Annotated in this window: 42 protein-coding genes and 2 riboswitches; of the genes, 32 read left to right on the forward strand and 10 right to left on the reverse strand. The window is 39.1% G+C overall.

Features of this window, described 5'->3' with window-relative positions; translation table 11 throughout:
• Nucleotides 1-164 precede the first annotated feature (164 nt).
• Complete coding sequence (locus J7E81_RS19725; protein ID WP_215045154.1) at nucleotides 165-1,073, reverse strand: nuclease-related domain-containing protein; 909 nt, start codon at nucleotides 1,071-1,073, stop codon at nucleotides 165-167.
• A 211-nt stretch (nucleotides 1,074-1,284) separates the two neighbouring features.
• Here J7E81_RS19725 and J7E81_RS19730 point away from each other — a divergent pair, with 211 nt between their 5' ends.
• The 10 genes from J7E81_RS19730 to sufB all read left to right on the forward strand — a co-directional run bounded on the left by J7E81_RS19730 (nucleotide 1,285) and on the right by sufB (nucleotide 11,730).
• Complete coding sequence (locus J7E81_RS19730) at nucleotides 1,285-1,632, forward strand: hypothetical protein (protein ID WP_215045155.1); 348 nt, start codon at nucleotides 1,285-1,287, stop codon at nucleotides 1,630-1,632.
• A 65-nt stretch (nucleotides 1,633-1,697) separates the two neighbouring features.
• A riboswitch (SAM riboswitch) is annotated at nucleotides 1,698-1,800 on the forward strand.
• 69 nt (nucleotides 1,801-1,869) lie between these two features.
• Complete coding sequence (locus J7E81_RS19735) at nucleotides 1,870-3,186, forward strand: O-acetylhomoserine aminocarboxypropyltransferase/cysteine synthase family protein (protein WP_215045156.1); 1,317 nt, start codon at nucleotides 1,870-1,872, stop codon at nucleotides 3,184-3,186.
• 125 nt (nucleotides 3,187-3,311) lie between these two features.
• Nucleotides 3,312-3,418: riboswitch (SAM riboswitch) on the forward strand.
• A 132-nt stretch (nucleotides 3,419-3,550) separates the two neighbouring features.
• Nucleotides 3,551-4,576 carry a methionine ABC transporter ATP-binding protein gene (locus tag J7E81_RS19740; RefSeq protein WP_215045157.1) on the forward strand — a complete coding sequence of 342 codons (1,026 nt, stop codon included), beginning with the start codon at nucleotides 3,551-3,553 and terminating at the stop codon, nucleotides 4,574-4,576.
• Nucleotides 4,569-5,234, forward strand: a complete 666-nt coding sequence (locus J7E81_RS19745; RefSeq protein ID WP_215045158.1) for a methionine ABC transporter permease — start codon at nucleotides 4,569-4,571, stop codon at nucleotides 5,232-5,234. The genes J7E81_RS19740 and J7E81_RS19745 overlap by 8 nt, the downstream gene beginning before the upstream one ends.
• A 15-nt stretch (nucleotides 5,235-5,249) precedes the next feature.
• On the forward strand, nucleotides 5,250-6,083 hold the full coding sequence (locus tag J7E81_RS19750) for a MetQ/NlpA family ABC transporter substrate-binding protein (protein WP_215045159.1): 834 nt from the start codon (nucleotides 5,250-5,252) through the stop codon (nucleotides 6,081-6,083).
• 424 nt (nucleotides 6,084-6,507) lie between these two features.
• Complete coding sequence (gene sufC / locus J7E81_RS19755; RefSeq protein ID WP_215045160.1) at nucleotides 6,508-7,293, forward strand: Fe-S cluster assembly ATPase SufC; 786 nt, start codon at nucleotides 6,508-6,510, stop codon at nucleotides 7,291-7,293.
• A gap of 22 nt (nucleotides 7,294-7,315) precedes the next feature.
• Complete coding sequence (gene sufD / locus J7E81_RS19760; protein ID WP_215045161.1) at nucleotides 7,316-8,626, forward strand: Fe-S cluster assembly protein SufD; 1,311 nt, start codon at nucleotides 7,316-7,318, stop codon at nucleotides 8,624-8,626.
• Nucleotides 8,626-9,855 (forward strand): cysteine desulfurase, encoded by a 1,230-nt coding sequence (locus J7E81_RS19765; RefSeq protein ID WP_215045162.1) that lies wholly within the window; start codon nucleotides 8,626-8,628, stop codon nucleotides 9,853-9,855. Before sufD ends, J7E81_RS19765 begins: the two co-directional genes overlap by 1 nt.
• On the forward strand, nucleotides 9,845-10,285 hold the full coding sequence (sufU, locus tag J7E81_RS19770; RefSeq protein ID WP_215045163.1) for a Fe-S cluster assembly sulfur transfer protein SufU: 441 nt from the start codon (nucleotides 9,845-9,847) through the stop codon (nucleotides 10,283-10,285). Before J7E81_RS19765 ends, sufU begins: the two co-directional genes overlap by 11 nt.
• Before the next feature lie 47 nt (nucleotides 10,286-10,332).
• Nucleotides 10,333-11,730: a Fe-S cluster assembly protein SufB gene (sufB, locus tag J7E81_RS19775; protein WP_215045164.1), complete on the forward strand. Its 1,398-nt coding sequence runs from the start codon at nucleotides 10,333-10,335 to the stop codon at nucleotides 11,728-11,730.
• Nucleotides 11,731-11,854: 124 nt separating this feature from the next.
• Here sufB and J7E81_RS19780 read toward each other — a convergent pair whose 3' ends face one another.
• Nucleotides 11,855-13,018: a tyrosine-type recombinase/integrase gene (locus J7E81_RS19780; RefSeq protein ID WP_215045165.1), complete on the reverse strand. Its 1,164-nt coding sequence runs from the start codon at nucleotides 13,016-13,018 to the stop codon at nucleotides 11,855-11,857.
• Between the two features lie 17 nt (nucleotides 13,019-13,035).
• Complete coding sequence (locus tag J7E81_RS19785) at nucleotides 13,036-13,449, reverse strand: helix-turn-helix domain-containing protein (RefSeq protein ID WP_215045166.1); 414 nt, start codon at nucleotides 13,447-13,449, stop codon at nucleotides 13,036-13,038.
• A 167-nt stretch (nucleotides 13,450-13,616) separates the two neighbouring features.
• On the opposite strand from J7E81_RS19785, the gene J7E81_RS19790 reads away from it, so the two are divergent.
• From J7E81_RS19790 to J7E81_RS19825, 8 genes are all read left to right on the forward strand, one after another.
• Entirely contained in the window at nucleotides 13,617-13,907 is a 291-nt protein-coding gene (locus J7E81_RS19790) for a helix-turn-helix domain-containing protein (RefSeq protein ID WP_215045167.1), read from the forward strand.
• Nucleotides 13,900-14,160 carry a hypothetical protein gene (locus J7E81_RS19795; protein ID WP_215045168.1) on the forward strand — a complete coding sequence of 87 codons (261 nt, stop codon included), beginning with the start codon at nucleotides 13,900-13,902 and terminating at the stop codon, nucleotides 14,158-14,160. Before J7E81_RS19790 ends, J7E81_RS19795 begins: the two co-directional genes overlap by 8 nt.
• A gap of 135 nt (nucleotides 14,161-14,295) precedes the next feature.
• Nucleotides 14,296-14,487 carry a hypothetical protein gene (locus J7E81_RS19800; RefSeq protein WP_215045169.1) on the forward strand — a complete coding sequence of 64 codons (192 nt, stop codon included), beginning with the start codon at nucleotides 14,296-14,298 and terminating at the stop codon, nucleotides 14,485-14,487.
• Nucleotides 14,488-15,023: 536 nt separating this feature from the next.
• Nucleotides 15,024-16,841, forward strand: coding sequence for a DNA primase family protein (locus J7E81_RS19805; RefSeq protein ID WP_215045170.1), 1,818 nt, complete (start codon nucleotides 15,024-15,026; stop codon nucleotides 16,839-16,841).
• Between the two features lie 644 nt (nucleotides 16,842-17,485).
• Nucleotides 17,486-17,659: a hypothetical protein gene (locus J7E81_RS19810; protein ID WP_215045171.1), complete on the forward strand. Its 174-nt coding sequence runs from the start codon at nucleotides 17,486-17,488 to the stop codon at nucleotides 17,657-17,659.
• Between the two features lie 304 nt (nucleotides 17,660-17,963).
• On the forward strand, nucleotides 17,964-18,368 hold the full coding sequence (locus J7E81_RS19815; RefSeq protein WP_215045172.1) for a hypothetical protein: 405 nt from the start codon (nucleotides 17,964-17,966) through the stop codon (nucleotides 18,366-18,368).
• Between the two features lie 119 nt (nucleotides 18,369-18,487).
• On the forward strand, nucleotides 18,488-18,838 hold the full coding sequence (locus J7E81_RS19820) for a P27 family phage terminase small subunit (RefSeq protein ID WP_215045173.1): 351 nt from the start codon (nucleotides 18,488-18,490) through the stop codon (nucleotides 18,836-18,838).
• A gap of 359 nt (nucleotides 18,839-19,197) precedes the next feature.
• Nucleotides 19,198-20,376: a hypothetical protein gene (locus J7E81_RS19825; protein WP_215045174.1), complete on the forward strand. Its 1,179-nt coding sequence runs from the start codon at nucleotides 19,198-19,200 to the stop codon at nucleotides 20,374-20,376.
• A gap of 470 nt (nucleotides 20,377-20,846) precedes the next feature.
• Here the strand turns inward: J7E81_RS19825 and J7E81_RS19830 are convergent, their stop codons facing one another.
• On the reverse strand, nucleotides 20,847-21,272 hold the full coding sequence (locus J7E81_RS19830; protein WP_215045175.1) for a pentapeptide repeat-containing protein: 426 nt from the start codon (nucleotides 21,270-21,272) through the stop codon (nucleotides 20,847-20,849).
• A gap of 227 nt (nucleotides 21,273-21,499) precedes the next feature.
• On the opposite strand from J7E81_RS19830, the gene J7E81_RS19835 reads away from it, so the two are divergent.
• The 8 genes from J7E81_RS19835 to yunB all read left to right on the forward strand — a co-directional run bounded on the left by J7E81_RS19835 (nucleotide 21,500) and on the right by yunB (nucleotide 32,596).
• The gene (locus tag J7E81_RS19835; protein ID WP_215045176.1) at nucleotides 21,500-21,727 is read left to right on the forward strand and encodes a hypothetical protein; all 228 of its coding nucleotides are present in this window, start codon (nucleotides 21,500-21,502) and stop codon (nucleotides 21,725-21,727) included.
• A 261-nt stretch (nucleotides 21,728-21,988) separates the two neighbouring features.
• Nucleotides 21,989-24,094: a site-specific DNA-methyltransferase gene (locus J7E81_RS19840; protein WP_215045177.1), complete on the forward strand. Its 2,106-nt coding sequence runs from the start codon at nucleotides 21,989-21,991 to the stop codon at nucleotides 24,092-24,094.
• The gene (locus tag J7E81_RS19845) at nucleotides 24,094-26,982 is read left to right on the forward strand and encodes a DEAD/DEAH box helicase (protein ID WP_215045178.1); all 2,889 of its coding nucleotides are present in this window, start codon (nucleotides 24,094-24,096) and stop codon (nucleotides 26,980-26,982) included. The genes J7E81_RS19840 and J7E81_RS19845 overlap by 1 nt, the downstream gene beginning before the upstream one ends.
• 1,245 nt (nucleotides 26,983-28,227) lie before the next feature.
• Nucleotides 28,228-29,082, forward strand: a complete 855-nt coding sequence (locus tag J7E81_RS19850) for a DUF72 domain-containing protein (RefSeq protein ID WP_215045179.1) — start codon at nucleotides 28,228-28,230, stop codon at nucleotides 29,080-29,082.
• A 24-nt stretch (nucleotides 29,083-29,106) separates the two neighbouring features.
• On the forward strand, nucleotides 29,107-29,928 hold the full coding sequence (locus J7E81_RS19855; RefSeq protein WP_215045180.1) for a sulfite exporter TauE/SafE family protein: 822 nt from the start codon (nucleotides 29,107-29,109) through the stop codon (nucleotides 29,926-29,928).
• Nucleotides 29,929-29,934: 6 nt separating this feature from the next.
• Nucleotides 29,935-31,287 (forward strand): bifunctional metallophosphatase/5'-nucleotidase, encoded by a 1,353-nt coding sequence (locus tag J7E81_RS19860; RefSeq protein ID WP_215045181.1) that lies wholly within the window; start codon nucleotides 29,935-29,937, stop codon nucleotides 31,285-31,287.
• Between the two features lie 67 nt (nucleotides 31,288-31,354).
• Nucleotides 31,355-31,657, forward strand: coding sequence for a YunC family protein (locus J7E81_RS19865; RefSeq protein WP_215045182.1), 303 nt, complete (start codon nucleotides 31,355-31,357; stop codon nucleotides 31,655-31,657).
• Between the two features lie 120 nt (nucleotides 31,658-31,777).
• Nucleotides 31,778-32,596, forward strand: coding sequence for a sporulation protein YunB (gene yunB, locus J7E81_RS19870; protein WP_215045183.1), 819 nt, complete (start codon nucleotides 31,778-31,780; stop codon nucleotides 32,594-32,596).
• A 179-nt stretch (nucleotides 32,597-32,775) separates the two neighbouring features.
• Here the strand turns inward: yunB and J7E81_RS19875 are convergent, their stop codons facing one another.
• Complete coding sequence (locus tag J7E81_RS19875; protein WP_251028763.1) at nucleotides 32,776-33,747, reverse strand: M23 family metallopeptidase; 972 nt, start codon at nucleotides 33,745-33,747, stop codon at nucleotides 32,776-32,778.
• Nucleotides 33,748-33,933: 186 nt separating this feature from the next.
• Between J7E81_RS19875 and lipA the strand changes: the two genes are divergently transcribed.
• Nucleotides 33,934-34,869: a lipoyl synthase gene (gene lipA, locus J7E81_RS19880; protein ID WP_285292034.1), complete on the forward strand. Its 936-nt coding sequence runs from the start codon at nucleotides 33,934-33,936 to the stop codon at nucleotides 34,867-34,869.
• A gap of 110 nt (nucleotides 34,870-34,979) precedes the next feature.
• Here lipA and J7E81_RS19885 read toward each other — a convergent pair whose 3' ends face one another.
• Nucleotides 34,980-35,708, reverse strand: a complete 729-nt coding sequence (locus J7E81_RS19885; protein WP_215045185.1) for a YhcN/YlaJ family sporulation lipoprotein — start codon at nucleotides 35,706-35,708, stop codon at nucleotides 34,980-34,982.
• Nucleotides 35,709-35,826: 118 nt separating this feature from the next.
• Between J7E81_RS19885 and J7E81_RS19890 the strand changes: the two genes are divergently transcribed.
• On the forward strand, nucleotides 35,827-36,102 hold the full coding sequence (locus J7E81_RS19890) for a YutD family protein (RefSeq protein WP_215045186.1): 276 nt from the start codon (nucleotides 35,827-35,829) through the stop codon (nucleotides 36,100-36,102).
• 112 nt (nucleotides 36,103-36,214) lie between these two features.
• On the opposite strand, the gene J7E81_RS19895 is transcribed toward J7E81_RS19890, so the two are convergent.
• Together J7E81_RS19895 and J7E81_RS19900 are read right to left on the reverse strand one after the other, a co-directional pair.
• Entirely contained in the window at nucleotides 36,215-36,499 is a 285-nt protein-coding gene (locus J7E81_RS19895) for a cytosolic protein (protein WP_215045187.1), read from the reverse strand.
• A 57-nt stretch (nucleotides 36,500-36,556) separates the two neighbouring features.
• A complete protein-coding gene (locus J7E81_RS19900) occupies nucleotides 36,557-36,823 on the reverse strand; it encodes a DUF3055 domain-containing protein (protein ID WP_215045188.1) in 267 nt (88 codons plus the stop codon).
• A gap of 182 nt (nucleotides 36,824-37,005) precedes the next feature.
• On the opposite strand from J7E81_RS19900, the gene J7E81_RS19905 reads away from it, so the two are divergent.
• Nucleotides 37,006-37,443 (forward strand): DUF86 domain-containing protein, encoded by a 438-nt coding sequence (locus J7E81_RS19905; protein ID WP_215045189.1) that lies wholly within the window; start codon nucleotides 37,006-37,008, stop codon nucleotides 37,441-37,443.
• A 64-nt stretch (nucleotides 37,444-37,507) separates the two neighbouring features.
• A complete protein-coding gene (locus tag J7E81_RS19910; protein WP_215045190.1) occupies nucleotides 37,508-38,272 on the forward strand; it encodes a TIGR01457 family HAD-type hydrolase in 765 nt (254 codons plus the stop codon).
• Between the two features lie 33 nt (nucleotides 38,273-38,305).
• On the opposite strand, the gene J7E81_RS19915 is transcribed toward J7E81_RS19910, so the two are convergent.
• On the reverse strand, nucleotides 38,306-38,818 hold the full coding sequence (locus tag J7E81_RS19915) for a phosphatidylglycerophosphatase A family protein (protein WP_215045191.1): 513 nt from the start codon (nucleotides 38,816-38,818) through the stop codon (nucleotides 38,306-38,308).
• Between the two features lie 239 nt (nucleotides 38,819-39,057).
• Between J7E81_RS19915 and yutH the strand changes: the two genes are divergently transcribed.
• Complete coding sequence (yutH, locus tag J7E81_RS19920) at nucleotides 39,058-40,074, forward strand: spore coat putative kinase YutH (protein ID WP_215045192.1); 1,017 nt, start codon at nucleotides 39,058-39,060, stop codon at nucleotides 40,072-40,074.
• Nucleotides 40,075-40,150: 76 nt separating this feature from the next.
• The gene (locus tag J7E81_RS19925; protein WP_215045193.1) at nucleotides 40,151-41,143 is read left to right on the forward strand and encodes a 2-hydroxyacid dehydrogenase; all 993 of its coding nucleotides are present in this window, start codon (nucleotides 40,151-40,153) and stop codon (nucleotides 41,141-41,143) included.
• 44 nt (nucleotides 41,144-41,187) lie between these two features.
• On the opposite strand, the gene J7E81_RS19930 is transcribed toward J7E81_RS19925, so the two are convergent.
• Nucleotides 41,188-41,481: a NifU family protein gene (locus tag J7E81_RS19930; RefSeq protein ID WP_215045194.1), complete on the reverse strand. Its 294-nt coding sequence runs from the start codon at nucleotides 41,479-41,481 to the stop codon at nucleotides 41,188-41,190.
• Between the last annotated feature and the right edge of the window lie 194 nt (nucleotides 41,482-41,675).

Genomic DNA, 41,675 nt, shown 5'->3' on the forward strand with positions numbered 1-41,675 from the left:
TAAGAGGTTTTCATAACCCCCGGAGCCGAAACGAAAGCCAATTTACGACAAATAAGACAGGTTCAAAACCACGTATACAGCAAAGTATAAAAGTTTCGAGTAATTAAAATACAAGTAATAAAAAAATCTCCCCTAGAATTAAGAGAGATCAGCTTAAAAATAAATTAAACATAATAGGTATACTTCTTAATACCATGAGCACAAAAATTTTGTCTCAATATCCTTCCAATAGGCTGTTTAGATATAATCCCATTACACCATTCAAAAACTAAGTTAGTCGTAATTTTCTCATTGGGATAAAGCAACTGTATTTCCCCTACAGATCTTAAGACCGCAGAGTCAAGCCCCTCACAATGACCACATACCTGACATTGCACATGCCTATCATAACAAAATACACCAAATGAATGACAAGCCGCACAAATAACCCCTTTCTTTAACCGATCAATCGAATACTTCGAATACTTTTCATACGGGGATTCCGTCTGGTGCATAGAGACCAATTGCTCAGCAAGACTTTTATGCTGTCCATTCAAAGTGGACGATTTCCTATTTAATTTACTCATAAAATCGGGCAGCTGATTTGGATTGACAATGGGTTGATTCATTGGGGATTGATATAAGTGGAATTTAGGGTTAATAAAAATAACATAGGCCTCAATAGCCATACGGTACCCGAGACTTTGGAGAAGCTGCCTAAGTAGTGATTCACAGCGTTCCAGTTGCAGAAGTGGATTCTTTATTTCCTTATTGGAAGCGAGAGAATAAAATCGGCCATTTTCATAATAAAAATCACCTTCAAAATTTTTTACCTCAAAAAGATAAATGGGCCCCTGTCTAATCATCAACGTATCAATTTGAAACTGGCTATTATTTGCCTCCAGCAATAAGTCATTTAAAATGTAACTTGGAGAGGTGAGCTTCTCCGTTAACAAATCAAACATTTTTTCACCTTCATACCCTTTAACTTTATTATGAAGATATTTTTTTTCCTTTTCTTCTAGCACTGTTCGAGCGTCTAATAGCTTTAATAGTCTTAATTCAAGCGGTTCAGGGCGATCTTTTAAAATCATACTCCACATCCTTTCTAACCTTCATTTTAACGATAATCCCATGCCAAAGATTTGACTATTTTTTAACACTTTCGAAGACTCGACATATTTCTTGGGAAATCGTCTTATATAGCCTAATTCAACAGAGAATTGTCGAGCGATAATCAAAGGAATCCCGTCTTCGATGCTGAATAAGTAAACTAACACGTGCGCACAGACCGGAGTGATAGAAATGAACGACCTGGCAGAAAAATTTTTAGAAAAATTCACCATACAAGGCCATATCCTTAGCCTTATCAAACATGCTGATATAAAGGTAAAATTTTATTGTGAACAGGATTCCTCGACTATCCAAATTAAAAATGGCCAAATGTCGTTACTAAATGATCCTGAAATCATTTGTTCGGAAGTCAGAGGGGACATACAAGCCATCCAGCAGCTTTTTGAAGGAACCGAAACACTGCGAACACTCGAAAAGAAAGGGAAGCTAACCGTAACCGCCCCCCTAAGAACCACACTGCTACTCGAATCCATCTTTTTTTTAACAAAAGCACATGAAAATCTTGCTAAAGTTATGTAATCCTATATGTTGACTCGGAATTAAATTTCTAGTAATCTATAGTTAACAACAATCGAATGTACAGAATCTTATCTAGAGTGGTGGAGGGACTGGCCCTTTGAAGCCCGGCAACCGGTTTACGAACACGGTGCCAATTCCAGCAGAGCAAACCAGCTCGAAAGATGAGAAGAGAGAACCCCCTCTTCTTCGGAAGCGGGGGTTTTGTCGTTCTATTGTCAAAAAGGAGGAACAGGAAATATGGCGGATAATCAAAAGAAGTACCGTTTTGAAACACTAAGTGTTCATGGAGGCTTGTCACCCGATCCTGTAACAGGAGCACGTGCTGTTCCAATCTATCAAAACAATGCCTATCAATTTAAAAATACCGAACATGCGGCCAACCTATTTAGTCTTGCAGAACCTGGTTACATATACACACGAATTCACAACCCGACGACCACTGTATTCGAAGACCGCGTTGCCCTGCTGGAAGGCGGAGTAGGTGCACTCGCTGTTGCCAGCGGGATGGCAGCGATTACACTCGCGATCTTAAATGTCGCTGAAGCAGGCGATGAGATCGTGGCTGCTTCCAATCTTTACGGCGGAACCTATAATTTATTAGCAGTCACTTTGCCTAAATATGGAATCAACGTTAAATTTGTCGATGCCGAAAATCCGGAAAACTTCCACCAAGCGATAACGGAAAAAACAAAAGCGGTCTTTGCCGAAACGATTGGTAATCCAAGTTTACGAGTACTGGATATTGAAAAGGTAGCCGACATTGCCCATGCAGCAGGGGTCCCCTTAATTATTGATAATACGTTCGCCACCCCATACTTGTGCCGTCCAATCGAGCATGGTGCGGACATCGTTGTGCACTCTGCAACCAAGTGGTTATTGGGAAATGGGACCACAACCGGTGGAGTTATCGTCGATGGCGGGAAGTTTGATTGGAATTCACCACGATTCCCAGGCTTCACCACCCCTGATGACAGCTATCATGGCCTTGTTTATGCAGAAGCTTTAGGGGCGGTCGCGTATATCATAAAAGCCCGCGTTCAATTATTGCGCGATCTTGGGCCTGCTCTCAGCCCGCAAAATGCATTTCAGTTCACATTAGGGCTTGAAACCCTTCATGTGCGGATGAAGGAGCATGTAGCCAATACCAAGCAAGTTGTGGATTATTTACTAGCTCATCCGGCAGTAACATGGGTATCCTATCCTGGTCACAGCTCCCATCCTGATTATGAGTTAGCGAAAAGGTATTTACCAAAGGGTGCGGGGTCCATGGTTGTCTTTGGCATTAAAGGCGGAAAAGAAGCAGGTGCCGAATTGATCAATTCCTTGACACTCTGGGCCCATGTTGCCAATGTTGGCGATGCTAAGAGTCTAATCATTCACCCTGCCAGCACCACACATCAGCAGTTAGACGCTGAAGGACTGAAGGCCGCCGGTGTATCAGAGGATTTAATCCGCCTTTCCATCGGTATTGAGAATGTCGAGGATCTAATCGATGACTTGGAGTCAGCGATTGAAGCTGCAACAGGATTATTTTCATTAAAAGCGAAAGCCTAAATTTTACCTATAAATATATTCCGAAAAAATCGTTGACACCTATTTTTAGACATGATACGATAATTTTTGTTAAAATAATTTTAGTTAAACTAATAAGAATTTAAATTGAATATAGAAGCTGTAAGCTCTTATCAAGAGAGGTGGAGGGATGTGCCCGATGAAGCCCGGCAACCGTCAATGTTTATTGAAATGGTGCCAATTCACACAAAGCGTTTGCTTTGGAAGATGGGAGAAAGGTTTATTTTTCATAATGCCTTTCTGCCCGTGCAGAAAGGCATTTTTATTTTTCTGAAATAATAGAATCCTTTAGGTGCATACAGTTAACCCTATATTCAAATAAAGTCGATAAAAAGTAGGTGATCAAATGATTTCAATTCAGAATGTTCGGAAGATATTTCCTAGCAAAAAAGGGGACCTCAAGGCAGTCGATGATGTGAACCTTGAGATTAAAGAAGGAGAAATTTTCGGCGTGATTGGCTATAGTGGGGCCGGAAAAAGTACGTTAATCCGTATGTTAAACGGTTTGGAGATTCCAACAGAGGGCAGTGTTACAGTTGCCGGCCGTGTCATTTCAAAAATAAAGGGCTCAGAATTACGAAAGGCCCGTCAAGAAATCAGTATGATCTTCCAGCACTTCAACTTACTATGGTCCAGAACAGTTAGTGAAAATATCGCATTTCCATTAGAAATTGCTGGTGTCAAAGGGCCGCAAAGAAAGAAGAGGGTGGCTGAGCTAATTCAGCTAGTTGGTTTAGAAGGCCGGGAAAATGCGTATCCTTCGGAGCTTAGCGGTGGTCAAAAGCAGCGGGTTGGCATTGCAAGGGCACTTGCGAATAATCCGAAAGTATTATTATGTGATGAAGCAACATCAGCACTTGATCCGCAAACAACGGATTCGATTCTAGATCTGCTTGTCGATATTAATAAACGACTTGGATTAACCATTGTCTTAATTACACATGAAATGCATGTCATTCGAAAAATCTGTCATCGCGTGGCCGTAATGGAAGCCGGAAAAATAGTGGAATTGGGTCCTGTTTTAGAAGTATTTAAACATCCAAGGCAGCCGATCACCAAACGATTTGTTCAACAGGTTACGGAACCAGAGGAAACGAAGGAAACCATCGACCATTTACTTGAACGTTATCCAAAGGGACAGGTTATACAGCTTTCGTTCGTTGGTGAGTCGGCAGAACAACCATTAATTACAACTCTCATTAGGGATTACAATGTGATCGTAAATATTCTCCAAGGTAAAATATCACATACACAAAATGGATCTTATGGTTCTTTATTTATTCACCTTGATGGGCAGCCGACTGAAATTAAAAAAGCCGTCGATTATCTCCATTCACAGAAAATCGGTGTGGAGGTGTTAAGCAATGACTAACATTATGGAAACACTAAACTGGGATCAACTAATTGCTGCAACCCAAGAAACTATCTATATGACTTCCATATCAGTGTTGGCTACATTCATTTTGGGTTTGTTGCTCGGTCTTTTATTGTTTTTAACGGAAGAGGGGAATATCTGGCAAAACAAAGTGATCAATATCATTATTGCTGGATTTGTTAATATTTTTAGATCCATACCATTTATTATCTTAATTGTATTATTAATTCCTTTTACCAAAATACTTGTTGGATCTATGCTCGGTGCGAACGCAGCCTTACCAGCCTTAATCATTGGGGCGGCGCCCTTCTATGCGCGTATGGTGGAAATCGCTCTGAGAGAAATTGACAAAGGTGTGATTGAGGCATCTCAATCAATGGGAGCAACACATGGACATATTATCTTTAAGGTGTTAATACCCGAATCATTGCCAGCGTTAATTTCAGGAATTACTGTCACAGCTATTTCATTAGTCGGCTTCACCGCAATGGCGGGTGTCATCGGAGCTGGGGGCCTTGGTCATTTTGCTTACTTGGAAGGATTTCAGCGTAATAGACCAATCATCACCTTAATTGCAACAGTAGCAATATTAATTTTAGTTTTTATTATCCAATTTATTGGAGATTATTTTACAAAGAAAACTGACAAACGATAACAGGGGGAGAAAAGAATGAAAAAAGTATTTAGTCTTATTGGAATTGCCTTATTAGCATTTGCTCTGTCAGCTTGTGGCGCTGCCAAAGATGATACAGCCAAAAAAGGAAAAGATGGCAACGTAAAATTAGTCGTTGGTGCATCTGCTGTACCTCATGCTGAAGTACTTGAAGCTGCAAAACCGTTGTTAAAGAAAAAAGGAATCGATCTTGAAGTGCAAGTTTTCCAAGATTATGTTCTTCCGAATGTAGCCTTAAGAGATAAAGAAATTGATGCAAACTATTTCCAAACACCAGGTTATTTAGCACTTCAAATGAAGGAAAACAAGGATTTTAAATTTGTAAGTGTGGGTGAAATTCATAAGGAACCGATCGGCATTTATTCTAAAAAGTACAAGAGTCTAAAAGATCTTCCAACTGGTGCCAAAATTATTATGAGTGACTCATTTAGTGATCATGGACGAATTCTACCTATTTTTGAAAAAGCAGGTTTAATTAAGCTGAAAGAAGGCGTCGGCGCTAATGCAAGGGTAGAGGATATTGTTGAAAATCCAAAGAAACTTGATTTCTCTACTTTAATTGAAGCTAAATTATTAGCATCTTCTTTTGAAAGCGGCGAAGGTGATGCAGTTGTTATTAATACGAACTACGCATTAGAAGGCGGAATTGACATTGGTAAGTATGGAATTGCCTTTGAAGGCAGTGATGTTGTGCCGGCTAACCTTGTAGTGGTTCGCGCTGAGGACAAAAACCGTCCAGAAATTAAAACACTTGTAGAGGTTTTAAAATCAAAAGAAATTCAAAAGTTCATTAAAGATAAATATAAAGGTGCGGTTCTAGCCGCAGAATAATATCCTTAGACAGCTTTAATAGAACCAGTGCGAAAATGCACTGGTTCTTTGTCTTCACGAATGAAGAATATATAGTTTAAGCAACCTATAGCTAACGGAAAGGGTTTTATTATTTTTTCGATTCTTCTGGTAAAAAGTAGATTGGATCATGATGAATTCATTCCTTGGTTATTTTTTAAAAATGAGGTATGATTTTAATCGGGTCATTCTTACATAAGGAGTTTTATCTGAATTTTCATTTAAACACTCCCTTTATATTCTCATTTAGCATTTGCTTAATGAAAATAGCTCTCTGATTTCTACTGTTTAAGAGTTGCTAATACATTTCATTTGTTATAAGATTGTAATGAGAATAAAATGAGAATAGAGTTACAAATAAACTTGCATTGCAAGCAATAAACACTTTCTTTTCGGAGGTATAAATATGGCTGGATCAACTTTAACGATCAAAGATTTACATGTAGCAATTGATGGGAAAGAAATTTTAAAAGGTGTAAACCTTGAAATAAAAGGTGGAGAAATCCACGCAATCATGGGACCAAACGGAACTGGTAAGTCAACCTTATCCTCTGCGATTATGGGACACCCAAAATATGAAGTAACTAGCGGTTCCATTACTCTTGACGGACAAAATGTTCTAGAAATGGAAGTAGATGAGCGCGCACGTGCAGGTCTATTTTTGGCGATGCAATACCCAAGTGAGATTAACGGTGTAACAAATGCGGACTTCTTACGTTCAGCTATTAACAGCCGTCTTGGCGAAGGAAACGAAATTTCCCTTATGAAATTTATCCGTAAAATGGATAAGCAAATGGAATTCCTTGAAATGGATTTGGATATGGCTCAGCGTTATCTAAATGAAGGATTTTCTGGCGGTGAGAAAAAGCGGAATGAAATTCTTCAGTTAATGATGATCGAACCAAAAATCGCAATCTTAGATGAGATTGACTCAGGTCTAGATATTGACGCTCTAAAGGTTGTTTCAAAAGGTGTCAATCAAATGCGCGGCGAAGATTTTGGCTGCTTAATTATCACGCACTATCAACGTCTGTTAAACTATATCACTCCTGACCATGTGCATATTATGATGCAAGGCCGTATTGTTAAATCAGGCGGTTCAGAGCTGGCACAACGCTTAGAAGCAGAAGGATATGACTGGATCAAACAAGAGCTTGGCATTGAAGACGAAACAGTTGGGCAAGAAGCGTAACACACGTGTTAGGAGGATTACAATGACAACAGAAACCAAATTACCAGTGGATCAGGAGTTTGTTCGTTCGTTCTCTCAAGAAATGAATGAGCCTGCTTGGTTTGAGGAATTCCGGCTTAAAGCGTTAAACGAATTTGAGCAGCTTTCTATGCCGAGACCTGACAAAACCAAAATAGATAAATGGAATTTTACTCAATTCCAACAGCATACAGTTAAAAGTGATGCTTATTCTTCCCTTGATACTTTGCCAGAGGAAGTAAAAGCATTAATCAATTTTGATACTGAAAATAAAAACCTCTATATCCAACGTAATCAAACACCAGCATTTTTAACCTTAACAGAAGAGCTAAAAAGTCAGGGTGTAATCTTTACAGATTTATTTACGGCTGCAAGAGAACATAGTGACCTTTTGAAAAAGTACTATATGACACAAGCCATCAATATGGATGAACACCGTTTAACAGCTCTGCATGCAGCACTTGTAAACGGAGGCGTGTTCTTATACATTCCTAAAAATGTAGAAATTAAAGAACCAATCCAGGCAGTGTTTGTTCAAGATCATCCTGAGGCAAATTTGTTTAACCATGTTATTGTGGTTGCAGAAGACAATAGTTCTGTCACATACGTAGAAAACTACATTTCTACAGTGGAAAGCTCAAATACCCTAGCGAATATTTTAACGGAGGTTATTGCCAACGTTAATGCAAAAGTTCAATACGGGGCTGTTGATTACTTGGCAAAAGGGATTACTACCTATGTCAACCGCCGTGGTGTAGCAGGCAGGGATTCTCAGATTGAATGGGCTCTTGGCCTTATGAACGAAGGGAATACCATTTCTGAAAATACAACTAACTTGCTTGGCGATGGATCAACGGGCGACACGAAAACTGTTGTAGTTGGCCGTGGCGATCAGACCCAAAACTTTACAACTAAGGTTGTTCATTTCGGTAAAAATACGATCGGAAATATTTTAAATCACGGTGTGGTTAAGGATAGCGCCACTTCCATTTTTAACGGAATTGGTAAAATCGAACATGGTGCATCTAAATCTGATGCAGAGCAAACCTCTCGTGTGTTAATGCTTAGCGAAAAAGCGCGTGGGGACGCCAATCCAATTCTTTTAATTGATGAAGATGATGTTGTAGCAGGACATGCGGCCTCCGTTGGACGCGTCGATCCAGTTCAACTTTATTATCTAATGAGCCGCGGAATTCCGAAAACAGAAGCAGAACGTTTAGTGATTCACGGTTTCCTTGCACCGGTTGTTACGCAGCTTCCTATAGAAGGAGTTAAGAAACAATTAACTGAAGTGATTGAAAGGAAAGTTCGCTAATGAATATCCAAGATATTCGTAACCAGTTTCCAATCCTAGATCAAGAAGTGAATGGCAGCCCATTGGTTTACTTGGATAGCTCAGCTACTTCCCAAAAACCGCTACAAGTTATTGAAACCATTGAAAAATATTATCGCGAAATTAATTCCAATGTCCATCGTGGTGTGCATACACTCGGAACAAGAGCTACCGATGCATACGAAGGGGCAAGGGAAAAGGTTCGTAAGTTCATAAATGCTAAATCCATACAGGAAGTCATTTTTACAAGAGGTACAACAACTTCCCTTAATACGGTAGCTTCCAGTTATGCAGCTGCTAATTTAAAGGAAGGCGACGAAATCGTTATTACTTACATGGAGCATCATAGTAACATTATTCCATGGCAGCAAGTAGCGAAACGGACAGGTGCCGTGTTAAAATACATTCCGCTTCAAGAAGATGGCACGCTTTCTCTTGAAGATGTACGGGCAACAATTACAGCAAATACGAAAATTGTATCTGTAATGCAGGTTTCTAACGTGCTTGGCGTCATCAATCCTGTTAAAGAAATTGCGCAAATTGCTCACGAAAATGGAGCGATCATGGTTGTTGATGGTGCTCAAAGTGCACCACACATGAAAATTGATGTTCAAGATCTTGATTGCGATTTTCTTGCATTCTCTGGACATAAAATGTGTGGACCTACCGGTATCGGGGTACTCTACGGAAAGAAACACCTGCTTGAAAGCATGGAGCCAATTGAATTTGGCGGAGAAATGATTGATTTTGTCCACCTGCAAGAATCAACCTGGAAGGAACTGCCTTGGAAATTTGAAGGCGGTACACCTATTATTGCCGGTGCGATTGGTCTTGGAGCTGCGATTGACTTTTTAAACGAAGTCGGCTTAGACAATATTGCGGAGCATGAACATAAACTTGCAGCCTATGCGTTAGAAAAAATGTCAGCAGTCGAAGGAATGACCATATATGGTCCGTTGGATGCTGCAAAACGTGCAGGCCTGATTACCTTTAATATAAAGGATGTTCACCCGCATGACGTTGCAACCGTTTTGGACGCAGAAGGAATTGCTGTCCGTGCCGGTCATCATTGCGCACAGCCGCTGATGAGATGGCTTAACGCTTCAGCTACCGCACGTGCAAGTTTTTACTTATACAATACTGAAGAAGATATTGATAAACTCGTTGAAGGGCTTGTCAAAACAAAGGAGTATTTCAGCGATGTCTTCTAATAATTTAGATGCATTATACCGTCGAGTGATTATGGACCATTATAAAAAACCCCGTAATCGCGGTGTTTTAGAAGATGGAAGCCATACGATTAATATGAATAACCCTACCTGCGGCGACCGGATTCAATTAACCTTTAAGGTCGAGGATGGAATCGTGAAAGATGCCATGTTTGAAGGAGAAGGCTGCTCAATTTCGATGTCTTCTGCCTCAATGATGACGCAGGAGATTAAAGGGAAAAAGGTTGAAGAGGCGCTAAAATTATCAGAGATTTTCTCTGAAATGATGCTAGGGAAAGAACACGATGATTCCATTGATTTAGGTGATATTGAAGCACTCCAAGGTGTTTCCAAATTCCCTGCAAGAATTAAATGTGCGACATTAGCATGGAAGGCAATGGAAAAGGGATTGAAGGAAGAGGAACAAAAGTAAAACGATTGGGCTAATGCTCTAATCGTTTATGAAGGAGGAACTCGACGATGGCGAAAAAAATGCCGGAAATCGGTGATTATAAATATGGTTTTGCCGATAAAGACGTTTCCATATTCCGATCAAAACGTGGTTTAACACGTGAGATTGTTGAAGAAATATCAAAAATGAAGAATGAACCACAGTGGATGCTTGACTTCCGCTTAAAGTCTCTTGAGCATTTCTACAATATGCCAATGCCACAATGGGGCGGGGACTTAAATTCTTTAAGCTTTGACGAAATTACTTACTATGTAAAACCATCTGAAAAGTCCGAGAAATCTTGGGATGAAGTACCAGAGGAAATCAAAGCGACTTTCGATAAGCTTGGAATTCCTGAAGCAGAGCAAAAATACCTTGCTGGTGTATCTGCACAGTATGAATCAGAGGTTGTTTATCATAACATGAAGGAAGACCTTGAAGAGCTTGGAATCGTCTTTAAGGATACAGATTCTGCCTTAAGAGAAAACGAAGATATTTTCCGCGAGCACTGGGCAAAAGTTATTCCGCCAACAGACAACAAGTTTGCGGCATTAAACTCAGCTGTTTGGTCAGGCGGTTCATTCATCTATGTACCACCAGGTATTAAGGTAGATACGCCATTACAAGCGTATTTCCGAATCAACTCTGAAAACATGGGACAATTTGAACGTACCCTTATTATTGTTGATGAAGGCTCATCCGTACACTATGTAGAAGGATGTACAGCACCGGTTTATACAACGAACTCCCTGCACAGTGCGGTTGTTGAAATCATCATTAAAAAGGATGCTTACTGCCGTTACACAACGATCCAGAACTGGGCAAACAACGTGTATAACTTGGTTACCAAGCGTGCCGTTTGTGATGCCAACGCAACAATGGAATGGATCGATGGTAATATCGGTTCTAAGTTAACCATGAAATATCCTGCCGTTATTTTAAAAGGCGAAGGTGCACGTGGGATGACTTTATCGATTGCCATTGCAGGTAAAGGTCAGCACCAGGATGCTGGTGCAAAAATGATTCACTTAGCACCAAATACTTCTTCTACCATCGTATCAAAATCAATCTCTAAGCATGGTGGTAAGGTAACCTATCGCGGTCAGGTTCATTTTGGACGCAAAGCGGATGGTGCTCGTGCCAATATTGAGTGTGATACATTGATTATGGATAATCAATCTACTTCTGATACAATTCCATACAATGAAATCTTAAACGACAACATTTCTCTTGAGCACGAAGCAAAGGTATCGAAGGTTTCTGAAGAGCAGTTATTCTACTTGATGAGCCGCGGTATTTCTCAGCAAGAAGCCACTGAAATGATCGTAATGGGCTTCATCGAGCCATTTACAAAAGAGTTACCAATGGAATATGCCGTTGAGATGAACCGTCTGATTAAGTTCGAAATGGAAGGTTCTATCGGATAACAAAGAATAAACCCTTGTATATCAAGGGTTTTTCTTATGTTTGCAAATGCAAAGTTTCATTTTGTGCAAAGTTCGTGCAAAGTTGAAATTATTTTAACATTAATTGAAGTAATTGTTAACATGATTATTTTGTGACGTAGGCAGTGAATTTTGCAAGTTCATCTGTTTGAATTTTTCCTGTAATATGCCCATATGTTCTACTTAATTCTTTTGTGTCTTTATGACCTAATCTTTTTGCTATATAAATTTCACTTACACCTGATTCAAGGAGTAAAGTGGCATGAGTGTGCCTGAAAGCATGTAAGCCCCTATATTCAACCCCTGAAGCCTTATGATAGTTTTGAATCGTTTCACGAATGATTGAAGGTGTGAGATAATGCCCATTATAATTTTGAAAGATGATTCCATCATTATTTTTCTTGAATCTTGGGTTTCCAAGAATCAGTTCATTTTGTTTTGCCTTGAGTTTTTTCAGTTCACGAATAACTTCTTCATCGATGCTGATTACACGATAAGATGAATCATTTTTCAATGTTGTAAGCTGCACTTTGTTATTATCATCACGGCTTGTTTGCTTGTTGATATCAATCGTATTTCCTTGAACATCTTCCCATCTTAATGCAAGGGCTTCTGATATCCTTAAACCCGTTTTGTATAAGAACAAAATCAACATGTAATACAAACGGTATTCAGGGAACCTTTGATGCTTGTATGTTCTTAAATAATCCAATAGTTGATTCATTTCATTAAGGCTGAAATATTTCACTTTTTCATCTTCTTTTTTCACAGCAACATTGTCTTGAACTTCTATCTTCAATCTATCTGCTGGATTCTTTTCAAGAACCTGAAGTTCTTGAACGGCATAAAACAAAATACTTTTTATCACCGAAAGATATTTTCGCCTTGATCCTATTGAATATTTAGGCTTTCCATTCTTATCAAATTCCCCAAAGGCTGCAAGCCAATCTTTCACTTCTATCCTTGTGATTTTTGCAATTTTTTTATGACCAAATGCAGGCATCACATGATTTCTTATAATTACTTCAAGCTGTCTGAATGTTGAAGGCTTTGTTGATTGCTTTTTCCATTTCAGCCATTGTTCCACAACATATTCAAAAGGCATGTTTCTATCCGCTATAGTTTGGCTATAGTATTTTCTTTCCTCAGTTTTTGCGGCAGCAATTTCAGCTTCTTTTTTTGTTTTGAAACTTCCGATACCTTTTAATTTTCCATCTATATAAATTTGCACTTGATAATTTCCGCTTGGTAATTTTCTTATGTTTGCCATGCTGTCTTTTCCCCTTTTCAACCTTTTAAAATGATTTCGATAACGCTTTTTATTTTTGCCTTTTCTTCTTTGGTCAAAAGCCTGTCCTGAAAAAATATTGGATGATTTGATCCCAGTAAAAAATCAAGTGCGAACGGCTCCTGTTCCTGCTCTGCTAGTGACCATTCTATATCTTCTTGACTGTTTTTTTCGTTTTTTATTTTAATAAAATCGGATGCGTCAATATATCCTGCTGCTGTCATTAAATTTTCATATGGTTCATCTAAACCTTTTGCCAATCTTTCTATAATTTCTGGAGAAGGTCTATCTCGTTTACCACTTTCAAGATGTGAAATATACATAGCAGAAACACCAGATAATTCACCCAGTTTATTCATTGAAAGATTTTTTTCTTCTCTTTTCTTTTTGAGATAATCTGCAAAGTTTTTCATTATAATCACTCTCCCTTTTATTTACAATTATAAACAATAATTTATAAACCGTAAACAATAGTTTGTATAAAATATAGTTTATGGTGGTATAATGTTTTTTGTAAACTATAGTTTATGGTAAAAAGAAGTAAAATGTTTTAAAAAATACACCTAGGAGGAAAAAGCAAATGCTTAACATTTCTTTAGACGAAAATGAATTAAAGAAATTATATTTAGAAGAAGTCCGTAAACGTGTGTGTGAAATTGAGGAACAGAAGTTGTTAATAGATGTCAATGAACTATGTAATATGCTTTCGCTAAGCAGACCAACAGTAGAAAAATTATTTATTTCCAATCCGAAATTTCCTTCTTTGCGAGTGGGTAAGAAGTGGTTATTTCCTCGTAAAGAGGTAGAGGAATATATCAAACGTTGGTCAAGTGATGTTCGAAAGAATGGCGGTAATGTAGAGTGTGGTTAAATCTAAAAAAAAAAGAAAAGACAAGCTTGATGCCAATCGAAAATATATTGCAAATCATTACACGCCTGATACAGTTTGGGGGATTTACAAATATGACACAGTATGCCTTACACCTGATTTTTTAAGACAAGAACTTGGAACAGAAGAAAAAATGATTCGAAAAGAATGGAAAAAACGTGGATTTACTCAAACTCATCTCACTAAAGACGGGAAGGAAAATGAGTATAAACAGGTTAAGCATAGGCACTGCTAATACAATGCTGTGATCGTAAGCAAAGAGTTTTATGAAAATACAGGGCTTGATTTTGAAGAAGATTACTATCAAGAAGTAGATTCGGATTAGTAGCATTGCAAAATTGAAGGGTACAAGCTTGAAAGGGGTGAGAAAATGGAATATGAAATAATGACTGATGCAGAACACCAAGAAATTATTGAAATACTTGTTGAGCGATACGGTGAGAGAATCACAGCCCAACAATATTTTGAAACTCTTGATGAATTTGGTTTTGAGATAAGAGATAAAAATAATAATCTTGTATCTCTTGAGCAATTGGCAGCAGGATGGGAAAAGAGATTCTAAAAAGGCGGTTTGCAGCGTTCCTTAAGTGTAATAGAAAGTACTAAAGGTACCAAAACATTAATTATAAAAATAAAATTTTGGTACCTGACAAAACATTGATATATAAAGGTTCTTATAACAAAGTACTATGAAAAATAATATATAACCAGAGCTTATTATTACAGCAATGAATGACAAAAAGCTATTCGGTTGTAGATATTAAAGGATAGGTATTTATGAGAACGCTCATTCGATCATTTTCACTTTCAGGTTTTAGTCAATATTAAGAATTATAGGCTTTGACAAAAAGTAAGAAGACCCATAGCGGATAGCTATAAGCCTTCTTTGTAGTTGCATGCCAATGTGATTAATCAACCTTCCCTTTTGTCATAGCCTATTTATAACCTTTTGCCAAGGTTGAAATTATAATCAAAAAAGAAGTTCATTAATCATTATGCCACCTATAGAACAAGTTTAAGCATAATAATGTCACTCTTTTATTGTTGTAATTTCATCTCCTTGGAGGGAAGAAATATCAATGATGAAGGGGTTTTTTAATGAAAACGAAAATAGCAACCGAAGCAGCAAAGACAAAAAAAGAGACCGATGAAATTATAGTAGCAACAATTTCAAGTGACGATTTGGATATAGATTTAGAAAAGATTGTGGATGTCATGACTGATTATTTTGATATTCAAAAACTTGATTTGGATGAAGATTATGCTCGAATGTATTTTAGGAAACCTGAGAATTATGTTCATGAACCAGAAGGTCTGTGTGTTTTGGGTTTCAAAGTGAATTGGGAATTATGTTCAGCTAAAGAGGTCGATCTTAATCTGGACGATCTGGAACAAGAATTGCCCGATTTTTTAACCTCCTTTATTGATGCAAAAAATTTTTTCGAAGGTTTGAGCGATTCAGCAATAAATACGAGTCTTTTTCATGGAAATCCGAAAAGGATTTTTAATTTATTAAAAAGAAGAGAAAATTTGCTGTTTGATTATAAACGTATAATCAAGCATTTGGAATACCATGAAGAGATTTTGCAATTTATTGATGAAATATTAAAAGATCGACAATATGAAATTAATGAACAATTAGATGATAACCTCAAAATTGAAAAAAACAATGAACAAGAGGTTGCCGAAAAATTAATTCATAAATTAAAGACTGTAAAATTTAATGATTCGCTTTACACATACCATCATAAATGCTTTCGTACGGGTGATTTTCTTCCCCAAAATGTCATTAGGGAATTAAAAGGTTTTGGGGTTAGTTCAAGATATTTGAATGAGGTCGTAAAGCAAATCAAGATTCATTCCCCATCAATAGAAAAACCTCAAGACGGTTGGGCAATCAAATTTCAAAATGGTTGTTTGTATAATGGTGAATGGTACCCTATTGATTTTACAGGTTTTACACCTCATTATATCAATCTTCGGTATGATCCTTACGCTGAATCGGTTCCAGTGGTAGACAGGTTTCTAAATTTCTTCACTGGAGATGATGAGGATTATCGGAATTTTATCCTAGAAACCATTGCACTTTGTTTGATTACAGATCCGAATGTAAAACGGTTTGAGGATTTTCAGCGAATTACGTTTTTTCATGGAGACGGAAAAAACGGCAAAGGAGTGCTGCTGAATATAATCCGTGCGCTGTTAGGAGGGGAAAACGTGTCCTCTCTTTCACTTGAGAATATTATAGATGAAAAGTATTTATTTAGTTTGAGAAATAAACTAGCTAATTGTGGGGATGATCTTGAAAACAAACCGATTAATGCTAGGACAACGAAGGCACTTAAAAATTTAGCATCCAATGATCCGATACAAATAAGAAAAATGTATGAAAACTCAATAGAAGAAGTTCTAACGGCAACTCACATATATAGTACAAATCATATTTTGACATCAAGTGAAAAAGGGAATGCTTGGAAAAGAAGGTTAATATGGTGTCCTGCTTTTGAAAAACCAACTGTCAAAGATCCCGATCTTCAAAAAAAATTAACGAAGCAGGATGCTCTAGAATATTTGTTACGGCTTGTCATGGAAGCATATTTCCGATTATATGAAAAAAGGGCATTTACAAAATGCCAAAAGGTTCAAGATTGTACGGACAATTACCATGAAGAAAATAATACTGCCTTAAGTTGGATTCGGGCAAAAGGTAAAGAGTTTTTTATTAATAAACGTTCCCCTCAAGTCTACAACGATAATAAGGGCGATGATTTTGCGACATGGCATAAAGAAAATTATGGTGGAAGACCTCCAATTAATTGCATACAATTGAAAGAAAGTATCATGGAAGTTCATAATTTGGTTGTCAAACCTACAACAGTTAAAGGAAAACCAGAACGAGTGTTTAAAGAAAACTAGTTATTTTACGAAATGGGTTCCCAAAAAGCAAAAGGGTATCCATTTTATTTTTTACAAAAAAGTCTACACCTTCATTTTTTATTAAAAAAATGCAAAATTTCGCAAGAAAAAAATACAATTTAGTACAAAATTGTAGTTAATGTATTTTTTTTGTAGTAGGCATTAGCCCAGTAATATCAAGGGATTGGAGTGGAAAAATACAAAAATACATTTTTTAAAAAAAATAATATTTTATACAAATATTAAATTGAAAAATTTAATATTACTTAATTTTGGTACCCATTCTATTTTATATTTTTTTAAGGTACATGAAGAATTAAAAAAATATAAATTAATTAACAAAATGTATTTTTGTATTTTGTAATCCAGAGCCCTTTGCGGCTGTAGGGCTGAATCCAACTACAACAAAACTACAATCCAATGCAAAAACTACAATTTTGTTGGTAAGAATGAGAATTTGTTTGTTGAATAGGTGAAAGGAAACGTGAAGGGTGGAAAAACAACACCCTTAAACCGTCGATTACATCTATAAATCTTTGCAAGGGGTCTTTTTAATTGTATATAAAAGTAAATAGTATGCATAAATATGACAAAAATTATGCAAAATATAATAAATTAAAACAACAAGAAGTGCGGTGAAAATATTGAAAAAAGATGCCGAGATTCAAGCGCTGATTGATGAAGGACGGAAAGCATATTATCGCCAATATCGGCAGAAACCAGAAAACAAGGCAAAAGCTCGACAATACCAGGATAACTTTTTTCTTAAAGTGGGTTTAGAACAATTGAATATCAAAGGAGATAAAGCAAATCCATGAGCGAATATGTTTACAAGATTGTTGGCGTTCCATCTAAGAAAATCACAGCATTGAGAACAAAATATAATTTTAAAGAAATGAAAAGGGCTAGGTGGAACCGTGAAAATAAATAATTTAAATGTGATAGAAAGAGTTCAAGGGTTTGTGAGACCTCCAGAAGAGAACCTGATCGGATTTTTATCTAAGTAATCAAGATGTCCAAGCGTTAAATGGCTTAGTCAGTCGTTGGAACTTATACGGGAAAGCAGATCCTTATGCTGAAACCATACGGAAGGCAATCGATGAAAGGCATAGCCTAAAAGAAGTGACGCTGTCAAAGACAGGACGACATAATAATCAAGGCACGGTCTGGTTTGAAAAGAGTGTACGGAAAGCCTTGATAAAAGAAGCCAGTAAAGAGGGAATCGATCCGGCTGATTATATTCGTGGAATCATTTATAGTCTTAATCAAAGGTTAGTCCAAGAAGAGATGGAAGAACGTGAACGCATAAATCAACTCAGGCATGATAACAGGAAGATACCAGTACAACTAATACTGGATAAAGAATTACGGGAGAAGTTAATTAAGCGTTTTGATAAAGAGCTTAAGAACGAAGAGCTGCGAGAAAAGGTGAAAAGAAGACCTGCACGTATGAACGGGACTACGTTAGAAGATAGAATGCTCCAAGAAGTACTAAACAATCATTTGCTGGAGCATTTGAACAAATGATTTGTTAAAGATAATCCCCCCCCAATTTTTTAATATCATAATGCCTAATGGGAAGACCGGCGACAAGGGAGGCTTTTCTAAATACGTAGCAGTTTTCAAAAAAAGTTGGAGGTGACATTTTGCTCAAGATTGAAAACCAGACCAAAGCAAATATGCAGCGGCTGGGAATCTACAGACCAGAATTTGACCAAACCATTCAAATTTATTCGGGCTTAATCGAGCAATATAATGACCTCTTAAGAGAACTGAAAAAGTCGAAATTTAAAGTGATTGAACCCACAACAAGGAACAATGACAGCATGAAAAAAAGTCCTCTCATTGGTGTCTTAGAAACCCTACGAAAAGACATTTTGACTTATTCAAACTGCTTGGGGTTAACTCCTGTTGGGTTAAAAAAGATCACTGATAACATGAAGAATGAACAAAAGAAATTAAGCAAATTGGAAGAGGCACTAATTAAACTTAGTTGAAGGAGGTGTACAAAGTGGTGTCTTATTAAGTCCATCGTTCAGCCGAATATCAGGACAATCGGGAATCACGGTTAAAGGGCTTTGAAAAAAGAAAGGCATCCTGCAAAAGCGGCTGCAAAGATTAAAAGCCCAGACTAAAACCTGGCGTTTTATTTTCAAGTGCTTTTTGTAATTTTTAGTTGTAACTAATCCTCCAATCTTTTGGCAGCTACTATAAAATGTGGCTGCTCTTTTTATTGAATTAACGGTCAGGTTAGTTCAATGAAAATGGTATATTGAGGAAAATGAAAGAGGTTCAAATATGATAGTAAATTTTGTTTTATAATTGATCTATACATTACTATCAAGGAAATGATCAAATGGCAAAATTGGCTGATATTGTAGGAAAAAGATTTGGTAAAGTGATTGTACTCGAAAGAGATCCCGAAAATGGCAAAAGTAGAGGATCAAGATGGTTTTGCAAATGTGATTGTGGAGATATCAAGAGTATTTCATATACCACTTTGAAAAAATATGCAGAAACAATTTCATGTGGTTGTGGAAAAAGAGTTGATTTAAAAGGAAAAAGATTTGGAAGATTGGTTGTAATGGATAGAGATGTGCCTTTTAGAACTGCCAGCAAGTTAAACACAAAATGGATTTGTAAGTGTGATTGCGGAGAAATAAAAAGCATTTTTCATTCAAATCTAATGAGTGGTGAAACTGTATCTTGCGGGTGTAAAAATGGAAAACATGAAAATCTTATTGGAGAAAGATTTGAAAGATTAGTTGTAATTGCAATTGGTGAACCTGCAATAATGCCTAATGGAAAAAAGCAATTACAATGGTTATGTGTTTGTGATTGTGGACAATTTACACTTCAGACTACTGGAAATTTAAAAGGTAAAAGAGCTAAGTCGTGTGGATGTTATAAAAAAGAAAATCCACCTAAAAAAACACATGGTCAAGCAGGGAAGAGACTATATAAAATTTGGCAAGGTATGATTCAAAGATGTACGAATAAAAACCATACCCAATGGCATGACTACGGTGGCAGAGGTATAAGAATTTGCACAGAGTGGCTTACGTTTGAACCGTTTTATAGATGGTCTATGGAAAACGGATATGAAGACCACTTGACGATAGATAGAATTGAAAATAATAAAGGCTATAATCCTTTAAATTGTAGATGGGCGGACATGTTTGTACAGGCTAAAAACAAAAGAAGTAATACTTATTTTTACTATAAAGGTGAGCAGTTAATTTTAGCTGATATATCTAGAAAATACGGAGTGCCAATGAGTGCCTTAAGTACAAGAATCTATCAATTTAAATGGAGTATTGAAAAGGCGGTTGAAACGCCCGTCAAAGACAAAAAGAAATTTAATCACGATAAAAGAAAGAAAGTTTTAGCAACAAATTTGGAAACAGGTGAAAAAATTATTTTTGAATCAATAAAAGAAGCTGGAGAAATAACAGGAGCAGGTCATGTTTCTGCTGTTATTTTAGGAAAAAGAAAATCTTCAAAGGGTTTTTTCTTTGAAGAATACAGTGAATAAGTGAGTCAATTGAAAATTATAAAATTAGCTTACTTGCGAATAATCCCTTTTCTTAATTAACTATAGGGCGCTTTAATTAAACAAAAGGGGTTCTGCTTAAACGGCTGCAAAAGTTAAAAGTCCACGCTTAAAAACTGTCGTTCTAATTTCAAGTGCTTTTTGTAATTTAATTTATATAAAAAACAACTTTTTACTTCACCCACTAAAGGGTGCTTTTGAGTAACAGCAGTATGTATCTAATATTAAAAAATGATATTAAGCTGTCTCGATGGTGAAAAAAGAAGGATCATCTTTTTAACGGGTTCCATTACCTATCGCAAAAACGGTAAATTGCAGTCTGAAATGTATATAAAAATGTATGATAAAATCCACTTCTTTTGCAGTATGTTTTGTATACAAAAAAGCCAAGTTTAACCCTTATATATATGTAATGATAAAGGCAACCAATCTTTAAAAGAATTGGTCGCCTTTTATATGCAGATAACAGTTACATTATCAAGTTTTGCACCATATTTTTGGAGAATAGCATAAGTCAATTTATCCATTGATGCACCATCGAAAATCACATGCTTGGCTTGCTTTTTAAATGAAACATTTATGAGTGTTGCGTTCCTAAATGATGTTTCTTTCAATGCTGCGTTATTAAAAATAGTACCATTTAATTTCAGTGCATCAAAAGATACGCCAGAAAGACTTGCATAACGAAAATCGGTTCGGTCAAGGATACTTTCTTTAAAATCCGCATCTTTTAGGTCCGAGACAAGGAATTTGACTTGGCTAAGGTCGGCTCCTTTAAAATTTGCATCCTTCAGAGTAGAGAAAAGGAGTTTTGCTCGGCGAAGGTTGGCATCCTCGAAATTTGCATGTTTCAAATCACTGCATATAAAGGTGTTCAATAATCGGGCCATTATCTTGAATAAAGTGACTGCTCAAATCATGGGAAAATAATTTTTTTCGAGGTATAGGGCAGATAGTGAAACAAGAAAAAGGAATAATGAAAAGAAAGTAAGTATCAAATAGAGCTCCCATCTAGATGAAGGTGGGAGCTATTCGACGCTTACATAATACTTAAACTGGTATGTGCAAAGCGGTGTTCAACCATGGTCATGCGAAGATTATTTACTTGATGAAGGGATGGAACCGATTCAAGGCGTCGAAAGATTTTCTCGAGTGGTTCGGTGAGCTTGCTGGAGACCAAATAATCGTAAAGCTGTGTCAGTCGGAAGCATTTGTTCAGGCTGGTGTCGAGGGCAAGTCTGTCGTTGAATTTGCCACAAAGGGAAAAGCTGCGGAAGCAACGCTTGAGATGGTGAATACAGTGCGCAAAGCGCTGGACGTGCCTAACGAATAAATGTATATTTAATTAAATGTATAATTACATAAAATGTAGGAGGTAATTTGCATAGCGAAGCGAGAAGCGGAGCAGAAACAGATTGAGCAGACAGTTGTTCAGTCTATTGCTGCTGTAAATGAACCGAGAACGACACTATCGCTTTCGCTGACAGTGTCTGATAAGAAAGCCTTGAAAATGATGGCTGCTGAGAAAGGTACGACTATTGCTGCCATTATTCACGGGTGGATTGAAGAACATAATGAAAAAGAGGTCGTATAAATGGCGAATATCAATGAGACCATTTCTGAAGTTGCAAAACTGAATCCTGAGCTTGCACGACAGATTCAGAAGTACGTTAAGAATCATTCTTATGGGCTTGTGTTTGAGCATAATCTCCCTGAGGCTCTCCGTCTTTATAAAAAGATGCCTGCCGTAGGGGATACTGTCAATATTCTTCCTGAGCGAGGTGCGAAGGAAACAGATGAGAATTCAATTCCGTGGGTAGTAAAGGAGATTAAAGATGGTTCAGCGAGACTAGAGCACGATGGTGAGACAAAATCTGTTGCTGTCGAAGACGTGGTAGTTCTTGTGAGCTATCGTGACGTCATTTATCCAGGACTCAAGGAAATTGACCGTGTAGAGCGTGGAAATCCTGATGACCCATATCATATGATCATCAATTCAGAGAATTATCATGCACTTGAGGCTTTGTCGTATGCTTATCCTGGTAAGGTCGATTGTATTTACATCGACCCTCCGTATAACACAGGCGCAAAAGACTGGAAATATAATAATAATTATGTTGACAGCTCCGACCAATATAGGCATTCAAAGTGGCTTGCATTTATGGAACGTCGTTTGAAACTTGCTAAACAGCTACTGAATCCTGAAGACAGCGTTCTCATTGTAACGATTGATGAGAAAGAATATGCACGTCTCGGCCTACTTTTGGAGCAAACATTTCCTGAAGCACAGATGCAAATGGTGAGCGTTACAATTAATCCTTCTGGTGCTAAACGCGATAATTTATTTTCTCGTGCTGACGAATATATTTATGTTCTATTGTTTGGTAAAGCACATGTAACTCATCCTATGGGTGATGGTAATGAAAAAGAAATCAGATGGTTTTATTTAAGAAGAACGGATTATGCGTCAAGACGAGGCACTGTTAAGGGTGGAACCGCTCAATTTTATCCGATTTATGTTGATGATACATCTATGCGCATTGTAGCTATTGGCGATTATCTTACGCCTGAACAAAAAATTGAGGATGCTCCTGTAATTGAAGGTGCAACGGCAGTATTTCCTATTAGAGAAGATGGCGTGGAAATGAACTGGGGAGTCACAAAGGAAACTCTTCAGGATTTGGTTGATAAGGGATTTGTTCAGGTGTCAAAGGGCTATCCTTTACAACCATATATTTTTAAGTATGTAAGTACAAAATATGCTAAGAAATTTAAGGAAGGCCGTTGGGAAATTCGAGGAGAGCGTGAAGATGGAAGTAAGATCATCGTAGAAACTGGCGGAAAAATTACTCGTGCTACTACAGTATGGCAAAACAAAGTTTATGACGCTGGTGCGTATGGGACGTCATTGTTGAAATCAATTATCGGAGACGGGAAATTTAGTTTTCCAAAATCTCTTTATGCCGTGGTTGATACATTAAAGTATTTTGTTGCACAAAAACCTGATGCGTTAATTCTTGATTTTTTCGCGGGTTCAGGGACAACGCTTCATGCAGTGAATATTTTGAATGCCCTCGATGGCGGTCATAGGCGTTGTATTTGTGTGACTAATAATGAAGTATCCGCGGAAGAAGAAAAAGAGTTTATTGAACAAGGACTTCGCCATGGCGATAATATATGGGAAGAGCATGGCATTGCGCATTACGTCACATGGCCTCGTACGAAATGTTCGATTGAAGGGTGTGATGTGGAAGGAAATCTGCTGGATGGAGATTATGGTGTGCCAGCAAAAGACATTGATTTGGGATACGAATTGCCTAAAGCAGATGGATTTAATGCAAATGCTATTTTCTGTGAGCTTACATACGAGTCAGCATGGCCGATTCGTCTTGACCGAGCTTTTGACGCGATTGCGCCGATTCTTTGGATGCAGGCAGGCTGCAGAGGACCGATTATCAAACGCATCGGAAAGAGCTATTTGACGACTGATTACTATGGCGTCCTGTTTGATTACAATCAGGCAAGTAAGTTCTGCGATAAGGTTAAGAATACTCCGTCTATCAAGACAGTATTCGTTGTGACTGACGACCAGAGAAGATATTCGAATATGTGCAAACGTCTTCCAGGTGTCGACGTCCATAGACTGTATGAGACTTATTTGAGGACGTTTGAAATTTGTGGCGAAGGAGGACTTGATTGATGAAATACGAATTATTTGATTTTCAAAAGTCTGCAGTCAATGACCTTCTAAAGAAAATGGATTCTATGCAGCAAAGCTATGCTTCAGATGGCTCTGTCTCAGCAGTATCGCTTACGGCACCGACAGGTGCTGGTAAGACAGTTATCGCTTCAGCGGTAGCAGAAGGTTTGTTTTATAGCAATAATACTTATGCTGGAGATGACCGCGCAGTGATTTTGTGGTTGTCTGATAGCCCGAGCTTGAACGAACAGACGATGAAGCGATTTAAAGCAGCTTCTGATTTGCTGACGGGAGCTACTGTGATGGAAGCAATTGGGCCAGATTTTGCGAATAGCCATATCAAGTTGATGCCAGGCCGTATTTATTTCCTGAACAGACAACTTTTGTCTGTAAAGGGTAAACTGACTAACGCTTCTGAAGGAGGAAGAACATTTTATGATGTTCTGACAGATACGATTAGCGATCCAGATATTCATTTGTATCTTTTCATCGACGAGGCTCATCGAGGACTTGGCAAGGATGCTACAAAGGAATCCACGAATAAAACGATTTATGCCAAATTAATTGATGGTCAGGACGGAATAAATCCGCCAATGCCTTGCGTTGTCGGTATCTCGGCTACCCCTGAGCGATTTAATACTGCTATGCAAGGGCGTAAGAATCGTGATATAAAGGCGTCTGTTGATGTGCCTGTATCGTCCGTTCGTACCTCTGGGCTGATTAAGGATACGATTGAACTTCGCACACCTAAGAAAACTGCGGATACGAAACATCAGGATTTAACGCATGCATGCGTTAAATTGGCAGAGTCTTCAAATGCTTGGAAGGATTATTGCACGGATAAAGGTATACGCCCAGTCGTGACGCCGTTGATGGTTGTACAGGTAGAAGACAAGGTTACAAAAGATACTCTGACATCATTGTGTGCACATATACACAAGATTTTGCCGTGGTTGGACATTTCTGATTGCTTTGCTAACGTATTTGGTGAACATGAAGATATTGTTACACCTGCAGGTAAAATTCCTTATGTGAGTCCTGAAGATGTAGCAGAGCGGACAGAGATTCGAGTCCTGTTTGCTAAGGATGCTGTATCAACAGGTTGGGACTGTCCGCGTGCTGAGGTTATTTATTCTCGTCGTAAGCGTACAGACCCGACATATATTGCTCAGCTGATTGGTCGAATGATTCGTACACCACTTGCAAGAAGAATTGATCTAGTCGAGGAATTGAATACTGTTGCCTGCTACCTTCCAGAGTATGACGCAGTGACAGTCGAAGGCGTAGTTCAGAAGCTGAAAGAAGACAACGTTGCTGTTGCGACTACAACAATTTTGAAGAATCCAGCTGATGTAAGTTTCTTCGGTAATACAAAGAAAAAAATTGAACAGAAACTGGAGAAGAAGCATCAGCAGTCATCAACTGGTACTGCGACACCTACGCAGACAGAGCCTGCAGATAATCCTTCAGTGAACATACCTGAAGCTCCTACGACACAGGAGTCGGCACAGGAAACTGTCGCTGAAACAGAATTCGCTGTGAATACAGAGCCTGCAGATAATCCTTCAGTGAACATACCTGAAGCTCCTACGACACAGGAGTCGGCACAGGAAACTGTCGCTGAAACAGAATTCGCTGTGAATACAGAGGACGAAGAATTCTATGTTGCAGATATTGAAGATGACACTGAGACTGAGGAAGAGCTGACAGCTGCCCTGGAACGAATTCCAAAGGTTAACAGTGAAGATATTAAGGTATGTTTTGAGGGAATTATTACACGTAGGGTACGACATGATAAGCCGAATAATTTCCTCGACCTGTGGGATTGCGTTGACGTGATTACATCTGATATTGATAGTGATTATGATACATCAAGCCAGATAGATGAGGATTTCTATAACAACGTCGAGGGCGAGATTAAGCGTCATCCTGCTGCTTATAAGCGCGCATACACGGATATTAGCAATACGATAGTGATTGTCAAGCGTATTGACCCGTTGACGGGAGAAGAATTCGAAGACCGCGAAGAACTGGTTCAGAATGATGCTGACAGGCTTGTATCGTACTATCGTCGTGCAGTCAATGTGTTTGCTGGCGCTTCTGATTTAGTGAAGTATTACATCAATAGACGTCAAAACGAAGAATTCGACAGTGATGTTGAGGCGATCAGCCGTATTTCAGCAGTTGGTGCCTGTATTGAGATTATTCAGGGACTTGAAGTTTGGGCTGAGAACAAGACAAATGAGCTGCTGAGCAATTATGGTCCGCAGCGTTATGCAGTGTCTGAAGAGAATAAGGAGAAGTGGGACCGCATTGAAGGTAACACGAAGCCTTATATCGAACGTAATCTGAACATTCAGGCTAGCATTACTCGTCAGAACAAGGATTATGATGCTTATCCGAAGCACATTATCAGTGATGAGGATGGCTGGGCATATCTGAATCTGAATGATTTGGAGAAGAAGGTCGTTCAAACGGAGCTTTCTCGCTCGCTAAATGTTGCATGGTACAGAAACCAGTCAAGAAACTTGAACGCTGCGCTGTCGATTCCGTACATGCTGAACGGCGTATGGGAGAACATGTATCCTGATTTCATCTTCTTCCAGAAGTTGAACCACGGTAGTATTGTTCCTGCGGTTGTTGACCCGCACGGCGATTGGCTTGGCGACAGCGTTGCAAAGCTGCAGGGATACGTCACATATCTGAGGGACCATCCTGATATGTTTGGTTCCGTCCAGGTAGTTGCTGATAAGAAGGGCGGCGAAATTCGTTACCTTGACCTAATGCTTCCAACTGTACAGAAAGCTATTGAGACATTTGCGGGGACATCTGCGAAGGAACTCTTCACTGGTCCTCTCAGCAAGGTGTACAAAGTAACAGCAGAATAAATTTTTACGAAAAACAGGGAGAGCATGTTGTTGGATGTTCTCCCTAATTTTTAAGGTTTATTTTCTGTTTTACATCACGTCGATAATGGATGCGCGGTCAGTCAGCCTCTCTTCGGGCATTACTTATGTGACATTGGATTAAGGTTTCCGAATAAATTTGAAAAAAAAATCAGGAGGTTCTATAGACTTTTTCTAAAAATATTAGGTTATTTAATCTTTGTTCTTGGATCACTGTATTTCTTTTTTTGTGGGAGTGATTTTGCTAAAGAACCAAGAGGAAAACACTTTAGAATCATAATGATAATCAGTGTTCTGATATTTAGTTACTATTACTGGTTTCCACATAAAATAGCCTACTCCATTATCGAGCGCTATTGTTGAATAAGCAATTAGAAAAACAATAGATATATTTATTGCGCAGTACAAGGATACTACGCATTCAAACGACATATATTTGGCTAACTTTGTGAAAAAGTGTACTTCAAATAGGGTCGTGCATTTCTTCAATAATACAGTCGAAAGACGGTTCTTTATAATATAAGTAACGAAAAAAGCAGCCAAAAGGCTGCAATTTGCACAACTGAAGCTGAAGCAACATATTGAATCGATGTTTGGTCAAGTGTTTATTTTCATCAAACAAGCACTGCTTAGTTTGGCTTCTTGACCATTTATATTTAATATTGCATGTGCTAAAAATTTATGTTCAAAATCCTTATTTTATACAGCTCCAAGCTATGCCATGCTGTGCAAAGTTCGTGCAAAGTTCGTGCAAAGATTAGTTTATAACAACAGTTTGAAATAATTCCCAAAAGGCTTTATATCAATAGTTGTAGGGGCTTTTTTGGATGTGGTTTGATGCTATTTTAAGTACTTTTAATCAAGTTCGAGATGGAAGGCTCAATCGGTTAATCTTTTAAAGATACCCGTTTGCCATTGCTGGCAGACGGGTATTTTTTTATTAAATGTTCGGCAAAGGATGTGTGCGTGATACACAAGGGTTCGTTGCTATGTTCACGGAATTATTTAGAAAACGGACGGAAAAAAGTCCAAAGTCTACAGAAAAAAACGAGGATCCTGCGGTATTACACAGCAATCTCACAGAAAAAACACAAAAACGGACGGAAATAACGTCAAACGATAAAATCCTAACAAAGAAACCGAAGTCTGAATAAATCGCAAAAAACCTACGCTTATTTTGGCGGGAGAAAAAATGGTTATGCTATTATTAAATGGGGGTGACAGACAATGATCTACATTGGTGTAACCGGCTGGGGCGACCATGACAGCCTCTATCCGGATAAGATCTCCTCTAGAGATAAATTAAAAGAATATGCCGGGCACTTCCCCATTGTTGAAGTAGACTCCGCCTTTTATGCAATTCAGCCTAAACGAAATGCCGAAAAGTGGGTCCATGAAACCCCTGATAATTTTCAATTTATCGTCAAAGCCTATCAAGGGATGACCGGCCACCAACGAGGAGACATCCCGTTTGATAACATACCTAGCATGTTCCAAGCCTTTAAAGATTCCTTAGAACCGTACCTCCAAAAAAATAAATTAGCCATGGTTCTGTTTCAATTTCCGCCCTGGTTTACTTGTAAAAGAGAAAACGTCGACTATCTAAGATGGTGTAAACAAGAAATGGGGGATATCCCCTGTGCCCTGGAGTTCCGGCACCAATCTTGGTTTGCTGGCGATTACCTTCAAAGAACCCTTGAATTTATGAAAGCAGAAATATGGATTCATAGTATCTGTGACGAGCCGCAATCAGGGGAAGGATCGATTCCAACGGTTCTCGAGCCTACTACAAAAGACCAAGTACTAATAAGATTTCATGGCCGCAACGTATATGGCTGGCAAAAACGGAATGCCGATAATTGGCGGGAGGTCCGTTATCTCTATCGCTATAACCAACAAGAACTACAGGAATGGAAGACTCATATCGAAACCCTAGCAACGGAATGTAAAGATGTATATCTTTTGTTTAACAATAACTCAGGCGGTGATGCTGCCGACAATGCCAAAGAAATGATGAAACTCCTCCAGCTCACATACGAAGGGCTTGCACCGAAACAGCTGGATTTATTTAATGAACTATAATCATAATAGAAGGAGAACGCAAAAATGGAGTGGATTCTTTTAATTGTAATTGGAATAGCGGCTAGCTCACTCGGCTCCCTAATTGGTATGGGGGGAGGAATTATTGTGGTTCCTGCCTTGCTTTACTTGGCAACCCTTCCCTCCTTCCAACACTTGACACCACAAGTGGTAGTAGGCACCTCGTTGTTTACGATGATCTTTACAGGCCTCTCGTCCACATTGGCCTATATGAAACATAAAACAGTCGATTATAAAAGTGGACTCATTTTTCTGATCGGCAGCGGACCAGGAAGCATCTTGGGCGCATGGGTAACAGAAAAAATGGACTTACACTCCTTTAACATCTATTTCGGTACGTTTATTCTGTTTGTCTCGTTCGTCCTGGTAGTGAAAGACAAATTAAAGCCGCTCCCGTTCCGTAAAGATAAAGGAATTGTCCGAACATTTACTGATAATAGCGGGCGCTCGTTTGAATATGGCTACAACCCAATTCTTGGAGTCGTGATTGCTTTTATCGTCGGATTCCTTTCAGGGATTTTTGGAATCGGCGGAGGGTCACTCATGGTTCCAACGATGATTTTGCTGTTTTTCTTCCCGCCGCATGTAGCCACAGCGACATCGATGTTTATGATTTTACCGACCTCCATCCTAAGTTCGATTACCCATATCACATTAGGAAACGTGAATTGGCTATATGCATTGGCCTTGATACCGGGGGCCTGGATTGGTGCTAAGGTGGGTGTGTTTTTAAATACCAGGTTTAAGAGTAAAACAATTGTATTCATTATTAGAGCCACCCTCATCATTGTAGGAGTGCGTTTAATTTATCAAGGAATAATAGGGTAGGTAAAAATGGAAACCATACATATTTTTCATACAAATGATTTTCACAGCCACTTCGAGCATTGGCCTAGAATTCAAAACTTCTTAATGGAAAAAAAGGAGTTTTATCGCTCCAAGGAAGATGAGTTTTTTTTATTTGATATTGGTGATTTTATTGACCGCTGGCATCCCTATTCAGAAGCAACAAAAGGAAGAGGGAGCATTGAGCTGTTAAATAAACTTGGCTATACAGCGGTTACCATGGGCAATAATGAGGGTGTTAATCTCCCGCATGAGGATCTGGAGCACCTATATGATATGGCAGACTTTGATGTATTGAATGCCAACCTGTTTAATGCCAATGGAAGCTATCCTAATTGGCTCAAACCCTATAAAGTCTATACCACTAAAGCAGGAACTCGAATTGGCGTGATTGGTCTCACCGCTTATTTTCACCATCTATACACACTATTAGGCTGGGAAATCACAGAGCCGCTTGTAGAACTTAAAAAGTGGCTGGAGCCTTTAAAAAAAGAAGCTGATATCATCATCTTACTCTCCCACCTTGGTTTAAAAGAGGACGAAAGTATAGCGGCCCATTTTCCAGAGATCGATGTTATTTTAGGAGCTCATACCCATCATTTTCTTGAGCAAGGTAAAGTGGTGGGGCAAACACTGATTGGTGCCGCCGGAAAATTTGGCCACTTTGTCGGTCACATGACACTAGACATCGATGAGGAAAAGGCAATTCAAAACAAAAAAGCGATCCTTTATGAATATAAGGAACTTCCTGCACCACTAAATGAACAGGAGCAAGTCACAGCCTTTTTTGAAAAAGGAAAAGAGCTCCTGGATCAACAAGTTACCACTCTCCAGGAACCATTGCTTCATGACCCTTTTCATGAAACAAACTTTTCGAGGTTATTGTGCAAAGCCTTAAGAGATTGGTGTCAAACAGATTGTGCCATGATCAACGCAGGACTTCTCTTAGGTTCATTATCCGGGGTCGTGACGACATTTGATCTCCTTACTATTTGTCCTCATCCGATTAACCCCTGTGTCGTAGAACTGACCGGGAGGGAACTAGAAACGATTTTAATGGAGACGAATGGAGAAGAACTCGCACGCCGAGAAATAAAAGGCTTAGGTTTCAGAGGGACCGTCGTGGGGATATTCGTTTATGAAGGAATCCGATTTGAAAATGGTCGAATCTTCATCAATCATGCCTCTTTGGACTATGATAAAACCTATACCTTAGCGCTGCCAGATATGTTTACCTTTGGTCATTTTTTCAAAGAAGTTATACCGCACAAACATAAAGACTATCTTCTTCCGGAATTTTTGCGGGATTTACTAAAATGGGAGTTAGAAAAGCAACAATAGACCATAGCCTGTCACCCTTTAATCCTTCTAATCATACAGTGATAGTAAGGAAAGGGGTGAGGAACCTTTGGTTGAGCTTTCACCAATTGAAATCAATGGACATACCTTCTTGGCTGTTACGGTGTTACTCCCTAAAACCACCTTGTTAGCCGTTACGAATGATAAGGGCTATATCATGTGTGGTGCATTAGATATAGGTTTATTAAATGATAAGCTAAAAGATCGAAAAATCATTGCGGGCCGCGCTGTTGGCGTACGGACTATTGAGCAGCTTCTAAATGCCCCTTTGGAATCGGTGACATGGGAAGCCGAGGAACTTGGAATTCAAAAGGGAATGATCGGTAAAGAAGCTTTGCTTAAAATGATTTAAATGCTTGCTATTATTAGCAGGCATTTTTTTGCTTTAAAAGCAACCGCTTCCTTCTGTGTCCTTTTTTATGGGCTAGTTCCCCTTTCTTGTGCATACATTTAACAAGAAGGGGTGATTTTCTTGGCTAAGTTGACAAGACGGCTTCGAAAACGGGGGCCGCTGCCATTTCGCTATGTCCTGTTATTATCCTTTATCCTATTCTTATTCTCTACTGCCTCTGGTTTATGGCTTGTTAATAAAGGGATCGAGCCGACATTAATGAGAATTGCTACATCCGAAACTCGGAATATCGCTTCGCTTGTTATCAACAGAGCCATAACCAAACGCACCACCAATGTAGGTGATAACAATGATGTGATAAAAATAGTACCAGGCAGTAATGGAAAAGGACAAAACGCCCAATTAAATACCGATTTAATCAATCGCGTTCTGGCAGAAACGACAGCACAGATTCAAAAGAACTTAAAAACGGCTAAAAAGGGTGATATCGCTTTATTGGAAAATGATGTAGAAATTGAAACACAGAACACCGAAAAAGAGGACGGGATAGTCTGGTACATTCCATTAGGGCAGGCGACGAATATCACCTTATTAGGAAACATCGGTCCGAAAATTCCCGTGCGATTTCACGCAATCGGTGAAGTGGAACCGGATGTGCATATTGCCACAAAAGAAATGGGAATCAACAATACGTGGCTGGAGGTTTCGGTTGTTATTGAGGTTTCCGTGCAAATTATTACTCCTTTTGCTACGGAAGTAACGAAATTAAAACAAAGCATTCCGGTAGGCGGAACACTTGTTGAAGGAGAAGTACCACAATTCTATAATAGCGGCGGCAATTTAACACCTTCGATTCAGATACCGCAGAGCAAGAGCGATAGTCAGACGGAGTCAAAAAAGAAAGCTACAAACAAAACGCAAAAAAATACAGGAAACTAAGTAAGGACTGATCCTTTTCGGACAGTCCCTTTTTTCGACGTCTAGCTCCAGCGCCTAGCCCCTCGATGGTCTACAGACGCTCTGGGAATGAAGGCAAAGAGCGCCTTCCTTCCCAGAGCGTCTTATGCTTGTCGGGGCTGTTCAAGGCGCTTGCGCTTTTGTTCTTTATAGCTTTCTTGTCAACGAGATTGCTTTGCTTTACGAAGCTCGATACGTTCCAGCCGTTTCCACTGGGCTAAGTGTGGATAGGGATCGAATGACCATTCTGTAATCCCATTGTCTTTATACATTCCGTAATGTAAATGCGGCGGGAACTTTCCTGACGTACCCGGAGGACCGTATCCAGTGCTGCCTACACCGCCTATCACCATGCCTGGTTCTACTACTTGCCCTACTGTTAAGTTTTTGGCAAAACCACTAAGATGGGCGAAATAATGATAAGTGTTATTAATATCACGGATGCCGATTCTCCAGCCGCCGAACTTATTCCAGCCCTTCATCTCAACAATCCCATAGGCTGTTGCTCGGACGGGAACGCCATAACCGGCAAAAATATCGGTTCCTTCATGGATTCTTCTCCCGCCCCAGCCGCGGGCATCGCCCCAAGTACTGCGATAACTATGATTGCTGTACAAAGGAACAGGAAACACACGTTTATCTAAATCAAGACGTCCATAATGCTGGTAAATTTTAGCCTTACCCGCAATAATGCCTACTGATCGGTCGCGATGATAGTAATTCCATAATCCAATTTTTATATTATCAGGATCAACACCGTATGAAAGGAGATAATTTGCAAATGCATATAAAACATCCTCATCACTCTTTAAACTTGCTTTGCCATCTCCGTCTCCATCCACGCCCATTCCATTAAAGAACTGAATGACTGCCGGATTCTCCTCGTTCGGATTAGGGTTTGTCAAACCTGCCCACACTTCAGGACGAAAATAAATACCGATTACGCCTTCAGCTTTTGGTAAATCTCTGCGAGCTAAGCGGACGCTGCGCTCGTATTGATCAATGGCTGCTAAATAATACCAGGGAATTTGCGTAACGGTTTCCACTTTTTTATAAAGCTTCATTCTTTCCTGATAGGGATCGGTTTCTTGTGCATGAGCATCCCTGACAGACAAGGTAGAAATAAAAAGCATAAGGATGGTTCCAATCATTAGAACAGCCCGCAACAGGAATCCTCCTTCCAATTAATGTACAACTTTAGTGTGTGAACTTTTCCTTATTTCATAATGGTTAATAATTGGTAATCGGTTTGAATGCTTGTTGTTCATCCTCTAGTATGATAAAGTGACTATGAACTCAACTTGAACCATATATGTACTTTGAGGAGTGTAAAAATGAGCAAGAAAGAAGAAATTTTACGTAAGCCTGAATGGCTAAAAATAAAATTAAACACGAATGAGTCTTACACAGGCTTAAAAAAAATGATGCGGGAAAAAAACTTACATACAGTATGTGAAGAAGCTAGATGTCCAAATATTCATGAATGCTGGGCCGTAAGACGCACAGCTACCTTTATGATTCTAGGAGATACCTGTACACGTGCCTGCCGATTCTGTGCCGTAAAAACGGGTCTGCCGACAGAGCTTGATTTGCAGGAGCCGGAAAGAGTGGCTGATTCCGTACAATTAATGAATCTTAAGCATGTCGTGGTTACGGCCGTTGCTCGTGATGATTTAAAGGATGGCGGGGCAGCAGTGTTTGCGGAAACGGTACGAGCGATTCGACGTAAAAATCCATTTACAAGTATTGAGGTGCTTCCTTCCGACATGGGGGGAAAGGAAGAAAACCTTAAAGTCTTAATGGATGCGAAGCCAGATATTCTTAACCACAATATTGAGACGGTAAAACGTTTAACGCCAAGAGTACGGGCCCGTGCGAAATATGAACGATCGCTTGAATTCCTTCGCCGTGCAAAAGAGATGCAGCCCAATATTCCTACGAAATCAAGCTTAATGATTGGTCTGGGTGAAACAAAAGAAGAAATTTTAGAGGTTATGGATGATTTAAGAGCCAATGATGTTGATATCATGACGATTGGGCAATATCTGCAGCCGACAAAAAGCCATTTAAAGGTTGAAAAATACTATACTCCTGATGAATTTAAGGAATTGCAGGAAATTGCCTTCAGTAAAGGCTTTAGCCATTGTGAAGCAGGTCCGCTCGTTCGTTCCTCTTACCATGCAGATGAACAAGTAAATGCAGCCGCAAAGCATAAACAATTGCTAGGTGAAAAAGAAGAAGTAAAAGAAGCATAGAAAAGCGGAGGCGCCCGTTTAGCTGCTGGGCGCTGGAGCTGGACAACTTTCATCGTTATTTCTTCCTTAAAAAAGAGTTCAGCCAAATGATCGGCTTGAACTCTTTTTTATTATTTACTGTTATTCATGTTTGTGTTTTTGCCGCCGCCATTTGTATTTTTATCAAGGGATTTAGTGTTATTGTAGTTTTTATTATTTGCATTTGGCGTATTGTTGATATCAAAATCATCCGGTGTCCGGCCATTTTCGTCCTCACTTGCATTCAAACGCGCTCCTTGAGGAGACTTTAACATTTGCTTGATGACACTATTAACGGTACTACGGGCATGCCGGCTGGTGGAATCAAGGCTTGCAAGATTTTGTACATCACGCATTAATGTCGCATTATCGGTCACGTAGACATGATAATAACGGGGTACCACTGAAAAGGCTGTTTTTTTAACTTGGTCCGCAGTCAGATTGCGGTTTTTAGTATCTGTTCGATAAGCGATCAATACTTCCTGGTCTGTAACAAGTGTGGCCACGTCATTTACATGACGAATGTTTGCACTGTATTTACTGATTATATTAGCTAACTGTTCGCGGTCGAGAGCTGTATAATGGTCATTTGCTGTATTGTCGTTCATTAATGGGCTTTTTTGGTGACGGACAAAGCCATAGTTTGTACTGGCATTGCGAATACTGCGGCCCGCACCTTCATTATAAAGTTCATGCCGTTTATTATTGACGTTAATGGTGTTTCCGCTTTCTTCATATACGTCATTCTTTCCATTATCTTTTGAGCAGCCACTTAATGCGGTTACGGTACATAAGCCAGCGATTACGAGTAACTTTTTCAAATTTTTACACCTCCTATCCTTAGGATGACCAAAGCCAGCATTTATTTTCTTAGCAATTGATGGTGAATCGGGTATAATGGGAAGTAGGAATTTGTCGGTTAAAAATGAGGTGAACTAGATGATTGTGATCAACAATACCACATATGAAATTCTTCAGGAATATCGAGATGGATATAATGAAGAAGCCTTTAAAGCAAGGTACAGTGATATATTAGCGAGATATGACTATATTGTGGGCGATTGGGGATATGGCCAGCTTCGTCTTAAAGGTTTTTTCGATGACCAAAACCAAAAGGCTACATTTGATACCAAAATTAGTACCCTGAGTGAGTATCTTTACGAATACTGCAACTTTGGCTGTGCCTTTTTTGTATTGAAAAAAGTAAAAAAATGAGAAGGATCAGAAATCTGACCTTCTCATTTTTTTTGCAATCAAATCATGCATTCAGAATCTTCTCGAGCCTCAAACGACTCCTGTACTTCGCGTTAGACCCTGGATTCAAGCTTTAATTGTCATACGGCGGCTGTTCATCCGTATTCGGATCATCGTGGGGCGGATGGGCTCCCTCCATCTGCCTTGGGATATTCTGATGCAATGATTTATTTTCATAATTAAAATTGCTGTAATAACGTTGTCCGTCTTCCCATGGAGTACTTTTATTCTGAACGGGTTGATTTTTTCGAATTGGTGAACCATAGGGACCTTCAGGAAACTCTTGCGCCGTAAGATAATTTTGTTGTTTTTCAACATTTGATAATTCTGTATATTCTTCAGAGCCTTTGTTTGTCATGGTTTCACTCCTTTTGCTTTATTATGAGACCGGGGAGTGAAAAACATGTGTCATTCATTAGACGATTTCTGCCAAAAAGCTGCGCAATTCTTCTGCATCCTCTTCGTTTAATTGAAACGCAAACTCTAAATACCCTTCTTCCTCTAAGTCATCAGGACCAATAATAGCAAAACGATTACCTTGGATATCTAAAACCAACGATTTTCCATAGTGGCGATTTGTTTGCGTAATAGCCAAATCAAAGCGTTGGTTTTCGCCAACAAAACTGACAAATCGAGTCTTTGTATTTTCTGTATCATCGTATAAATAAAAACGTTCCTGCATTCGTTCGTCTCCTTTTGGGTTAACTATTTACCATCTCCTCTATAGTATCAAATTTGCGTTCATGTTGGGAGGACAAGTTTCATGATTTCTGTCACCCTAAAAAATCCGAATCGCTTGGTTTGTGATACAATAAGAAATGATATGATTACATAGAATAAGAACGGCGGAAGGAAGTGGACTAGGTGTATTTTGTTGATAGAGAAAAAATTGAAAGCATGCTCCAATACTTAGAAGTACAAATCCATCTATTCCGAGGTACTGAGGAATGGTCAACGCCTCTTGAAAAAGCAGCCTTGGAGCGTCTATGCCAAATGATGATTGAGTCTATTCTCGATGTAGGGAATAGCATGATCGATGGCTTTATCATGCGTGACCCCGGCAGTTATGAGGATATTATTGATATTTTAATCGATGAAAAGGTGATTAGCGGAACAACAGGGGAAAATTTAAAGCTCCTCATTCATTATCGGAAAAACCTTGTTCAGGACTATCTAGAGATTCCTCATCAGGAACTTCAGAAGCAATTTTTACAGTATCTCCATGAGTTGGAAATTTTTTCAACGAATGTCCGCGATTATTTAGTCAATGAATTAGGACCTGTTTCTGCATTTAAAAACTAACAAATGGACCGTTCATACGGTCTATTTCACTTTTAACATTCGATATACATAGGAGCGATTTTAGATGAAAAAATATAAAGGCTATTTAATTGATCTAGATGGGACAATGTATAAAGGAACAGAGCGGATTGAAGCAGCGTCTGATTTTGTAAAAAAGCTGAGGGATCACCATATTCCTTATTTATTTGTCACCAATAATTCTTCGAGGACGCCAGCTCAAGTTGCTGATAAATTAAACAGCTTTGATATCCCGGCAGACGAGCAGCTTGTCTTTACGACAAGTCAAGCGACCGCTAATTATATCGCTGAACAAAAAAAGGATGCTAGTGTTTATGTGATTGGAGAAGAGGGTCTTCAATCAGCCATTGAGGAGAAGGGATTTAAAGTTGCCGGGGAAGAGGCGGACTTTGTTGTCATCGGGATTGACCGTGAGATCAGCTATGAAAAGCTGGCCGTTGCCTGCCTGGCAGTCCGCAATGGCGCTAAATTTATCTCAACAAACGGGGATATTGCGATTCCAACTGAGAGAGGGCTGCTACCAGGGAACGGTTCGTTCACCTCGGTCATCGCCGTTTCCACCCAAACAAAGCCGACGTTTATCGGGAAGCCGGAAGCGATTATCATGGAGCAGGCCTTAAAGGTGTTAGGTACTTCTAAAGAAGAAACGCTGATGGTAGGGGATTATTATGATACCGATATTTTAGCGGGAATGAATGCCGGCATGGATACCTTGCTTGTTCATACAGGTGTCACCACAAGAGAAATGCTGACTGGATATAACCGGAAGCCGACCTATTCCATCGATACATTAGACCAATGGGAATTTTAAAAGGGATGGAAAGATCCATCCCTTTTTGTGCATCTATTCTTCCTCTTCTTCCTTATGTGCGGCACGGTGGGCCAGCCGGCTTGAAGCTGCTGCGGCAATCGCACCGACAATATCATCTAAAAAGGTATGACATTCACCAGTTGATTTATCATTTAAGTGAGCCAATATTCCAGGCTTAAGCTTATCAATGTAACCATAATTCGTAAAACCGATCGAACCATAGACATTTACGATCGAAAATGCCAGGATTTCATCGACCCCATAAAGACTTTCATCCGTGCCGATGATGGATTGAAGCGGTTCTTCCAGCATTCCTTTTTCAGCCAGTATGTCTAGCTGTATTCCAGTAAGAATCGCGTTTTGTACCTCCCGTTTGGAAAGGACACGTTCTACGTTCGAAAAACAATCTTCCATTTTTAAATTTTTGTGATATTTCTCCTGCAAAAAGAAGACCAAATCAGCAATATCTTTAATTTCGACGCCTCGCTCTTTCAACCATTTGCGTGCCGTTTCCTCAGTTAGATCCACTTTTTTGTCATCTGCCATTTCCTAATCACCTTTTCCTTGTGAAATTGGAGAACAATTGAATGTAGTTCCAGCACTTTCTATTTTCACTATATATATTTTTTTTATCCATAAATTATGCAGTTTTCCTTCAAATGGACAAACTAAAATATAATCATATCCTGCTATTATTACCCGATAAGCCCGATTAAAAAACAACAAGTTTTTAGTGACTATACATATACATAGGGTAATGAAGGTTAATGAGGCGGGGTGTAGGAATGCTTCAAAAAATGCTGGAGAATCAATATGGAATTACCGTAGAAGAATATGTAAAGCTAGATGCTTATGAGGCCTTAAGGGGAAATGGCTGGCTTTATTTGATCTCTCGTCCAGGCGGAAAGGCCGAAGAGGATATATCAGAACTAGAAAAAATTGCCGAGCATTTAAGAAATTATGGGGACCAAAATGTGCCGATATTTTTACCGTCTAAAGAAGGCAGTTTAATTACCACATGGGAAAAAAATCAATATTGCGTTCTAGCGAATCGGCAAATGGAAGAACAGCGAAAAATAAAGTTAGGACGGAAGCTGGCTAAATTCCATGAACGAGGAAGGAGAGTCCCGTTCCAAATTGAAAGGTCCAGTCGAATTGGCCAATGGAAATCGTTATGGGAGAAGCGCTTGGAGCAAATGGAAAAGGTCTGGAATGGCCTGTTGTTTCAAACTCCTGAAGATGACTTTGAACGAATGTTTATAGATTCCTTTCCTTATTATCTCGGACTAACGGAAAATGCCATTCAATACCTGGTTGATACCGAGATTGATGATGAACCGCACGAAACCGATAGTGGGACAGTTTGTCATGAGCGGTTTACAAGCAGAAGCTGGGGACCACATAACGAGTACGTGATTAAAAATCCATTTGATTGGGTCTTTGACCATCGAAGCCGCGACTTGGCTGAATGGACCAGAGAACGATACTTTCGCAACATCCAAACCTATCAGGTCGAATTGCGGAACTTTTATGAAGAATATCAGAGCATTGCCCCTTTATCGTCCTTTTCTTGGCGTTTATTATACGCTCGCTTAGTCTTTCCGCTCCACTATTTTGAATGTATTGAAAGTTACTATATCACCCGTTCAGAACAAGAAAAGAAAGTACTCGAAGAAAGGTTAAGTAAGATTTTACGGCAATCGAGTGATTACGAACGGTTTTTAGCGGAATTCTACCCTATATCCGGTGCGCCCATCAAACAATTACACCTTCCACCGCTAGATTGGCTTTATCCAAATTGAGTTGTTAATAGGGCCCATATGATAAAATGGATGGTACAATAGATGATATTACTATAGCCCAAGGATGTGACACGATTTGAAGCCCTACATTTATATTACGAGAAAGCTTCCAGATGCATTAGTGAAACCGCTGCAAGAAAAGTATACCGTTAATATGTGGACACATGATGATATTCCAGTCCCAAAAGATGTCTTAAGGGAAGAAGCAAAAAAAGCAGATGCTCTCTTTACCGTTCTAGCTGATTCTATTGATAAAAGTGTGCTGACGGCAGGGGGAAATTTAAAGGTTGTAGCAAATCTTGCGGTTGGCTTTGATAATATCGATTTAAAAACGGCCAGTGAAAAAGGGATTGCGATTTGCAACACACCCGATGTGCTTACAGATACGACCGCAGATTTAACCTTTGCGCTATTGATGGCTGCAGCCCGTAGAATTGTCGAAGCTGCAGAATACGTCAAAGCGGGAAAGTGGCAGAGCTGGAGTCCGTTTCTTTTAGCAGGTCATGACTTGCACCATAAGACGCTTGGGATTGTGGGAATGGGAAAGATTGGGGAAACGGTTGCCAAACGTGGAACTGGCTTTGATATGAATATTCTTTATTATAACCGGACGAGAAAACCGGAGGCAGAGAAGCAATTGGGTGTTACTTATACAGCTTTTGATGAACTGGTTGAAAAGTCAGATTTCATTGTCTGCCTGACACCGCTTACTCCTGAGACAAAAAATCTATTTACCCGGGAAGTTTTCCAAAAAATGAAGCCGTCTGCTATTTTTATAAATGCTTCAAGAGGTGCCGTAGTGGATGAACAGGCATTATATGAAGCCCTTAAAGCAGGAGAGATTGCTGGAGCAGGACTAGATGTGTTCCAAAAGGAACCGATTACGGCTGACCATCCATTATTACAGCTTCCTAATGTCGTTGCTCTTCCGCATATCGGCAGTTCAAGCACAGAGACAAGAACAGCAATGATTAAGTTATGTATTGAAAATATTTGCTCCATATTAGACGGAAAAGAGCCTAAAACCTTAGTAAACAAGGACTGGCGACCCTTAGTTAATCGATCATAAATAAGAAAAGCGATTGCTGGTGGCAATCGCTTTTTTGACGTATATTAAAAAACTTGCTCGACTTCAACAATGCCAGGAACTTCTTCAAGCAGAGCTCTTTCGATGCCGGCTTTTAATGTAATGGTAGAACTAGGACAGCTGCCGCAAGCACCTAAAAGGCGAAGCTTTACGATCCCTTCCTCTACATCTACTAATTCACAATCTCCACCGTCACGAAGAAGAAATGGGCGTAATTTATCTAGTACTTCTTGTACTTGTTCAAAGATTTCAGTTTCTGTTGCCATGTGATCGACTCCTTTCCTAATTATATTATAATGTGAATAGTGGTAAAAATCCATTCTCAGAAATTAGGAAAATACACATTTAAAGACAATATTTTTAGATTTTTCTTCGCTTTAGTTTAAAATAAAGGCGTGTTAATCGTGAATGTTAATTTCCGCTCCAGACGGCTTCGCTTTCCGCGGGCGTGCCGGGGAGCCTCCTCGGCGCACTTGCGCCTGTGGGGTCTCCCCTGACCCGTACTCCCGCAGGA

Origin of the sequence: Bacillus sp. ISL-18, assembly GCF_018613415.1 — a bacterium.
Classification (GTDB): domain Bacteria; phylum Bacillota; class Bacilli; order Bacillales; family Cytobacillaceae; genus Neobacillus.

What these genes read in the sequence shown, in the direction of transcription:
- J7E81_RS19725 (WP_215045154.1), bottom strand. Translation starts at nt 1,073, where the DNA reads ATGATTTTAAAAGATCGCCCTGAACCGCTTGAATTAAGACTATTAAAG.
- J7E81_RS19730 (WP_215045155.1), top strand. Translation starts at nt 1,285, where the DNA reads ATGAACGACCTGGCAGAAAAATTTTTAGAAAAATTCACCATACAAGGC.
- J7E81_RS19735 (WP_215045156.1), top strand. Translation starts at nt 1,870, where the DNA reads ATGGCGGATAATCAAAAGAAGTACCGTTTTGAAACACTAAGTGTTCAT.
- J7E81_RS19740 (WP_215045157.1), top strand. Translation starts at nt 3,551, where the DNA reads ATGATTTCAATTCAGAATGTTCGGAAGATATTTCCTAGCAAAAAAGGG.
- J7E81_RS19745 (WP_215045158.1), top strand. Translation starts at nt 4,569, where the DNA reads ATGACTAACATTATGGAAACACTAAACTGGGATCAACTAATTGCTGCA.
- J7E81_RS19750 (WP_215045159.1), top strand. Translation starts at nt 5,250, where the DNA reads ATGAAAAAAGTATTTAGTCTTATTGGAATTGCCTTATTAGCATTTGCT.
- sufC (WP_215045160.1), top strand. Translation starts at nt 6,508, where the DNA reads ATGGCTGGATCAACTTTAACGATCAAAGATTTACATGTAGCAATTGAT.
- sufD (WP_215045161.1), top strand. Translation starts at nt 7,316, where the DNA reads ATGACAACAGAAACCAAATTACCAGTGGATCAGGAGTTTGTTCGTTCG.
- J7E81_RS19765 (WP_215045162.1), top strand. Translation starts at nt 8,626, where the DNA reads ATGAATATCCAAGATATTCGTAACCAGTTTCCAATCCTAGATCAAGAA.
- sufU (WP_215045163.1), top strand. Translation starts at nt 9,845, where the DNA reads ATGTCTTCTAATAATTTAGATGCATTATACCGTCGAGTGATTATGGAC.
- sufB (WP_215045164.1), top strand. Translation starts at nt 10,333, where the DNA reads ATGGCGAAAAAAATGCCGGAAATCGGTGATTATAAATATGGTTTTGCC.
- J7E81_RS19780 (WP_215045165.1), bottom strand. Translation starts at nt 13,018, where the DNA reads ATGGCAAACATAAGAAAATTACCAAGCGGAAATTATCAAGTGCAAATT.
- J7E81_RS19785 (WP_215045166.1), bottom strand. Translation starts at nt 13,449, where the DNA reads ATGAAAAACTTTGCAGATTATCTCAAAAAGAAAAGAGAAGAAAAAAAT.
- J7E81_RS19790 (WP_215045167.1), top strand. Translation starts at nt 13,617, where the DNA reads ATGCTTAACATTTCTTTAGACGAAAATGAATTAAAGAAATTATATTTA.
- J7E81_RS19800 (WP_215045169.1), top strand. Translation starts at nt 14,296, where the DNA reads ATGGAATATGAAATAATGACTGATGCAGAACACCAAGAAATTATTGAA.
- J7E81_RS19805 (WP_215045170.1), top strand. Translation starts at nt 15,024, where the DNA reads ATGAAAACGAAAATAGCAACCGAAGCAGCAAAGACAAAAAAAGAGACC.
- J7E81_RS19825 (WP_215045174.1), top strand. Translation starts at nt 19,198, where the DNA reads ATGGCAAAATTGGCTGATATTGTAGGAAAAAGATTTGGTAAAGTGATT.
- J7E81_RS19840 (WP_215045177.1), top strand. Translation starts at nt 21,989, where the DNA reads ATGGCGAATATCAATGAGACCATTTCTGAAGTTGCAAAACTGAATCCT.
- J7E81_RS19845 (WP_215045178.1), top strand. Translation starts at nt 24,094, where the DNA reads ATGAAATACGAATTATTTGATTTTCAAAAGTCTGCAGTCAATGACCTT.
- J7E81_RS19850 (WP_215045179.1), top strand. Translation starts at nt 28,228, where the DNA reads ATGATCTACATTGGTGTAACCGGCTGGGGCGACCATGACAGCCTCTAT.
- J7E81_RS19855 (WP_215045180.1), top strand. Translation starts at nt 29,107, where the DNA reads ATGGAGTGGATTCTTTTAATTGTAATTGGAATAGCGGCTAGCTCACTC.
- J7E81_RS19860 (WP_215045181.1), top strand. Translation starts at nt 29,935, where the DNA reads ATGGAAACCATACATATTTTTCATACAAATGATTTTCACAGCCACTTC.
- J7E81_RS19875 (WP_251028763.1), bottom strand. Translation starts at nt 33,747, where the DNA reads ATGCTTTTTATTTCTACCTTGTCTGTCAGGGATGCTCATGCACAAGAA.
- J7E81_RS19890 (WP_215045186.1), top strand. Translation starts at nt 35,827, where the DNA reads ATGATTGTGATCAACAATACCACATATGAAATTCTTCAGGAATATCGA.
- J7E81_RS19895 (WP_215045187.1), bottom strand. Translation starts at nt 36,499, where the DNA reads ATGACAAACAAAGGCTCTGAAGAATATACAGAATTATCAAATGTTGAA.
- J7E81_RS19900 (WP_215045188.1), bottom strand. Translation starts at nt 36,823, where the DNA reads ATGCAGGAACGTTTTTATTTATACGATGATACAGAAAATACAAAGACT.
- J7E81_RS19910 (WP_215045190.1), top strand. Translation starts at nt 37,508, where the DNA reads ATGAAAAAATATAAAGGCTATTTAATTGATCTAGATGGGACAATGTAT.
- J7E81_RS19915 (WP_215045191.1), bottom strand. Translation starts at nt 38,818, where the DNA reads ATGGCAGATGACAAAAAAGTGGATCTAACTGAGGAAACGGCACGCAAA.
- yutH (WP_215045192.1), top strand. Translation starts at nt 39,058, where the DNA reads ATGCTTCAAAAAATGCTGGAGAATCAATATGGAATTACCGTAGAAGAA.
- J7E81_RS19930 (WP_215045194.1), bottom strand. Translation starts at nt 41,481, where the DNA reads ATGGATTTTTACCACTATTCACATTATAATATAATTAGGAAAGGAGTC.